Genomic DNA, 57671 nt, shown 5'->3' on the forward strand with positions numbered 1-57671 from the left:
CGCCCGCTCAAGGCATATTCGAAAACCTTTGAAGGGAAATTGTTTTCGTTGCCAGGCCAAATGGGGCGCGGATTAACCAGCACGTCCCAGGTCTGGCTCAAGCGCAGGCAGGCATCGGGAGTGCGCGGTTCGTGGAATTGGAGTCGCTCGTTGTGCCGGCAGAGCGCGGCGACTCGGGCTTTAGGCATTCCAAACCCGCAGATGTGCAGCCTCTCTGTGCCTTCACGCGCCAGAAACACCCGCAGCAAATCTTGCGCGCCTGCGTGGGCGCCCAACGAGCCGATGTAACCAAACTGTATCGGTCCGTTGCCCGGGTGCTCAGTGGACGGCTGCAATGCGCGGCCTGAATTGCATCCGTTAGGCAGCCAAAGCCAGGGCAACCGGCGGTCCGCAAAGAACTTTTCGGTTGAAGCGCTCACGCCGATGCAAGCGTCCACCAGCGAGACCATTTCCGAGTCAGGCCAGGTCAAGGGCTTGAGCGCATGACGAACTCGCCGGGTCCAGGGGAATGCCTGCTGCAGGTTCATGCTGTCAGCGAGGTAAAGCACCAGGCAGGGGGCGCAGGGTTGGCGTTTGAGCCAGCGAATGAACCCATTATAGACGGGGGAAAAGTTGTACATCAGGATGGCATCGGGAATCCAGCCGGACCTGGTCCAGCGCTGGTATTGGCGCTTGAGCCGCGCCAACGAGCGCCAGCGGTGAAGCAATTCCGGCGGCTTATCCAGCAGGTTCAACGCGTGCGGTAAGCCCGGCGAGGTGTTGTCCGGGGTAATCTTTTCGACCTCAATCCACGAGATGCCGGCCGATTTGATTTCGAACCATGGCCGCAGGGCATTGACCAGGTTGGTTTCCATCAGGTGCCCGGCCGGTTGGGCATCCGGAAATAGGCCGGAGATGCCTGGCGGAAAGGCGAAGCCAAAGTAAAGTAGTTTTGCCGGTGCTGTCATTCCTTCAATTCGACGGACCTTGGACTTGTAGCACGCTCCACAAGATTGTCACTGCGTAAGTTCCGCGTTCAGGACTGCAGGCGGGGCTAATGACAGAGTCCAAGCAACGAGCCGCCATTCCTGAAGGTTTGGAACGGACCTGTCAGCCGTCCTGGAGCCGGCGATAAAGCGCCAGGGTCTTCTGGGATGCGACTTGAACTGAGAAATGCATGTGGATTCTTTCGTGAAGCTCCTGCTGGCGCTGAGCAGTCAAGCGCGTCTCTCGTGCCCATTTTAAAAGCGCCTCGGAAAGCTGCTCGATTGAGCCGGGTAGGATTAATTCGCCCAAGGCGCCGGCGGCAAAGGCTTCCGGAATGCCATCGAGCCGAGAGGCAATCACCGGTTTGCCGCAAGCGTAAGCTTCCAGGACAACGCCGGGAAAGGCCTCGGTGCCGATTTGAGGGTGAACCAGGCAATCAATGGCATTCATCGCCCGGGGCATGTCCCGGCAGTAGGGAGTCAGGATGGCTTTTTCTTTCAAACCCAACCGGACAATATCGTCTTTGAGCGCGGCTTCCATGCTGCCTCGGCCAATGATCAAAAACCGGGCGTCAGCAATTTTTTCATGCACGCGCGCGGCGGCCTGCAAGAACTCGCGCTGGCCCTTGCCGCGCGGAAGGTCGTATCCGCCGACTACGCCAAAGGCGAAGTGTTCTGGAGCAAGCCCCCAGGCCTGGCGTTGTTCCTGGGCATCCAAGGGGCGGAATTGATTTGTATCAATACCGCCATGAATGACAAGGATTTTGGAATGATCCCCCAGCAAAGGTGGCCGCGCGCGTCGTTCAGGCTCGGGTGACGCCGGCTCATAGGCCCCCTGGCTCAAAACGTCCGCGACAAATTGCGAAACGGCTATGATGGCGTCGCATTGGCCTAAAAGAAAACGCCGCGTGAACCACGAACTCGGGCTCTTTGCCAGGTGACGCGTCTGGACTACCTTCGGGTGAGAACCGGAAAGGCGCGCCGCGAAGATGACTGGCCAAAAGTCGCGTCCATGATGCCCATGCAAAATCCGGACGTTTTCGCGGCGAACAACTTTTGCCGCCGCTAAAATCAGGCGCAACCGAAAGGGGCCAGTTGGCGGGAGGCTGTGAAAAGGCACCGCCAGGTCGCGCACGCGCCCGGAGAGTTCGTGCTGGTCTGGACCGGCGACCCAGACCCGCTGGCCTAATTGACGCAGCCCCTCGGTGAGCTTGAGACATTGATCATCGGTGCCGCCGCCGTTCAACAGTGAATTGAACTGCAGGACCGTAATGGGTTTCTCAATGACAGCAGTGTCAGGCATTCGGAAAAAAAGGCGAGGGCAGCCCGATGCACTGCAGGAGCGCCGCGCGATAGGCCTGGCGTGAATAGTGCCGCGCGTACTGCTGCGCCGCAGCGCGCCATGCAGCGGCCTGAGCGGCGTTGGCTTCCATGGCCTGCTCCAATTTCAGGCGCAACCGCTGGACCTCGCCGCTGGGAAAGACCAGGCCAAGTCCGCGCTCGCGCGTCAGCCGACCCAGCAGTTGTTCATCGGAGACAACCACCATTTTGCCTGCCGCCATCGCCCGGGAGAGCACGCCGCTGGTGCCGAAGTGGTTGATATAAGGCAGCAGAACCGAATCGCAAGCCGCGAAACAGAGCTTTTCTTCCGCAGCCGAGACGTAGCGGTTGATGAGCCGGGCGCGTCCCTTTTGGGCAAGCTGTTGGAGACCCTCGGCGGTTGTTCCTTGCGGGTTCAACTGGCCGGCGCAGAGCAGGAACGCCGGACTATTGGAGTCGAGCTGCAGCATGGCCTCGACAGCCAGATGAAGCCCTTTGCGCCGATGGCCCAAACCGAAAAAGAGGAAAATCCATTTCTCGGCAGGCAAGCCCAGTTGCCGCCTGGCCTCGGCGGTATTTCCTTCGTAACCTTCAGGGCAAGGATCGGGCAGGAAAAAGAGCGGCGCGCCGGGAAATCTCTTTTGTAAGTCGGCCGCGAGGAATTCATCCACGAAAAGCAGTTGGCGTATCCAGCCCTGTCTGAGCATGCGGCTGAATCCGGTCCATTTGAGCCAGCGGTTTGGCGACCACCGGGGCGCAATCATAAATCGCGGGCGATGGTAGATGCCTCCAATCTGCCCGCGCAATTGGGCTGGTGGATAAAACCCAAGAGCGGCCCGCCGCCACCAACCCGAGGCCACTTCATCAAAGGCCGGCAGGAAAACGCGGCCTGCGCCGCTCTCATGCAGGCACTGGATTATGGAAGCAGTTGTGCTGCCGGCCCGCTTGGCTCCAGCCAGATTGCCTGCCGAGAGCAATTGCGCTTGCCCAAGCAGGCCGGAAAGATGGTCTTCCACTTGGGGGTGCGCTTTGGGGCGCAAATCCACCGCCAATGAGAGCTGCCAGTTGGCCGAAAGCAAATCCTCGGTTAGAAACCGCAACCAGCCCAGGTGATGCCCCTCGGTTCGAGGTTCATAGAGCAACAGATGCTCGCGGGCAGCCATGAGCAGTGCGGTTAACGAGGCGGGACGACAGGAACGCCGGTGGGTTCGGCTGCCTGCCCCTTTGCGAGTTGGGCTTCGCGCGCTTTGGCGTAACGGAGAAAGGTGTAAAAGGATGTCATCCAGGCAATGGTATAACCCTGCCAGCCATCCAGAAGCCCCAATTTAAAGAAATATGCCCTCGCAAAACGCCATGCAGGACGAGTGAGGAGGTCGGTGAACGTGACGCGGCGGCCTGTCTGCTGGCAGTGGCGGACAAAATCATCGGCGTAACTCATGGTCTTAATCACCTGCCGATCGAGGGTATCGGCAGTGAAATGGAACAAATCGTGGCGCAGTTTGTAAACCGACCCTTCGACTTGAAGGGCCGCGTGAGGATCAACACCCGCCCAGCGCCCGCGCGTGCGCTGCCACAAGCGCACACAGCGGTCTGGGTACCAATCGCCATGTCGAATCCAGCGCCCCAGGTAGCGCGTGAGCCGCGGGAAGCTATAGGCAGCGTGCCGTTCGGGTTTTCCGGCAAAGAAATCGATTATCTCGTCGCGGAGTTCGGGGCAGACCGCTTCGTCGGCGTCCAGGCCAAGCACCCAGGGCTGGGTGGCCTTGGCCAGGGCGGAGTTCTTTTGAGCGACAAACCCGCGCCAAGGCTCGGGAAAGACCTTGGCCCCGCGCTCGACAGCGAGTTGCGCGGTCCCATCGCCGGCGTCCTGGTTGAGAACCACAATGCATTCGCTAGTCCAGGGCATCACACTGTCGAGGGCTTGACCGATGCGCTGGACTTCGGCGCCGGAGATCATGCAAACCGAGATGGGCAGCTTTGGCATCGTTGGAAGGGCGGGCCTCAGAGCCAGACCGGCCCATTAGGGCTTGGCGGACTTCTACAACAACTCGCGCCCCGTTAGCAACTCAGAATAAAGGGAGGACAACGTTGGGAGTCGAGATTCCCTCATCTCGACCGGCATCGACTGGGAGGACCATGGGATGGACTGCACACAGAGGGACCCCTCTCTCCGGCCACTCCCCGGCCCATTCCCCTTCGGAAGGGGAGAGGGAGAAGCATCGGCAGATTAAAGATGTAGTTCGTGCCAGGGACTCCTCAGGAGCTCCGCGGGAATGGTCAGGTTGCAAGGACATCCGAAAGCGCTCGGGCGTGCTCGACGCCCGAGGGATTATACACCAGCGCCTCGGCGGGCCGGCTGAGGCGATGACGGTTTTGGCGGGCCATCGCAATGGCACGGCTGGCTGCCTGGCGGATTGTCTCCAGGTCTCTTGCGGAAAATGTAAAGACTGCCTCAGGCTTTATCGCCGCCAGGCAGCCAATGTTCTCCTCGAACACCAGCCGCGTCCCGCACAACACCGATTCCGGACCCACCAGCCCGAAGGGTTCATAAGAGGACCCCAGGATAGTGAAATCAGCGGCTCGGTACGCTTCGGTCATGTCCTGAACATAACCGAGGTACTGAATCCAGGGGCGGTTGAGTCCGCCCGGTGGTTTACCGGCTACGGCCAGGATAAGGTTGTCAGACAATGACGATAAGGCGCGGTAAATCCGGTCAAGGCCCTTGCGCCGATGGCCCATGGATGGGAAAAGGAACACCACCTTGCCGTCAGGGAACCCCAGTTTTCGGCGGCCCTCAGCCCGGGCCAAATCGTCCGCCGGCGGGGTGAAAGCCGAGTCCACGGGTGGAAACAACGTGACGATTTTCCCGGCAGGCACTGCATACAGGCGGGTCAGTTCGCCCGTGCAGAGGTTCGAATGCGAAATGACCGCGCGGGCGTAGCGGTAACCCTCCTGCTCCATCCAAATCTGCAGCCAGTCAAATGGGCCGGCCAGTTTTCGCGCCCGGCTCAGATAGCCGCGGTGCGTTCCGCCGCAAATCACCAGGTCATTGACTCGCACGCGGGTCAGGGCGATTTGCCAGCCATCGGCTTGGCGGCGCGCCTGTTCGACCTGCCGAAAGAACCTGAAGTCCTGCAGTTTCCTGGGAAAGCGTCTGACCTTGGCCAGGCGTAATTCGATACCCAACGATTCGGCCATTGCCGGGTCAGCCCGATGCGCATGAAAAACCACCGCATGCCCAAGGTTTTTGAAGCTCTCCGCCAATCCCAGCGCGTAACGTTCCATCCCCCCTCCCCGCCGGAAGGTGTGGTGAAAGAGGTGAATGGTTTTTTTCAAGGCATTCCGGAGACCAATCGGATGTGCGTTGCTTCAGGTCCCGTTCGCGCGCAGTGGTAGCCCAGAAGGCCCGCGCCGTCCACAATCTTTTCGGATGCGTGATTTCCACGCAAATTCCCACAAAAACTGCCTTGAGGCTTTTACAATATTTAGCGCCTAGGAAAAAACTAGTTGACGCTTTTAAAACATTGGCGCCTAATCGCGCCCAGGAAAAGTTAGTGCCGAGTGTTTGCTTAAGGGAATCTGCCGGCTAGGGGGTGAAGCCTTCTGCACTACAGAACGGAACGCATGAAAACTATTCTTCTCACCGGACTTATTTTAGGCGCCCTTTCCATGCCCGTCTTCTCGCAAAGCGTTGGTGCCCCGGGCAGCACGAATGCTTTTGGGCAAACACCCGTGTTTGCTCTCACGGCAACGAAGGGAGCGCCACCCGGTTCGGATATCACGCAAGGACAAAACGCGAATACGAATGCGAATGCAATTACCACCGAGCACTGCCGTTCGTCTGATCTGGTAAGAGCAATCCAGCCGGACGTGGACGGGGCCCAAGCTGGATTTGCGCTCCACAAAGTTCACTTCGCCAGCGATGCCGCCGATCCTCAGCCGATTAAAATCGTTACGCCCAGTGGCGAAACCCTGATTTGCCGGCCTGCCTTTTTGTCGCTCAATTCCGGCTCTTTTGTCTTGGAAGGGACTTTGAACAACACTGAGGGCGTAATCTTCCGCAGTGCAGCACCCGGACCCGGCGGAGTGGGTGGCGGTTTGCCGGAAGTGTTTGTTCCGAATCCCGCAACGCAAATCAACATCAACAGAGTTTCGGGAGTCAACCCGCCGTTTTGAGATGGAAGCGAAGCCTGATTTCTTTTTGTCGGCTGCTGGAGAGAACGAGGGGCTTGCAAGCCCTCGTGCGTGTTGGAAAAAAGCACGTTTGAAAGACCCGGTGCGAGATGACCACATGCTGGTTGAGATCGAGCCGTCGCTCATCGGGCAGAACTATGGGTTGGGAAGTCAAGACATCACGAATTTGATACTCTCGGCCCGGCACGAAGGCTTCTCGCTTTTTCCAGTCCAGGAATGGCCTTGCCACGTCTATGTTGCCCGCATCCTGGACGATACCATTACCCGGACACTGGCGTTTACACGGAGCCAGGTTGAAGTCATCGCGTGGGGAATGATTTTCCGCACTCTCCACGAAGCGAACACCCACGCCAAAAAGTTCCAGCCATGTCGTTCTTGAAACCATCGCGTAAAAAATCCGAGGAAGTCCGTGTCCCGGAAATCCGGTTTTTGGGCGAGCAAGACGGCCCTCCCGAACGACTTTTGAAGGACAGGCTTGCTGACTTTTTTCGCCGCGACAGAAGTGTCAGCAGGGCGTATTTGGCACGGGTTGATTTTGGCGAAGGAAAAGAAGCCAGTGTGGTGTTGGCGTTGTGAACGCAGTTTGGCCCCGACAAAGACATGGTCGAGAAAGTGGGCACAATCTTCGCGGACGTTTTTAACGCCAAGGAACACCTGGACATCATGTTCCTGACAGACAGCCAGGAAGCGCAATTAGCGAGGGCGTGCAAACCATTCTTTGATGAATCAGCGGCCTGACTTTCACGTTGAGCCTTTGGCAATGGGCGTGATGGTGATGGAGGCGACGAAGGGCATGTGGCGGTCAACCTCGGCGTAGCGTTTGGCGAGGGCACGAACGGCGGCCAGGTCGTTTTCCTGGAGCTTGTCGGCCAGGAATCCGAGCCGCCAGCCCAACAGCACCACATCGGCGGTGGAGAAGGCGAGCGCGAGTTTTTGCGGCGGCTCGTTCTTGTCGTCGCCCGCGTCCGGGTTGGGTTCCAGCAAGTATTCGATTAACTGCTGGGGCCGCTCTCGTGGAAAAGGCCTACGGCTTCAAGCAAGCGAGCATGGGCTCTGGCGAGATACTTCCCCTCGATATCCACGCCAATGCTGTTGCGTCCGGTATTCAAGGCCGCAAGGGACGTCGTGCCGGCGCCCACAAACGGGTCCAGCACGGTGTCGCCGGCAAAGGAAAACATTTTGATCAAGCGCTGGGCCAGGGCAAGTGGGTAAGGGGCGGGGTGGCCGTTGCGGGTGGATTCGCCGCGGATATCACTCCAGGACGAGCGCATCCAGTTCTGCATTTCCTCCCTGTTCAACATCGAGAGCGCGCGCTGGACCGGTGAAGGGGAGCGGTATTCGCCGCCTTTGCGCAGAAAGAGGATGTACTCAACATCGTTCTTAATGATTGCGCCCGGTTGGTAGGGTTTGCCGTAGAAGCCGGCCCCATTTCCCTGAGCTTCGGTGGCGCCGTTGGCGATCTTTTGCCAGAGAATCGGGGTAAGACAATCCAGGCCGAACCTGCGAGCGCACACCTGAATATCGGCGTGCAGGGGCATAACGTGATGGCGTCCATTCTGCTTGCGCGGGAGGCAGACATCCCCTACCACGCAGCAAATGCGCCCGCCGGGCGCTAGCACCCTGGCGCACTCTTGCCAGACCTTGTCCAGTTGATCGAGGAAGCTCTCGTAATCAACAATGGCGCCCATTTGAGCCTCATTGCTCTCGTACTCTTTCAGCGTCCAGTACGGCGGGGAAGTCACGACGAGGTGGACGCTGCCGGTGGGAATCCATTCCAACCGGCGCGCGTCGCCCAACTGCAGGCGGTGCGTCGTCACGTCGAAGGGAGCGGGCCAGGGGGAATTGCGCAGAATAGCGTTGGCGCGGAGCATTTTTTCGACCGCGCCGGGTTCGTTATCTGCCTCGGGCAGCCCTTCGAGGATATGTTTGATGGAATCGAGGGTCTCGCGCAGCGCCGCCGGAGCTTCATTGTTCGGTGGATAGGCCTTTTTTTCGCGAGTGCCACGGCGGCGGCTGTTCTGAACCGGGTTGCCTGCTGAACTGCGCATGGGCTGAGTATTGCGTCATGAACCGAACCGTAAAGGAGAAATTGCGGCTTGGACGGGCGACAGCTCTATCTCGGTGTGTTGATGCCGATGATCATCAGGCCCCGAATGCGCCTACTGCCCAATATCCGATTCGCCTAACTGTTCGTTGAAGTCACGCTGCCCACCGTTGAATAAGGCGGCGTCGAACCCGTCCTCGAGTTTGATCGCTTTAACTGAGACGGCTGCAGCAGCCGTCAGATGCTGGACGAATTTGAACATCGTATCGCTGTCGTCCGTCACAACGAACTCCGCCCCGGCAAGTTGGGCTTGGGCTATGAGCTTCAGGTCGTCCTTCAGGGCATCGCGGCTGAGCCCTGCCGCAGCGTAGCGCAGCTTGTGCAACTCTGCGCTCTTCAGGGCATCCTGGTAATTGAACGGAAGGACGACACAGTGGCGCAGAATCTCAGGCCCGAGCGCCTGTTTCACGCTGAATTCGGACACCACTATAGTCGAAAGGTACAACGGGACTTGGTTCTCCAGGAAATACTTCCAGTACTGCTTAGCCGCCTGGTGGTTGGCGCGGTCGCGGCCAGCCAGTGTGATTAGGAAACTGGTGTCGAGCAGGGCACCAGCGGGCATCATGAGCCTCCCCTCAGGTCTCGGACCCAAGCAGCGGCGTTAGGTACGTCAGCCCAGGCCTTCGTTCCCTCCTCAATGAACTTTTCCAGTTCCTGTTCGTTGTAGCTAGGGTCGTACTCTTCAAAATCAATCAAGCGGATGTTGCGCAACTCCCCCGTCCGGCTGTGCTGTTCGGCGCGGACGCGAAGCAAGGCTTTATGGTAAAGCCGGTTCTCTTTCTGCTCGCGCAGGAGTTCCTCGCTCGCACCCACGATCTGAATTCGTCCTGTGCCCTCCACGGCCAGATGCACGTTGGCCCTCTGGGCTCCGCCCATATCCACAATCCGGCCAAACAGGTATTGTTCCACGGCGACCCAAGGCGTCGTTTTCCCGACATGGTAGTCCGTGGAGCCGGTGACCTGCACTTTCGCGGGCGCTTCTCCCGCCGACCTCACTTCGTACTGCAGGTCCTGGTCGGACTTGGCGCGGGCCTGCCAGCGCTGGATGATCTTCGCGCGCTCAGGATCTATTTCACCCAGCGAGTCCTGGCGATTGAGCCGCTGCAGGTCGGGTCCGAAACTCGCCAGGAGAGAGGCAGTCAGGACGACCTTCAGTCTGTAGGAACCCTCCTCCACCCGGACCCTGGCCTCTGTCAGCTTGAGCGCTCTTTGGCTGCCGACGATGAGGTCCTCGACCTCGGCATTGAACTGGTTGAACAGATGAAGGCCGATGGTCTGAGGCGTGATGTCCACGCCCTCCAGCTTGCCACGGAGAATGAATTCAACTGTTTGTTGCCGAGCCACAGTGTTCGTGAAGCAAATCGCTTACCGAAATCTACTCCATGAGATGGTCACACAGCAAGCCCCCGGCGTCGCGCCATTCAAACCGACCGGGATGACATTGCTGATGAAGTCGTAAAACTCCCGTTTGTGCTGGATGAAGCGAACGGGCGAAGTCCGCCTCCGTCAGCTTTTCGACGGCCTGCTCGCAGGCTGATTCGGGCAGGGTAGGATTGAGGCGCTTGAGAGCGGCGCGGAGATTCCGGCCGAGGATGACTTCGCGCTCGCTGGCGCGGCTGAGAGTGCCCGCTTGCGGTCTCTCGTTTTCTGGCGCGTCATAATGTCAGCTTTGGAATGGGACTACCCGTTCGGCGATGGGCTACTGGAAATTTCCGGTGGCCCTTCGTTTTTTACGTCATGGGGCGGCATTTTGTCGAATTGCAAAAAGGAAGATAGCGGGTTCGTTCTGGTTTGATTAAAACCGGTAGCTGCTCGAAAGTGGGTGGCGTTAACCTTTAAGCGAACGCGCCAGACGAACCGTCCGGCCACGACATCGATATTATGCAACGCCTTTTCCAGACTTTTGTTCCCGCTCTCTGTCTTCTGGCACACGGCGCGCCGGGCCAAAGCAATGACGCCCTGTTCCACCGAGCGACGGCGGCCCTGGAGGCTGCCATACCACGCGCGCAGGCTGACCCCGCCCATCCCATATTTCATGTCGCCGCGCCCGCGCAATGGATGAATGACCCGAACGGGCCGATCTTTTACAAGGGCTTCTATCATCTTTTTTACCAGTTGCATCCCTTTAGCGACGCGAGCGGGCCCAAGTATTGGGGCCATGTCCGCAGCCGGGACCTGGTGAAGTGGGAGCACTTGCCCATCGCCTTGTGCCCCTCGGTAGAATCGGGCGAGGCGGAGGTGTGGTCGGGTTGCTGCACGGTCAATGGGCGAGGCCAACCTATGATTTTCTACACCAGCATCGCCCAGGGCCGCTCCGCCATGGACCACTCGGAACAATGGGCCGCCACCAGCGACGATGACTTGATTCGCTGGCACAAATGTCCTTCCAACCCGGTGCTTTCTGAGGCGTTGCACGGTGACAGGAAAATCTACGACTGGCGCGACCCGTTTATTTTCCACGCCGGCGGCAAAACGTTTCTCGTCGCGGGCGGCAATCTAAACAAGGCGAAGGGCGGGCAGGCCGTGGTGAACATTTATCAGGCCCAGAACGCCGAGTTGACCCAATGGACCTATCGCGGCGCGCTGTTTCAGCATCCGGACTCCGAGGCGCGCACGGTCGAGTGCCCGAACTTTTTTCAACTGGGCCGCCAGTGGGTGCTGCTGGTGTCGCCTTATGGAAGGGTGCAGTATTTCATAGGCGATTTTGACGAGGCGACTTGCCGGTTTCACGCCCGCGCGCGCGGGCTGTTGGATTACGGGCCTGGCTTTTACGCCCCCAACACGATGCAGGTCCCCGATGGCCGGCGCCTCGTGTGGGGATGGGTCAACGGCTTTCCTGGCGGGCACGGCTGGAACGGCTGCCTGTCTTTGCCCCGGCAGTTGAGCTTGTCCCGCGAAGGTCGATTGCGTCAGGAACCTGCGCCGCAATTGAGCCGGCTGCGGGGCCAACCGAGCAAGTGGCGAAATCTCTCGCTCTCGGAGCATGGCGAGGTTCTGACCTTGCCCAAGACGAATACGCTGGAGGTTTTGGTCAGGATTGATTTGCGAAGTGGAGGCAAAATTGCCCTGGAATTTGCCAGCGCCGGCAATGATGCGCCCCCGCTTGAAATGAGCTTCGACGGCTCGGACCTTGGCGTGATGGGGACAAAAATCGCGCTCTCTTCCGTGGGGAGCCGCCAGAAACTAAGCCTCCGGGTTTTTATTGATCGCTCGGTGATGGAGGTTTTCGCCAATGACAGCGCGTGCTTCACCCGGACGATCAAGCCACTGGCTGCGAATGTTACCTTGTCGATGCGGGCCGAGCACGGCACGGCCCGGGCGCAACTGGTTGAAGCCTGGCCGATGCAGACGATCTGGTAGGGAATCCGAAACGGCAAGCTGCGTCGCTGTCGTGACCTTGACTTTCAACGCTGAAGATCGAATAGCGAACCCGCAGAATCGTCGATGGGTTCCTCCGCATCCTCGAACAGGCTCAGCAGCAGTGAAAGCACGCAGAACCCCAGGCAGATGAAGAAGAAGACATGAGCGAAAACAACGGCCATCTCGAGGGTTGGATCGCGTCCGGGCAAGACCGCTTTGTCACTCCATCTCACGGCCAGGCTCAGAAGCGCAGCGAATGCGCCGATGACCAGCCAAATGAAGGCGCTCTTTATCATGTGTTGATGCTCACCTGAGCGACACCGTCATTCAATCGGGTGTATCCCTTTGGGACGCGGGGGTGTTCCACCCAAATCCGATGCCGCCACGAGAACTCGCCTGGCTCATTTCCGCTTTGCTTTGGCAACTACTTTGTTAGAATTGTGAACATGAACCCCAAAATAATGGTTAGTTTGATCGTAGCGGCTGCCGGATTATTTTGCGCAGACAGCTTGCGCGCCCAGAACCCAAAAGTTGAATTCCCATCGCCTAGCCCGACCTGCACCCTCAAGCAACGGGTCGGCCTGACCGATATTGAAATTGTCTATTCCCGGCCAGGGGTCAAAGACCGGACCATCTTCGGCGGGTTGGTTCCCTACGGGGATGTGTGGCGGACCGGAGCGAATGGCTCGACCAAAATCACCTTCAGCACCCCGGTAAAGCTCAACGGACACGAGGTTCCCGCAGGGACTTATGCCCTTTATACCATCCCTGGGGAAAAGGAATGGACCATCATTATCTACAAAAACCCGAAGTTGTCTGGGGCCTTCGGGTATGACCCGAAAGATGACCTGGTGCGGTTCACGACCGAGCCGGTTGACTTCGCCGAGAAGGTGGAGACGTTCACCATCGACCTGGGCAATATTCGCGACGATTCAGCGATGCTGTTTCTGGCGTGGGACCACACCCTGGTGCCGGTGAAGATTGAAATGGACCTGGTCCCCAAACTGGCGGCCCAAATCGAAGAGGCCATGAGCGGCCCGGGGGACCAGAAACCCTATTACCAGGCGGCCATGTTCTATTACGACCACGACCAAGACCTCCAAAAGGCCCGCAAATGGATCGAGGCCGCCGTTGCCCAGCACGAGACCTATTATATTGACCACCTGCAAGCCAAGATTCTCGCCAAGCTGGGCGATAAGGAAAAGGCCATCGCCGCCGCGAAGCGTTCCAGCGAATTGGCCGTCAAAGCCGAGGGCCCAAAGAGCGGTTATGTCAAAATGAACCGGGACCTCATCTCGAGTTTGGAGTAAAGGGCCAGGGCCGCGAGGGGGCCCCGGCCAACTGCCATTTTCGCTCAACGATTGCCCTGCTGAATCTGATCGAAGACTCCCCCTCCGCTGAAATGAGTTTTCTGGGCCTTCTGCCACCCACCAAAAACCTCATCGATAGCAAAGAGATTCATTCTGGGGAACTGCGCGGCAAATTTTTGAGCAATCGCTTCGAGGCGTGGGCGGTAAAAATGGCGGGCGGCTATCTCCTGGCCCTGCGCCGTATAGAGGTACCTAAGATACGCTTCGGCAACGGCGCGCGTGCCATGCTTTTCCACGACGTTATCAACCCACGCCACCGGGGGTTCGGCCAGGATGCTCACCGAGGGCCTGATCATTTCAAACTGCCCCTTGCCGATGTCGTTAATGGCCAGAAACGCTTCATTCTCCCAGGCAATCAGCACGTCGCCAATGCCACGTTGGACGAAGGTGGTGGCCGCCCCGCGCGCGCCGGTATCGAGCACCGGGACATTTTTGTAGAGCGCGGCGACGAACTCCCGCGCCTTCTCTTGGCTGCCATTGTTTTTTTTCAGGGCATAACCCCAGGCGGCCAGATAATTCCAGCGCGCTCCGCCTGATGTCTTTGGATTGGGCGTGATGACCGACACGCCCGGTTTGACCAGGTCATCCCAGTCTTTGATGCCCTTTGGATTGCCCTTCCGCGCCAGCAGAACGATGGTCGAGGTAAACGGGGCGCTATTGTCAGGCAGCCGTTTTTGCCAGCCGGTTGGAAGCAAGTGCGCTTGCTGGGCGATTGCATCGATGTCGTAGGCCAGCGCCAGCGTCACCACATCGCCATCCAGGCCATCAATCACCGCGCGCGCCTGCTTTGCCGAACCGCCGTGCGATTGCCTGATTTCCACCGTTTGTCCCGTCTTCGCCTTCCAGTAACGGGCAAAGGCGCCGTTGAAGTCGTCGTAGAATTCCCGGGTCGGATCGTAGGAGACGTTCAGAATCGTGAGACTTCCGCCATGGGCGGGGCCAACCGGCGTCAGCGCCGTTAGCATGATGAGAATCGGCCAAAGAATAGTTTTCATTCCTTCCGAATGGGTTTGAGCTTTGATTCGTCTCGTCTCCTGCTACCACGAAACCTGGATGCGGCTCAAGAGCGCATGTTCCGCCGGCCTGTTTCCGTGCGGCGCGCCACCGTCAAAATGGGTTTGGTCGTAGTCTATCATCAGCTTGATGTCCGTGTTCAGGTACCAATTGAGTCCAACGCCCCAGGAGTCCGCTTGCGAGGCAGCTTTGGTGGCATCGGCCAGCACAATTGGCGTTCCACCGGTGCCGAAATTGTGAAAAGCGTTCGGATCAACGTGTAATTGTCCCGCCCGCGCTGCGAGTTCTACGGCTCCCCCGTCCACATCTTTATCGTCGTTTTCGTCTGAATCTTCGCTGCCGTCGTCGCGGACCCCGTTAAAGACACAGGCAATCGAATTTGGATTTTTATTCATAAAGTTTCCCAGGAGGCGATTTCTAAATTTGTGTCTTCGAACTTAAACGCTAAACTCTAGTATGTAAATCGTTATACTTATATTTAGCTTATAAAGGACGACATTCTGGTTACACCGCTGGAAGGCTGCGGTAGGTTATGGAAGGTTGCAGTAGGCAACGGTAGTTTGTGATAGGCTATGAGGCTACGGTAGGTTGAGGTAAACGGACTCGTTGTACGCGTTTGAACTATTTCAATTTCAGCAGTTTGCTGCCCGGCCGAAAAGCCTTTGAAACGGCTCGAATCCTCGCCGGGCGGCCCGCCACCGGGCTAAAGCCCCGGTGTTAATGAGATCTCCCCGCTGGGGTGTCTTCCATCACTGCATCACTCCACTAATCCATCAGTCCCCTTTGGTTCCGGCTACTCCGGTCTGGATCATTATCTTGAAAAGTCTTTGATTTTCGCGACGATTTCGTGGGGAGGAATCCTGAGTAATCTTTGCGTTCTTTGCGTTCTCTCGCGGCTGATCCTTTGGTTGCGGTTTGCCCGCGCTGCGAAAAAAACGGCTTAACAAGGCAGCGAGGTTCAGCAATCGCTTGCCAGGGTTACGAACCCGTGTAATGGTTTGGTCAAGCAGTTCAAGCAATTTATGAGCGATCCTTGTTCCAAGGACGGCCTGGCTGTTTCGCGCCGTTCATTTCTCAAAACCTTCGGCACCACCGCCGCTGTGGCCGCAACGGCTCAGGTGGAAACGGTTGCCCAAGGGCTGGCCAACGCAAATGCGGAAAGGGCCTACGGGCCGGAGGCGGTTCCCATTACCCTCCAGATCAACGGCAAGAGCCTCAAGCTGCAGGTCGAGCCTCGAGTCACCCTGCTCGAGGCATTGCGCAACCATTCCAACCTGACCGGCTCAAAAGAGGTCTGCGACCGCGCCACGTGCGGGGCTTGTACGGTTCTGTTTGATGGCACGCCGGTGTATTCCTGCTCGAAGCTCGCCATCGAAGCCCAGGGACACCAGATCACAACCGTCGAGGGCCTGGCACAGGATGGCAAACTCACGCCCGTGCAGCAGGCCTTCGTGGACCAGGACGGCCTGATGTGCGGATATTGCACCCCTGGCTTCGTGATGAGCGTCACGGGCCTGGTGAGGAAAAATCCGCATCCCAGCGTCGAGGAGGTCAAGCATGCCTGTGCGGGGAATCTGTGCCGGTGCGGGACCTACCCGCGGGTGATGCAAGCGGCCTTGAAAGCGGCTGGCGTTCCCATAACCCATAACGTCGAGGTGATACCTTATGCCAAGCTGGCCTGAACAACGAACCGTCATCGGCTCGCGCACTAAACGCCTGGACGGCCCCGCGAAAGTTTCCGGCGCCGCCAAGTATTCATCGGATGTCCAGCCCGAGGGCTGGCTTTACGGGATGATCCTGCGGTCGAAATGGGCGAAAGCCAAAATCACGAACATCAATTTGGACAAGGCGCGCCAGGTGCCTGGAATCAAGGCAGCAGTTTTGGTGCGGGAAGGTGAGCGGACGGTGCGCTATTACGGTGAAGAACTGGCGGGGGTGGCAGGCACCACCAAGCAAGCCTGCCTGGATGCCCTGCGGCTGATCGAGGTCGAAGCAAAACCGCTCCCGTTTGTCGTTCGTGAAGAAGATGCCAGAGAGGAGGGCTCTCCGCGCGTATGGGATGATACGCCCAACTTGTCCAAACCCGGCCTCAACGAACGGGGCGAGGTGGACAAGGCCTTTGGTGAATGCGCCACGGTTGTCGAGGGCTTTTTCACCACGCCAGTCCAACTGCATCACCCCCTCGAGACGCACGGCAACACCGTTTCCTGGACCGACGAGGCCATTACAGCGTGGGCCTCGACACAGGGAATCAGCAGCGTGCGCGACGGGCTGGCGGGCAATCTGCAAGTGCCTCAGAGCCAGGTTCGCGTTATTTCCGAGTACATGGGTGGCGGGTTCGGTTCCAAGTTCGGTCCGGGCATCGAAGGGGCGGTGGCAGCCCGGCTTTCTAAAGAGGCCAAAGCCCCGGTCAAATTGATGCTGCCGCGCTTTGACGAAGCGCTGGCAGTAGGAAATCGGCCATCAAGTTTTCAAAAGATTAAACTCGGCGCCAAAGAGGATGGAACGCTCCACGCCTTCGAGCTGGAGTCTTATGGGACGGCCGGCGTCGGCAGTGCCGGTTCAACCGAAGGCGGCGGCGGGGGGGCCGGGTTCCCCGCACCGTATATTTATCATGTGCCCAACACGCGCGTGAAACAGTCGGCGGTCAATATCGATGCCGGGTCGGCGCGCGCGTTTCGCGCTCCGGGTCATCCGACCGCTTCGTTCGGGATGGAATCCATCATGGACGAGCTGGCTGCCAAGATGAATATCGACCCGGTCGAGCTGCGCCTGAAAAATGACCCATCGGAAGTCCGCCGCAAGGAGTATCGGCTTGGCGCCGAGCGGTTCGGTTGGAAGGAAAAATATAAAAAGCCGGGCAGCTCGCCGGGACCGGTGAAGAGTGGCGTGGGGTGCGCGGGGGCTACTTGGGGCGGAGGCGGTCGAGGCACCCAGGCCGAGGCGCAGATAAGCCCGGATGGCAGCATTGAAATCCGCTGCGGCACCCAGGACCTCGGGACCGGCACCCGCACGGTTATCGCTGTCATCGCTGCCGACTTGCTCGGCCTGCAGCCTGACCAGATTACCGTGCGCATTGGGGATACCAATTTCCCTCCGTCCGGCGGCAGCGGCGGGAGCACAACCTGCGCGTCGGTATCGCCTGCGATTTACGATGTCTGCACCAAAGCGCTGCAGGAATTGCAAACCCAATCCGGTGTCGCGGACGGCCGTGGGGTAAACTGGAGGGCTGCCTGCAAGAAACTCGGCGTCAATCCGCTGGTTGTCTCCGGGCGCTGGCAGGAAGGCTTGTCATCGAGCGGGGCCGGTGGGGTGCAGTTCGCTGAAGTCGAGGTGGACACCGAAACCGGGTTTGTGAAGGTGAAAAAGATTACCTGCGTGCAGGACGGCGGGTTGATCATGAACAAACTGACCGCCGAGAGCCAGGTCAATGGCGGCATCATCATGGGCATCGGTTATGCCCTATACGAGGAACGAATCATGGACCGTCAGTCGGGCGTGGTGCTGAATCCTAATTTTGAGACGTATAAACTGACGGCGCTGGGCGATGTCCCGGAGATAGAAGTCATCATGCTCGACATGCCCGAACGCGGCGTGATTGGAATCGGAGAGCCGGTCACCATTCCGACCGCCTCGGCGCTGGCCAACGCTGTGGCCAACGCGCTGGGGGTGCGCGTCGGCAGCCTGCCAATGACCCCCGCGCGCGTCCTGGCGGCGCTGGGGAACAAATCCGCCACCCCTCCAACCAGCGGGCCAGCCTGAGATGTGATATGAGACCTTTCCAATACGCAACCGCAACATCACCCCAAAACGCACAGGAACTCGTGACGCCCCAGGGCCGTTATCTGGCTGGTGGAATCGACCTGCTCGGCGAGATGAAGGAGTACATCGCCGAACCTAAAATCCTGGTTAATATCAAGTCCCTGCCTGGGCTGGACAAGCTCGAGTCCGGCGGTCAGGTTTGGTCCATCGGCAGCAACGTGACTATCGCCGAACTGGAAAGCAACGCGGAGCTGAAGAGGGTTTTCCCAGGCATTCAGCAGGCTGCCGCCGAGGTCGGCTCGCAACAGATTCGCAATGTGGCCACGGTGGGCGGCAACCTCGCCCAGCACTCGCGCTGCTGGTACTATCGGCATCGGGACATCGTTTGTCTCAAAAAAGGCGGAGACACCTGCTACGCCCGGCACGGGGAGAACAAGTATCACAGCCTGTTCACTGGAAACACTTGCATCAGCCCGGTCGTGTCGAACCTGGCCATTGTCCTGGATGCCTTGAATGCCACCGTCATCATCCAGCGCGCCGGCAAGCCAGCGCGGATGAGCATCGCAGAGTTTTACGCCAAGGCATGGGACAATCCCACCGCGCACAATTCACTCGAACCCGCTGACCTGGTGCTGCGGGTCGAGATACCGGTCCAACAGCGGCGCAGCGCTTATCTGCAGATCAGCGAGAAATCCGCCTTTGATTGGGCGCTGGTCAGTTGCGCCGCCGCCGCGAAGGTCGATGGGGGAACATTCACCCAGGCCCGCGTGGTGCTGGGGGCGGTGGCCAATGTCCCTTACCAGGTCAAAGCCGCCAATGACCTGCTCGAAGGCAAAACACTCGATGACTCTTTGGCGAACAAAGTCGCCGATGTTCTCCTGGAAAATGCCCAGACCCATACCGAGACGGGCTATAAAATCCCGATTGCCCGCGCGCTCATCCGCCGAACGCTTGCGCAACTCAATGCCTGATTATGAATGCGAGCAGCCTCTGCAAACATCTCCGCACAAAATCCATGTTCATCCCGGCCCTGGCCGCCCAAGACCAGGCCGAGGGCGTTCAGCAAACAGGCCGTTCCTCGCATTGCTGGTGCAATTGCACGCTCACCGAGACCGGCCCCGACGACCGGCCCGTCGGTGAGGAACGGTGCAGCGCTTCGCGGGCTTGTTTTGAGGAATAGGCCGGCAGCCGAGGCTCGTGCGTTTCAATGCGCCCTGAAGAACACCCGCGCATAGACATAGGCCACCGCCTCATCCACCACCGAGCGGACCCCGGCGCTGTAGCGCCACCAATGCCTCGCATCATAATCGCGGGAAGGAATTGACCTAACCCCGACCTTGACCCCATTGCCAAACGCCCGTTCAACCAGCAACCTCGATCGGCGCGCATGCGGCCCTTCGCTGATCAGATAAATCTTTGACGCAGAAATGCCATGCGCGCGCAGCCAATCCCTCAGGCTCACCGCAGCGGCATAAGTGCGGTCCTGCCGCACTTCGGGCGCGGGGACCGCCTGAACCTGGTTGCTGTTCAGGCCGAGCTTGACCAGGGTAGCCGCCCCCAATTCGGCATAGGTTTTGTATTCGGAAAGCGGTCCGCCCATTTGCAGCGGACCTCCTACAACATAGACTTTCTCGTAATGGCCACCTTTGACCTCGGCTACGACCTTTTCAAGCGCATAGTCCGGCGCCCATCCCTCGACCATGAGCAACCCTCCTGGCAGCGGGTCGTTCACGGCAAGGAAAGGATGAATCTCCAGCACGGCGGCAATGGCCAGACCAACACAGAGCAGCGCCAGAGCCAGGCAACCACGCCAAGTCGGCGCCAGGCATTGCCGGCGCTTCAACAATCCGCAAATTTTCGTCTGCTCGTCCAAGTTTCTTTCAGCGCCGAATAAGTAGCAACGCGTTCCAGCGCATTCTCTTTGAGACGTTGCCGGAAACTGACCCATTTTTCCAGTATATACGTTCCGCGGCTCCAAAAAGGCGGCAGGCGAGGTTTTGGGCCTTTGCACACCGATTGACTTATGGTTGCATTGTGGAATGTCGAAGGCATCTCTTTCTGAGATCACCCGCTATTGCGACCGGTTGCTGGACACCGCCGGGAGGGAAGATTATCAGGGCGCATTTAACGGTTTGCAGATGGAAAATGCGGGTATTGTTACGCGGATAGCCGCAGCCGTCGATGCGAGCCTGGCCACTGTGCGTCTGGCGATTGAAGCCAAAGCGGACCTGTTGCTTGTGCATCATGGGCTGTTCTGGACCCCTTTGCATCCATGGGCCGGCAAGAATTACCAATTGTTGCGCCTGCTTTTGGACAATCAGCTTGCGGTGTATAGTTCCCACCTGCCGCTTGATTCGCACCCGCGCCTTGGCAACAACGCCCAGCTTTGCGCCCGGCTGGGCCTGCGCAGAAGAAGCCCCTTCTTTTTTACCAAGGGGCATTTTATTGGATTTAAGTCTGCCACACGGATGCGGCGCACCGAATTGATACGCAGGCTGACCATCGCGCTCGGCGCCACACCGCGCAGCATTCCGGCGGGCCCGGAGATTTGTCGTTGCATTGGAGTGGTGACCGGCGGAGCGGGCGATCACCTAAGAGAAGCCGCTCTCGAAGGGGTCGATACGTTTATTACAGGTGAGGGAGAGCACTGGACCTATGCGCTGGCCGAGGAGTTGAACCTGAACGTGCTGTACGGCGGCCACTACGCTACCGAAACGTTCGGAGTCAAAGCATTGGCCGAGCATCTCTCGCGCCGTTTCAACGTGCCTTGGGTCTTCGTGGATCATCCCACAGGATTGTAGAAGCCCGTGGCCGCTCAAATCTTCTCCAACCGACGATGGATTTGCAGGAGCGATTAGCCAAGCCTTCTCGTTAAATGAACAAAAAAAGGCGCCCTTTCGAGCGCCTTCTTTGGGAGGGACTATGGTTTTTGGTTACGGGAACATCAGGATGTTGCCGCCTGCCGTTGCGATGCCCGTTCTTTGCGATGTATCACCGCTGGTGCGGCATTGGTCGCGAAACTTGGAACTGCTCAACTGCTGCACGCTGCCGTCGCATATCAGAACGTTGCCGTTGCCCTGGTGCACCTTATCAGTCCAGCACGGCGCCTGGGCGGTTCCCACAAAGTTACTGCCCATGCCGTCACTGGTGTTGTCGGCATGGCCAAACCCATTATACGGGAAGGGGCTCGGGATGGTCTGTTGGCCGCCACCAGTGCCGTTGCCGTAAATATTTCGATCGCCTGCCAGCATCATCTGGGGATAATTGTCATTCCCGTCCGGGTCCAGAAAATAAGACACTTTCCAGTTGTTAAACTTGGCCGGTTGGGGGTCGCTTGTAGCGCCCGGGCCGCCGGATTGATCATTCGCGAAGAACAGCCAGTTTGTGCCCACGGTGTGGCCATCGTCCGATGGGCAGGACACGATTTTGGGTGTGCTCAGTTCGTTCGACATCACACCGAACACCTGGTACATATAAGTCGCCTGCGGGTTTTGGCCGCTGGCGAAAGCGGTTTGGTTGGGGGGGCCACCCTCGGTCGCCGGCACCGCCAGTGGGTAACGGTCTCCGTTATCCAAGGCCCAGGTTTTAGTCGCCAAACCTATTTGTTTTAGGTTATTGGTGCAACTGATGCGCTGTGCGCGCGCTTTGGCGCGGGCCAAAGCCGGCAGCAACATCGCCGCCAGAATGGCTATAATCGCGATCACGACGAGCAACTCGATCAACGTGAACGCTCGGATTTTTTTTCTTAAGTTATTCATATGCTTCTGCTGGTTGTGTTTGGTTTAGCCGCCAGCCCTGAGCTGGGGCCAGTCAGCCTAACCTATCTGGTTTCCTTTAAGCAACAGCAATGCCACTTGGCAAAACCTTCGGATTTCCAAGGAAAACCGCAGAAAACGGATTAATGTCAAGCCAGCAAAGGCGTGATTTTCACGCCTTTAGCGTGATTTTCACGCGTCCTGCTTACCCTCACCGATGAGAACCGGGCCGGTGCTTGGCAATGACATGGTTCCAATGGCCGTTCTTGTCGAGGTTCCGGGCAAAGTACATAAACAGCCTGTAAAAGCTCCACAGGACAATCAGTATCAAAGCCAGGCTGGCCAAGAGGTTCAGGAGCAGATTCAGCGTGGGATAATCGCCTCGCCAAAACTCATTTGCGCGGCTTAGTCGTTCCTGGAGCACAGCCTGATACGCTTCAAGATGGGCAGATTGGCCCGACTCAAGCCAAGGAATGACAAAGCCAAAAAGCCATACCGCACCGATCAGAATGAACACGATGGAGGCCAGGGAGATCGCCACTGCCAGGACCTGCTGTTTCCAGGGGCTTTCCAGCCTTCTCGAATAGCGCGGCTCAAACTTCGCCTTCACTATTGATCCAATTGGGCGGCGGCCACCGGATCGATAGTCCAACCGGGTACCGCGTCACCCTCATTGCCGTCGTGGGCCAAATTATCGTTGTTCCACCGCCGGCGCCAGGTGGGATTGGAAGGGCTCACCATGTCTGGCCGCTTGGCGCTATCGACATGGGCGTCGGCCCAAAGGATATCGGCCCGGTAATCATGCCTGTTGGAGGGCCATTGGCTGTGACCGGGTGTGCCATCCGTGGGGTCGAGATTGGCATCGAAGCTGATCAAAGCCGGGTTCTGCTGGCCTTTGACATCCGCCAGCATGATCATGTCGGCTGGGCGTTTAACCATGGCATCGGTGACTTTGCCAAGATAATACCCCCCATCGACATCCCCTCCCAGGCCCAGTTGCGGTTTATGGCCGATAAACAGGCCCCAATCGTTATAGCCCAGCGAGAATCTCGAACTGGGGGTCACCGTGAAGGGATCATACGCCCCGTTCTCTTCATTCCCGCCGAGCGTTCGGTTCGAGTTGGTATCCCAAGCGGCGTTTGACGGGGCCGCGGGGCAGGAAAAGGCTTTGCGATTATTGCCCATCAGGGAGAGGAGCCGCGTGGGCCAGACGTAGCAGTTATGAGTGGCCGAATAATCGCCGGGATAGGCCTTGTAATCAATCAGATACATGGCCCCGGCAATCCCAATCTGCCGCAGATTACTGATGCAGGCTGCCTGTTTCCCCTTGGCTTTGGCCCGGCTCAGGGCAGGAAGCAACATGGCCGCCAGGATTGCAATAATGGCGATGACCACCAATAGTTCGATCAACGTGAAAGCAACGGCGCTGGAACGCCGGTCCGGCCAGGTAGTTCGCATGACAGAGCGCATAAAATGAGGTCCCCGATTCAAATCGGGCGGTTACGTCTGAAGGATTATGGCATGTCTTGTGCCCGCAGGCAACAACCGGGAGCCGTCGAATGAGCCCTGCGGATGTTTCACAAAGACGCTTTACATTTTTCCGCCCTCTATTACAGTTTCCATGCGTTGGCAGGATGCCTGGCCTGCGCAGGCGCAGAGTCGGAGTTTTGTATGCAATCGAAATCAAATTCCTGGCCGGCCAGGCGGGTGCGCCGATGAACTGGGTCCCTGTTATTCTCTGCGGTGCTCTGGGCTTCGGGCTGGTCTGGATTTTCTTGGCGTTGATCATCAGACATTGCCAAAGCTCGAAGCCCGTTCGCGATTCAGACCTGCACCATACCCATCAGGGCCAAATCCCGCGTGTGGGTGGTTTGGGGCTGGTGGGGGCCTTTATTATTCTGGAGTTGTTCATCGCGTTGGTTTTTCCAGAAAGCTACGGGCACATCCCCAGCCGTCCGGCGGCTGCGTTGAGTTGCTTGGCAATGTTCGGGCTGGGGTTTTGGGACGATCTGCGGCCACTGGGGGCGCGCCGGAAGCTGCTCGCTCAAATTTTCATCGCGCTGCTGGCCTGCTATTTCGGACTGCAGATCGAACTATTCAAAATCCCATTCACAGGAAGGGTAATCGAATTGGGAGGGTGGAGTTGCTTGGTCACGACAGCCTGGCTTGTAGGGATAACGAACGTCATGAATCTGATTGACGGCGTCGATGGGTTGGCTGGAGGCATTGCGCTGATGCTGATGGCCTTGCTTGTTTATGTGGGGAGCCAGAACGGCACTTACGTCCTGCTGACAGCAGGAATGACGGGCGCGCTCCTGGGATTCCTGCAGTACAACTTCCCACCCGCGAGGATTTATCTTGGCGACGGCGGCGCGTACTTTCTTGGATTTCAGATTGGGTTGTTTTCGATTATCGGGTCGCATAAAGGCTCGGTGGTGGCGGCCTTGATTGCGCCATTGTTCGTGCTGGCCCTGCCGATTGTCGATGCGGCGTTGGCTATTCTGCGCCGGGGACTTCAAGGGCTGCCGGTCTTCCGCCCGGACCGGCGCCACCTTCACCATCGTCTGCTCAAGAGCGGGATGTCGCGACGCCAGGTGGTATTGGCCATGTACGGGGTCTCCTTGCTCTTTTTATTCCTGGGTTTCGCGGCATTCTGGTCGCGGGGCCACCTGGTTCCGGTGCTCTCCGGGCTGGCAGCGCTTATCTTGCTCCTGTGCGCCGGCAAGCTCAACTTTAGCCGCGAGTGGTTCGCCGTGGGACGGACACTGGGCAATTCTCTCGCCCTTCGCCGGGAGGTCCAATATGCGTTGGCGCTGACCAGTTGGCTCAAACGGGAGGGAGGACGCAGCCCCTCGCTCCGGAGCCTGTTCGAAGACCTTGTTTTCGCGGCCCGGCGCCTGGGCTTTACCTCAGTAAAGCTGACGCTTGCCGACGGACAACGGTCCTGGGGCGACCCGGAGCGCCTCAGGCCAAGGTCCTTTTTCCGGCGGGAACTGCGCAGCGGAAGATTCGGGGTGCTCGAGCTGGGCGCTCCGGTCTGCGCGCACAGCACGGGTGTGCGACATCCAAACCAACTCTGTCCGGGGCCGGCCTGCCCTTGCGTGGGAGACCCCCGGCTGTTCGAGATCATGTCCGAGCTGCTTGCCGAAGGCTGGATTGCCGCCGCTGGCCGCGCCCGCCCTTCGCGAAGCCAACTCCGTTTCGACCTGAAATCCGACCCCGGACGGAGCCGCTCACGCGATTTTTGGAAGACAGTTTAAACGCATCGAAACAGCTCACTCCTATGAAACCAATTGTAATACCGACAGTGCTCATGGTGCTGGTGGCGGCGCATAATCTGTTCGCAGACGACACGAAAACCAGAAGTCCTATCGCTGAAACTCTGGCCAGTGTGGCCGTCCCCGAATTGCCTGCCCGGGCGGCGGAAATAGTAAAAGCAGCAAAACCTCGGGAACGGCGTGTCACGACTGTTTCAGTCGTTGATGCGGCCTTGGCAATCAGCCCTTATGTGGGGGCGTCAGTCGTGGGGGCGATTGCCAAGGCAGCCCCGGAAATGGCGGCGATTGCCGCAGAGGCTGCCGCGAGGCGGGAATCCACTCAAGCCGCAGCGATTGCCCGTGCCGCTGTCGTCGCCGCTCCGCGGCAATCCGTTAAAATAGTTGCAGCAGTCTGCCGAGCGGCGCCTGCAGAGTATCGAAAGATTGCGCTGGTTGTGGCCGAAACGGCGCCAGGTTCTGGCAGAGAAATTCTCCAGGCTGTGGCGGCCGGTGTGCCCCAGTTAAGACCAGCCATCGAAAGGGCTTTGGCATCTGTGGGACCCAACCCGGTCTCTGTCGCTGCTCTGCTCGATAAAATCAAAGCGACCACAACGGACGTCCCATCTGAAACACTGCTAAGCGCCGCAGAAAGGACTGCGCCGCTGGGCAACCCTGTCCGGCTCAAGGGCCCTACTATCGGGCCGCCTTACATCCCGCTATCGGTAACGCCCACCAACGTGACCCCGTCCACTTCGGGCACAGTGCCCCGAGGCGGGAGAGATTACGCAGCGCCGTAAGTTCCCGTTTACTGAGCTTTGTCTCCTTTTCGCCCTTTCCATTGGCCAGCTCACTCGACGTCCGGGCTTGTTCGGGGCGTAGAGATCGAACTCTACCGCCTTTGCGATTATCTAACCGAAGGGTTGATCTATCTGATGGTCGTGTTCAGTCCCTGGGCTTTCGGAACGACACAAGCATGGTCCATTTGGACGATGAACTTCGCGGGATACTGCTTGGGGATGCTTCTGCTGACAAAGCTGAGTATCCGGCAAAGGACAGCCTATCGACCGCCGCGATGGACTGCTGCGGAAACAGGCCGCCAGAGCGAGCACCGGACCGTCCTCACGTTTTGCCTCGGGCTGCTGACCCTCGCGCTGCTGGGCTTCTGCCTGGCCAGCGCGTTGAATGCACGCGCGACGTTTCGCAATGATACATTGTCATTCGAATACCATGACTGCTGGATGTGGCTCCCGCACAGCCTCGATAGCGGCGGCACCTGGTTCGCATTCTGGACATATCTGGGCCTGGCTTGCTCTTTCTGGAGCATCCGGGATTGGCTTCAAGGCAAATCCAACAGCGAGGAACGCGCCCAATGGCAAAAGACCGGCGCAGCGTTAAACCACTCGCCACCTGCTGGCTTCTTGCCGGAGCGGCTGCGGCGATTATTGTGGCTGTTGGCCTTGAACGGCGCATTGCTCAGTATCGAGGCTATCGTTCAGCGAATGGAAAAATCGCCTAAACTGCTCTTTCTTGTTTTACCTCGAATTCATCAGACTGCTGAAACTCAGTTCGGGGCATACGCGTATCGCGCAAATGCGGCGCAGTACTTCAACCTGCTCTGGCCGATGTGCGTTGGATTTTGGTGGACAATTAGCCGGAACACAGGGCGGCAAAGCCCAGGCCGGCAGGCGCTTTTGCTCTGTACCGCCGTGATGGCTGCCGCCCCTCTGGTTTCGTCCAGCCGGGCCGGGGCGGCTGTCACGCTGGGGATGCTCGGGGTAAGCGCGCTTTCAGTGGCGGGATATTTTCTCGGAGGGCGCTTTCAGCTAGGTCGCTGTGGGGCCTGCAATGTCCGGCGAGGGTCGCGCCGGAGGGCGCCCGGTGTGGGCGGGCTCGCGAAAGATACAACTGCCTGGCTCTGTTTCTTTGTGGTGGTCGTGCCGCTGGTTGGGTTAGGGCTGGGATGGAAGGCCCTGGGTCCACGGCTCGAGCGGGTCCGAGGTGACTTTGCGGCGCGGAAGGCGCTCTGGGAGGCAGCCCGGCCCATGACCCGCGACTACCCGGTGTTCGGCACCGGTCCAGGGACGTTCGAAACGGTCTCTCAGCTCTACGCGCGGCCAGCGGAGTTGTTTTGGCCTCGGCAATTGCACAACGACTGGCTGGAGATGCGCATCACGTTCGGCTGGGTGGGGAGCGTTTTGATAGTTCTAGCGCTCGTTGCGATAGGATTACGCTGCTTTGCCCCAGGCGCAGGCCTATTGGGGCTGCTGATTGGACTGGCATTGGCCGGCTGCCTGGCTCATGCGCGCCTGGATTTTCCCTTTCAGGTGTATTCGATACTATTTCTGTTCGTCCTGGAATGCGCCGTCCTGTTCTGCTCTAAAAGTCGGCATTGCCCGGCGTCCGCGCAAAAGGGATGACATCGCGAATGTTGGGGACACCCGTCAAAAACATCAAAAGCCTTTCAAACCCGAGCCCGAAACCGGCATGGGGGACCGAACCGAACTTGCGCAAATCCAGATACCACCAATAATCCTGGGGATTGAGCTTGTGCGATTTCATGTTTTCGAGGAGTTGATCGAGGCGCTCCTCGCGCTGGGCTCCGCCGATGACCTCGCCAATGCCCGGCACCAGAACATCCATTGCAGTCACGGTCCGGGCATCGTCGTTCAGGCGCATGTAGAAGGGCTTGATCTCGCGCGGGTAATTGAAAACCGTGACGGGCGATTTGAAATGCTCCTCGGTCAAAAAACGTTCGTGGTCGGATTGGAGATTCGTGCCGTGCTCGACGGGGAACTCGAATCGTTTTCCTGATTTCTTGAGGATTTCGATGGCCTCGGCATACGGCACGCGAACAAACGGACGCTCGACCACAAATTTCAGGCGCTCGTTCAAGCCTTTGTCGATGAACTTTCCGAAGAGGGCCAGGTCTTCGGCGCACTGCTCGAGGGCGTAGCGCGCCATGGCCTTAATGAACTCCTCTCCAAGGCCCATGTCTCCCTGTAGATCGCAAAAAGCCATCTCCGGCTCGATCATCCAGAATTCGGCGGCGTGCCGGGCGGTATTTGAATTCTCGGCTCGAAATGTTGGGCCGAAGGTGTAGATGTTGGAAAGCGCGCACGCAAAGGTCTCTCCTTCAAGCTGGCCGCTCACGGTGAGGTAAGCGCGTTTGCCAAAGAAATCGGCTTCGGGCTTTTCATCAATGTTCCCTTTGAGGGTGGTCACGCGGAACATCTCACCGGCGCCCTCGCAATCACTGGCCGTGATGACCGGGGTATGGACATAAATAAAATCGCGCTCCTGGAAAAACTGGTGAACGGCGAAGGCGAGCCGGCTGCGGGTGCGAAACACAGCGCCAAACAGGTTCGAGCGCGGGCGCAGGTGGGCGATTGACCGGAGGAATTCGGGTGTGTGTCCCTTTTTTTGCAGAGGATAGGCAGGGTCCGCCGTGCCGACCAGCTCGATGCGATTGGCGCGCAGCTCCCATTTTTGTCCAGCGGCCGGCGAGGAAACGAGCGCGCCTTCAATGACCGCCGAAGCGCCCGTGGTGAAGTGCAGGAGACGCTCCGCGCCGGGAGTGCCGCCATCCACGACCACTTGAAGGTTCGCCAGGCATGAACCATCATTGAGTTCCAGGAAGGAAAAACCTTTCGAGTCACGCCTCGTCCGAACCCATCCTTTCACGGTGAGATTCTCCTGCGGCTGAGTCGCTGCCAGGACGTGTTTGATCAATGCGCGCATGGGGCAGGACAAGTCCCTGTCGAGGTTCAATCCCAGATCAGCTTGTAAAAATCGACGATATCGCCGGGCGTTTTAGCCTCTTTGAACTTGATGGCGGCGCGGGGGTGCTCGTTGAGAAAGCCGGTGAGCATGTAAGGCAAGTCGAAGCCCCACATCAATTTTGCGCGCATCGGCTCGATAACATTTTGAGCGCAACTCAGGATGGGCAGCAGGTTATACTTGGGGTTGTGCAGGAAACCAATTAGCAATTCCATCGGGCAATTGCCCGCCCCTCGCCCGAGACCGGCGATCGTCGCGTCGAGCATATTGGCGCCGAGAACGATGGCCTCGATAGTGTTGGCGAAAGCCAGTTGCAGGTTGTTATGGGCGTGCATGCCTACTTCTTTTCCGGCCACCTTGCAGTAACTCAAATATTTACGGGTGAGAAACTCCACCTGCTCGCTGTAAAGCGTGCCGAAACTGTCCACCACGTAAATGGCCTTCGCTTCAGACCGCGCCAGTAATTCCAGGCCCTCGTTGAGCTCATACTCCGGCACAGTCGAGACGGCCATCAGATTCAACGTCGTCTCATAGCCCTTGTCGTGGGCGTCTTTGACTATCTCCAGGGCGCTGGGGATTTGGTTGATATAAGTGGCCACGCGGATCAGGTCCAGGACGCTCTCCTTTTTGGGCAGGATGTCCTGGTGATAATCGGTGCGCTCAGCGTCGGCCATCACCGAGAGCTTCAGGGAACTGGGATTGTCCCCTACAATACGGCGCAGGTCCTCCTCGGTGCAGTATTTCCAGCAGCCGTATTCTCCTGGAACGAGGACCTTGCGCGAGGCCTTGTAGCCCATCTCCATGTAATCGATCCCTGCCTCGGCGCAGGCCGTATAAACCGCTCTGACCACCGCATCATCGAAATGATGATTGTTCATCAGCCCTCCATCACGAATGGTGCAGTCCAGGACCTGGAGTTCCGGACGGTAGGAAATCCATCGGCCAGCGGAGGTATTCTTTTTGGCAGGTTTGGCGGCAGTTGATTTAGCGGTCATAAAAGTAATTACTTTGGCAATCGCCGGGTTTAATGTTCCAAGGCCGAGGGGCGCCCGGCTTGGGGGCGAATCGACGCCAATTATAGAAAAGGAGGGGGGTTGTTCAATGATAATGAGTCGGCGGCGCGCCGCCTCGGGCGCTGTTTGATGCGCCGCGCTGAAAAATTGTAGAAGCCGAACGGCCCATGACCTGTCATAATGGCGGGCATGAAAAGTCAAACCGATTTCGAACTCCACAAGGAGGAATTACTGAATTCTCTGGGCGGCCTGGGGAAGGTAGCAGGATACGTTTTCTGGGGGTTGCTGGCAACGGCCGCCATCGCGACCAGCTTTTACACGGTCCCGGCGGATTCGGAGGCCGTAGTGCAACGCTTCGGCGAGTATCAATCCACCCAAGGACCGGGCCTGCACCTTCGGTTGCCGTTCTGGGCGGACAAAGCAACGGTGGTGCCCGTGCGGCGTCAACTGAAGCTGGAATTCGGGTTCAGCACCGAAGGGGCAACCAATCCCAAACAGTCTGACCCGGACGCGGAACACACCCGTGCGATGGTGACGGGGGACCTGAATGAGGCCGAGGTGCAGTGGGCCATCCAATACAGGATTACCGGCCCAAAACAATATTTGTTCGGAGTCCAGGACCCGGAGGATACCCTCCGAGCGGCCAGTGAGGCCGTCATGCGCGAAGTCATTGGCGACCGCACCATCGATGAAGTCATTACCTTTGGCAGGCAAGGAATCGAGACCGAAGCGCTCACACGGCTCAAGCCGCTTGTGACGCAATACGATTTGGGAATCTCCATTGACCTGGTTCAGCTCAAAAATATCGATCCACCGAAAATGGTACAGGCCTCCTTCAACGATGTGAATAACGCGCAGCAGGAAAAGCAAAAGGCCATCAACCAGGCATCCGGGGAGTACAACAAGGAAATTCCCAAGGCTCGTGGGGAGGCGGCGCGCTTGATCTCTGTGGCACAGGGTTACGCCGCCAAACGCATCAACGAAGCTGCCGGCGATGCGGATTACTTCAATGCCCAGCTCACCCAATATCTCAAAGCGCCCGAGGTGACCCAGAAACGGCTGTACCTGGAAACGATGGGTGAAATACTGCCGCGAATGGGGCAAAAGTTCATCATCGATTCGGATGTGAACCGCCTGGTCCCTTTGCTGCCGCTGCAAGGGCTGCCCAAACCAACAACCGCCGCGGTGGCTGCCCAGGCCCCAGCCGCCAACTAAAACGCGCGCAACGAAAGATCACTCCATGAAAAGCCTGCTCAAATCCCTCTCGGGGCCGCTGCTATTGCTGCTGGCCCTCATCGCAGCCAAGCTCTGCGCCTTCAACGTCGCAGAAAATGAGACCGCGATCCTCACTCAATTCGGAAAGCCCACAGGCCAAACCATCACCAACGCCGGGCTGCATTTCAAGCTGCCGTTCATCCAGGATGTCAATCGGCTCGACGTTCGAATGCAGGAATGGGATGGCCAAGCCGTGGAAATGCCCACTCGCGACAAGCTCTACATTACCGTGAACAGCTTTGGTCGCTGGCGCATCTCCGAACCCATGGCCTTCTTTACGCGAACCCGGGACACGCGCAGCGCGCTCTCGCGCATGGACGACATTGTGGGGAGCGAGATTCGCAACGCAGTCGCCGAGAACGACCTCATCGAAATCGTCCGCACTGATAGAACGCGGAAAGCGGAATTGGACACTTTCGATACCGGCTCAGCGACCAACAACCAGACAGGAATTGTCGCCAATCAACTGCCGCCGATTCGTCGCGGGCGAACATTCGTCGAGAAGCAAATCATCGATAAAGCCGCTGCGAAGCTGAAGGATCTGGGGATTCAATTGGTGGATGTGCGAATCATGCGAATCAACTATGACCCAAGCGTCAGCACCAAGATTAATGATCGAATGATCAGCGAACGGGAACAGATCGCCACGCGCTACCGTTCGGAAGGTGACGGTGAGGCGGCAAAAATCCTGGGCAACCGCGACAGAGACCTGGCCGAACTAAACTCTGTGGCTTACAAGATGGTGCAACAGATCAAGGGCGAAGCCGACGCCAAGGCAACAGAAATCTACGCCCAGGCTTACAACAAATCTCCCGAGGCGCTGGCCTTCTACACCTTTCTCCAGACGCTGGAAACGTACAAGAAAATCGCAACCAACGACACGACAATGGTTCTTTCCACCGGAGACGAGCTGTTCCAATATTTTAAAAAGCCACCGGGCAAGTGATGCCTTGATCACCGGCGCCCGCCGCCGCTGCCATGTCCGCCTCCACCACCGCCCACGGCATGAGCGCCGCCCCCGCCCATTCGTCCTCCACGGCCGCCGAAACCCCGATGCGGGAAGATGGAGGCGGTGGGCCAACTCGGGGCCAGAGGCCATGTCGTAGCGACGGTCGGCCAGCTTCGGGCCAGTGGCCAACTCGGCGCCAGGGGCCAGCTACGCAGAGAAGGCCAAATCCCCGCCGCCGCATAGTTCGGCAAGTTCGGCAGGAAAGGGCCTCCGGGAAGAAACGGGGCGCCGGGTAAAAATGCGAAGCCCGGGCTTTGGAAGGAACCAGCAAATCGGTTCAAGGGGACTGTTGGCGCGAACCCAAACGGCGCGCGAGAGTTAAACGGGGATTGTTCTACCGGCATATAAGGGTTCAAACCTCCGTTCATACCGGGCCTGACTCCGGCAACGCCCCAAGGGGGAGCAGTTCCGGAAGCGGGGGAAGCCCCAACCGGCAGCCACGGGTTGCCGCCATTATTGGCTGGAGCAGAGACCCCAACGGGTCCCCAGGGCGCTCCATTTCCTGAGGCAGGTTGTGCCCCAACCGGGAGCCAGGGGTACTTCCCGTTATTTGGAACCGAAGGAACGCCAGGTACGCCCCAGGCCGGCATCCCCGCCGCAGGGGCAAAACTCGCCCCCACGGGCGCCCAGGGCCCGTTAATAGGGGCAGGCGGCAGGCCACCCAGTACACCATGCCCCAGTTGCCTTGAGAAAGTCCCGCCCAAGATGCCGAACCCAAGCCCCGACATGGAGGCATCACTTTGCGAGCCGCGCCTTGGGAAGGATTGGGATGGGGCGCCTTCAAACGTTCCGGAGGAAATCGGCTCACCTACGGGTGTAAATGCCCCCATCGAGAATTCAGATGGGCTGCTGCCCACCGACCCAAACGCCGCCCCAAAAGAGTTGGGCGCCTGGAAACCTGCCGGCAGCCAGGGGCCTGCGCCCGCAGAAGCCACTTGAGCGCCGTGGTCCTCAAATGAGCCACTTTGCGCAAATGCCATGGAAGTGTCCGGCTGATCGACCACGGCCACTTGGGGAATGGGGTAGGGCGTGTGTTGTTGAACGCGTTGCAGGCCGATTCCTCTATCGACCAGGCGATGCTTCGAATCTATTCGGAAATGATTTCCAACCGTGGTCGCCGCCACGAGATTTTCAGAGCGCGACGGTTCGACGCGGTGTTCCCTCACGTTCCCATCGAGGAAATGATCAAAATCGACGAAGGTGAAGTCCGATGCGCTCAGCCCGAATCCATTGTCAGGCCCGACTGGCGCGCCATGGAAAGTAAACCCACTGTGCTCGTTGAAACCCGAGTCGGGGGGCAAGGGCGCCCAACCGCAGTATTGGGAATTATCCCGCCAGCACACCCAGGCCGGAGCCCACGTGCTGCCCGGCTGCCATAGCCAACCATACCCGGGGTCGCGCCACCAACGTCCATAATGAAACGGACCCCCGCCCCAGGGATAGCCCGATTGCCAGTACCAGCCGCAATCCGACCAACGCCATCGGCCATCATCACAATAGGGCTGCCAGCCTGGATTCGTTGCGACGAACGGCTGCCAGCACCAGCCATAGCTTGGAACCTCGTACCATTGGCCATAAGGCGCCAGGCCATTATAGAAATCCTCAGGGCTCATCATCGGCGCCCCGGGCGGCGGCCCCGCTACATAAGTCCCCGGTGGAGGTATGTTCGTGCCCGAGAAATAAGCCGGGCCTCTATTGGCCCATTGTGGCCCTGATGGCGCGGCTGGAGTAATGGGCCGATGCTGGATTAAAGCTGTCAAAACGGGTTGCGACACGCCCACGTCGCGCAAGGTGACGATTTGTTCTGCCGTGATCGGAAATGACTCGGGCTTTCTTTGAATATAAGCCAGGATGACTTGGTTGCCGATTCCGGCCTTGGTCAATCGGACGATTTCCGCCAGTTCATGCGGCAAGTAAATCCTGGCCGGCAGCGGGTGGCTGGCAGGAGCGCTGAGGGTTGTATCGGATTCGCCTTTTGTTGCGTCAGAGGGATTGCTCGCCTGATTGTCGGAGCCAGTGGAAGACCGGGTGGTTTGGGTGGCGGCATCAGATTGAACCAAATCCGGCGGTTGCCCGCTATTTCTTCTCTCGGGTACATCTTTTGCCCACGCACCGCAGAGGGCCAGCGTTACCACTGCCGTTAGGAGCTTCTTTCGAATTGCCGCGCTCATGAAGCAAAGGCGCTTTGTTATTCCTGGCAAACAGGCTAGGTCGATTCGCTCGCCCAATCAAATGGGGTAAATCCCAGGGGGCCCTTTCAGCCGGAACTCTCCCTCTACTCTTCGCGGGGGGCGGGAAGGAGCCGTGGAGAGGGCTCCCTCTTTTGTAGTCCATTCCACCGTCCTCCCAGTAACTGGAAGGCCTCAGCTACTTAAGATTCGATCAAACCGTTGGACCAAATCCCGCAGGCCCTCTGGAGTGTCCCCGCCCGGTTGCTCGGTCATGGCCCAGCCGTGGTAGCCGATATCGTCCAGGGCCTTCATCACCGCCGGCCAATCGTCATCGCCCTCAAGCAGCTTAACGTCGAAACCCTTCCAAAGGCCTTCGTTGTCCCGCCTCTTGCGGCTGAACTCTTTAATATGGAGCTTCTGAATCCGCTTGCCCAGAATGCGAATCCACTGCTCGGGCCAGCCGTAATTGATGACGTTGCCCACATCGAAATGCCAGCCTATCGCAGGACTATTGAATTCATCAACGTAACGGGCTGCCTCGAGGGGGCTGAGCAAAAACTGGTTCCAAACGTTTTCGCACGCTATCTTGACGCCCAATTCCTCCGCCAACGGAAGCGCCTTGCGAATCTCAGCCTGGGAACGGGTATAGGCATCGCCGTAGCTGACTTGCTTATTCACCACCGCCGGCACCAGCAACACAGAGGTGGCGCCGTAACGCTTCGCATCCCGCAAGGTCTGCTGGAGCGCTGCCACCCCTTCGGCGCGCACTTTGGGGTCCGGATGCGACAGGGGCTTGGACCAATGATAAACACCGCACACGCTGGGAATGACCAGGCCCGTGGCGTCTCGCGCTCGGAGCACCTCTTCCTGGTCCATGTGGCTGTTCATCTCAGCGCCTTCGTAGCCGGCCGTCTTCACCGCCTGCATCTTCTCGAGGACACTGCCCTTCACGCCGAGCGTGCCCCACATAATCGCCTTGTGGATCGGGCGCTTAGCGGGTTGGTTTTCCTGCGGCTGCGCTGAGAGCAGGGTTGGCGAAACCGCAGCCAGGGCCACCGCCTGGGCGCTGGTATTTAGAAAAGCGCGCCGGTTCATAAGAGGCCCTTTGCTTTTGCGGATTGATTCAAACCAGCTTCGTTACGCCCGGCATCGCCATCGGGGCAATATCCAGGTTCATTTTCCAATCCGGGTTGTCGGGAACGATCTTTTCCTGCGAATTCAGGGCCTCTTCCCAGGTCACTTCCTGGCCGGTGTAAGCGGCCATCCGGCCCATCAACCCCATCAGAGTGCTTTGTGCCATCCGGTGGCCGTCATTGATGGGTTTGCCGTTGCGAATGCTGGCGAACAATTCGTTGTGCTCGATCTGATACATATCGACCTTGGGCCCGGTGTCATGATAACGCCACTTCTCTTTGCCCTTGATGGTCGGGGCCTGCCAGCCCGAATGGCCAATTCCATCAGCCCCCATGAGGTAGTCCGAATTATCGGAGTAGGTATCGCCGATCTGGCGCTGACCGACAAAACCGCGAACATCATTGGGGAATTCATAAACCACAAACATGTGATCGAAGATATTCCCCTGGTTGTTGGGCGTTTGGCGCCCGCCGACAGCCACCGCTTTGATAGGCGGTTCGTCCTTGAGCGCCCACGCCACTTTATCAACGCTGTGACAGGCCTGCTCGACGTAGCCGTCTCCCGAAAGCCACACGAAATTATACCAGTTGCGCAACTGCCATTCCAGGTCGCCCATGCCCGAAGGCCGTTCGCTGGCGGGGGGCATCGGCCTGACGCGCCCGGCATAGTACGTGGCATAGATTGCGCGGACATCCCCAATGGCGCCCTCGTGAATGCGTTTGTAAAACTCCCGGCGCGGAGTATCGTACCGCCAGCAAAAGCCCGCCACCAATGAAAGCTTCTTCTTTTGGGCAGCTTTGACCGACTCCATTACCGAGCGCACGCCCACCGCATCGGTGGCCATCGGTTTTTCGCAAAAGACGTGCTTGCCCGCGTCGATGGCGGCCTTCAAATGCGTCGGACGGAACCCCGGCGGTGTGGCCAGCAAGACCACATCCACGCCGCTGTCGATGAGCTTTTGATAGGCGTCCAGGCCCACAAAACTCTTTTCCGGGGTTACCTTCACCTTTTCCCCGCACTGCTCCTGAAGGCTTTTGAGGCTCTTCTGAAGCTGGTCTTCAAAGGCATCGGCCATGGCGACCAGGGCCACATTCTCATCCGCATGCAGCGCCTGGTTCGCCGCACCGGTGCCCCGTCCGCCGCACCCAATCAGCCCGATCCTGAGGGTGTCCTTGGTTTGACCAAAGAGCGGCCCCGGCAGCATGGCCGGCGCGGCCAATGCCCCGCCGACGATGGCGGATGTTTTTAGAAAATCGCGACGGGTGGTGAGGGTACTGGACGGCGTTTTCATAATGCGAGATATGTGAAAGGGATATTGAACCCGCACAGCGCGCTTTGCAAATCTCAAATTGAGGCGTCTCAAATTGCGAATTGACGCGGAAGCAATGACAAAGCCGAAGCAACAAGCCGCCATTCCTGAGTGTAGGAGACGACGTAAGAAGCCTCTGATCAACGTGTCGGCTGGCCGCCCTTGAAGAATTTGAGGAATTTTTGTCTCTTGCACCCCGGCATTCAATCTGCTAAGTAAATCGTCGACCCAGGCGGGTGTGGTTCAGTGGTAGAATGCGGGCTTCCCAAGCCTGAGATGAGGGTTCGATTCCCTTCACCCGCTCCAATGATAATCAATGACTTACGAAGCTGTGCAGTAAAAGTGCAGTAAACCTTCCCTCCTTCCCGATGCCCCTTTAGAGATCGCAGTTTTTCAAAATTGCTCTTGTTTTCAGTCATCTTGTTGAGTAAAAATACTCAGTGTATTGAGTAAATTGTGATACGCCAGGACCTCCACGGCGAATTGGTAAAGCGGCTTAAAGAAAAGCGCCGCTTCATGCAGGTGCTGGCAGGGCCGCGCCAGGTCGGCAAGACCACGCTTGTCCGGCAGGTCATGGCCGCGTCCAAACTTCCAGGCCACTATGCATCCGCCGATGAACCGAGCTTGCGCGACCGTACTTGGCTTGAGCAGCAATGGGACATTGCGCGGCTCAAAGCCGGCGAGAGCAAAGCCGGCGCATTGCTGGTTTTGGACGAAATTCAAAAGGTTGCGGATTGGTCGCAGGCCGTGAAGTTGCTTTGGGACGCGGACACCCATTCGTGTGTTCCTCTCAAAGTGGTGTTGCTTGGCTCATCGCCATTGCTCATTCAAAGCGGACTGACTGAAAGTCTGGCGGGACGGTTCGAAATCATCGCTGCTCCGCACTGGTCGTTCAACGAGATGCAAGAGGCGTTCGGCTGGAAACTCGAGGAATATGTTTTTTATGGGGCATATCCCGGCGCTGCCGAGTTGATTGAGCAGCCAGAGCGATGGCGGCGTTACATCCTGGACTCGTTGATCGAAACCACCATTTCACGTGACATCCTCCTCCTGACGCGGGTGGACAAGCCGGCGCTGTTGCGCCGCTTGTTTCAACTCGGTTGCGCCTATTCCGGCCAGATTCTCTCCTATCAGAAGATGCTGGGCCAATTGATGGACGCTGGGAACACGACCACCCTCGCGCATTACCTCGAACTGCTGCGAGGCGCAGGGATGCTCGCCGGACTTTCCAAGTACGCTCACGGCCAGGTCCGCCAGCGCAGTTCCAGTCCCAAATTGCTGGTAAGGAACACCGCGTTGATGAGCGTCCAAGATTACCGCTCATTCAAAGAAGCCAGGCTGGACGGCGACCACTGGGGGCGGCTGGTTGAATCCTGCGTCGGCGCGCATTTGATTAATTCCAGCTATGGTAGCAACATCCAAGTGACCTACTGGCGTGAACGAAACCAAGAAGTGGATTTCGTCTTGCAGCAGGGCAAGACAACCGTGTCCATTGAGGTCAAAAGCGGGGGCCGGCGCGAGGTGTTCCCCGGCATGGAAGCCTTTAGCCGACAATTTAAGCCCCACCGCCAACTGCAGGTGGGCGGACAGGGAATCCCCTTGGAAGAATTCCTTTCCCTGCCAGCCTCCCACTGGTTGCGTTAGAACAAAGCAAATCGCTCACGAACGAGTCCACGCGGGGGGGGGCGAATTCTCAGCCATTTCCCACCACTTCTTACCACCACAGAGCCTCCCTGGTGCGGCCCACACGCGTGGGGATGGTCCAGATGACGGGGCCGGGGACGGAGAGCGCGGCGCCGTGTTCCCCACACGCGTGGGGATGGTCCGCCGTGCAAGCGTCGCTCCGCAAGTGGCAAGGAGTGTTCCCCACATGGTTCCAACAACATTCGTCCTTTCACGTGCTGAGGACAAAACGCCAGGCATTGCCTCCAGAGACCTCATTGGAACTTGGATTTCGATCTCGTTGCCATCGCCGTTCAACTGGCCTAAATAAAACGACGTGAACCTCACCCAGCAAGAACTGGCCGGCCAAGCTGCCTCACTGGCGGCTCAAGGCGTGTACATCGGCACGTCTTCCTGGAAGTACACCGGCTGGTGCGGGATGCTTTACGACCGCGCCCGATACGAATACCGGGGAAAATTTGCCGAAACCAGGTTCAAACGAGATTGCCTGTCCGAATACGCCGAGGTCTTCAAGACGGTCTGCGTCGATGCCGCCTATTACACCTTCCCCAGCCAGCAGTATCTCGAAGGTATGGTTAACCAGACGCCGGATGACTTCGTGTTTGGCTTAAAGGTCACCGACGCCATCACGATAAAGAAGTTCCCCAACCTGGACCGTTTTGGGCAGCAAGCCGGGAAACCCAACGCAAACTTCCTGAACGCAGACCTTTTCGTGAAGGCGTTTTTGAAGCCTTGCGAAACCGTCCGCTCAGGCATCGGACTGCTCATGTTCGAGTTTTCGCGCTTCTGGCCGACCGACTATAAGCATGGCCGAGAGTTCCTCGCCGACCTGGATAAGTTTTTGGGCCAGCTTCCAAAAGGTTGGCCCTATGGCGTGGAGATGAGGAACCGGAACTGGCTCAGACCGGAGTATTTCGAGTGCCTCGCCCGACACCGGGTTGCGCACGTTTTCAACTCGTGGGACTCGATGCCTCCTGTCAGCGAACAGATGGCGTTGCCAGGGAGCCAAACCAACCCCGAGCTTGTCGCAGCCAGATTCCTGCTCAAGCCGGGTCGCAAGTACGAGGAGGCGGTGAAGGCGTTCAAGCCTTACGACAGCATCAAGGAGGAGAACCCAGAGGCACGGGCGGCAGGTCGGACTTTGATCGCGGAGGGAAAGGCGGCTGGGCCGAAGCGCAGGACTTTTATCTTCGTTAACAACCGGCTGGAAGGCAATGCAATTTCGACAATTGCTGCGATGGTTTCACCTGCTTGACTGCTCCGGCCAGCGCCCAAATGGGCGCAAGCGGCCGTGCATTCGGCCGTGACTAAGGCAGGAGCATATCCATCGCGAACACGGTTCCATGGTCGGCTGCTCCTCCATAGGCAGTAGCGCCGTAAAGCTTGCCATCCTTGCCCTGGACAAGCCCCGCAAAAGGTTGAGCGCCGTTCGCCCCGCTGAACGAGAAAAGCGATATGACCGCGCCTGCGCCGGGGCGACTTTTCGAGCATCTTTCACCATGGGTGAGGCAACCTTAACGCCAACGGGCAGTGACTGTCAAGGCAAAAGCAACATCCAACATCCAACACCGTCCACTGACCGTCCACTGTTATCGCTGTTATCGCACCCTCCTTGACATCTATCGTGTCGCGATATAATATCTCGTCTTGGCTTATGCCGGCTGAGTTTCTTTTGGAATAGCGAAGCCGCCGTGGCGATTAGGTTCGAGCGGAGGCACTGCGCAACAAACCGAGTCAATTTATGGCACATATCTATAACGACATCGTAGAAACCGTGGGTCGGACCCCGCTTGTCCGATTGAATAAAGTTGCCGCCGGCATCGGAGCGGAGGTGCTCTTGAAGTGCGAGTTTTTCAACCCGCTCGGCAGCGTCAAGGATCGCATTGGGATGTCGATGATTCAGGATGCTGAACAGCGTGGGGTCCTGAAAAGGGATTCGGTGATTATTGAGGCCACCAGCGGCAATACCGGCATTGCCCTTGCGTTTGTGGCTGCCGCCAAAGGTTACAGGCTTATCCTGACCATGCCCGATACGATGTCGTTGGAGCGGCGCACGCTTCTTGCGATGCTGGGCGCCAGGCTGGTGCTCACTCAGGGCGCCGACGGCATGAAGGGCGCTATTACAAAAGCGGAGCAGTTGGCTAAAGAAACACCTAACTCCTGGATTCCGCAGCAGTTCGACAACCCGGCCAATCCGGCGATTCACCAAAAGACCACCGCTGAGGAAATCTGGGCCGATACAGATGGCAGGGTGGATATTCTACTTTCGGGCGTGGGCACGGGGGGAACGATTACGGGCTGCGTGGAGGTCATCAAAGGGCGGAAGCCATCGTTTGAGGCCATCGCCGTCGAACCGAAAGATTCGCCTGTGATTTCACAGACATTGGCCGGTCAGCCACTCAAGCCCGGTCCGCATAAGATTCAAGGACTTGGTGGCGGGTTTATTCCAAAGAACCTGCATTTGAAAGACTCCAAGGGCCATCCGCAGATTGTCGAGTGCATTCAGGTCACCAACGATGATGCGTTTGCGATGGCGCGCCGGCTGGCCAAAGAGGAAGGAATTCTTGCAGGTATCTCTTCGGGCGCCAACGTTTGGGCTGCGCTGGAAGTGGCGAGGCGTCCGGCGAATAAGGGCAAGATGATCGTGACGGTAGCGTGCTCGACCGGGGAACGGTATTTAAGCACCGCGCTTGCGGCCGAAGCCCGCGCTGAAGTCGGAGGATGATTGATTCTATCCGACCACGGGAAACAGCCGCTGATGTTCCTGGAGCGCATAGCGATCGGTCATCCCGGCCATGTAATCGCAAATAGCCCGCGGCCAGCCGTCCCGTTTTGCGCGTTTGCGAGCTTGTGTCCCAAGCTGCTCGTGATGTCCGGTGTAATAAGCAAATAACTCCTCCAGAACCCGCCGGGCGCGAATATGGGGCTCGTTGACTGCAGGGTTGAAGTAGAGGTTTTTGTAGAGAAAGTCGCGCAGCTCGATATTCAACTCGCGCCGCTTGGGGCTGTACTGGACCAGCAGTTTGGATTGCTTGCGGACTTGGTCGGCATGCGCAACACCGGTCGATTCGATGCGCTGCTCGCTGGTGGTGACGACATCTTTGACCTGCAAATCCGTGATGCAACGGATGGTGAAATAGCGCCGCCGTTCGTCCGGCAGCCGGCCATACTGGCGTTCGACAGTCCGCATGGCCTGGCGCCAGAGACGCACCTCCTGCTGTAATTGCCTCTCAGTCAGCAGCCCCGAATCAAGGCCGTCATCCAAATCGTGACTGTAATAGGCGATTTCATCCGCCAGATTGGCCACCTGCGCCTCCAACGACGCGCATTTCCCTTCAAACCCGCGCTGGGGCTCAGGCAAATCGTAGGCCGTATGGTGTTTGATCAGCCCTTCGCGCACTTCCCAGGTGAGATTCAAGCCCGCAAAGCGCGGGTATCTTTCTTCGAGTTCCTCGACTATCCGCAGGCTCTGCCGGTTATGCTCGAACCCACCCTCTTTTTTCATCAGCCGGTCCAGGACGGCTTCTCCTTTATGGCCGAAAGGCGAATGGCCAAGATCATGCGCCAGCGCGATGGTCTCAGCCAGGTCCTCGTTGAGTTTCAAGGCCCGGGCAATGTTTCGCGAGATAGCCGCCACTTCCATCGTGTGGGTCAGCCGTGTGCGCAGGTGGTCCCCTGTCCCGTTGAGAAAGACCTGCGTCTTGTACTCCAGCCTGCGGAAGGCGCGCGAGTGAATGACCCGGTCGCGATCGCGCTGGTATTGGGTGCGCCAATCGGGTGGCGCTTCCAAGTATTGCCGCCCTCGAGTCGCGGCGCTCCACTGCGCATAAGGCGCCAGGATTCGCTTTTCGAGCTCTTCCAGTTCCTGGCGAGTCCGTGGCACTAAATTGGGGTGGACCAGCCCGCCAGCGCCTGCTGGACGGAGATGCCGCGCAATTCAAAGAGACGCCGAATGGCGTCTTCGATCAAATTGTTTGGGCACGAGGCGCCAGCCGTGATGCCCACCGTCACCTTGCCTGGCGGGAGCCAATTGCGAGTCGCTATCTCTTCATGCCGCTGCTGGTCGTAATGGTAAATCAACCCGTCGGAAACCATCTTCGCGGCGTTTTTAATGAAGTAGGTCGCCAGTTTGGCTTCTCCCATTTCCGCAAGATGCGACGTATTGGAAGAATTATATCCGCCAATCACCAGCAAGAGGTCCGGCGGCTGGCGCAAAAGCTTCTCGAGGGCATCCTGGCGGTCCTGGGTGGCCCCGCAGATCGTGTCGAAAAATCGGAAATGCCGGGGTAGCTCGGCCTCGCCAAACTTTCGCGCCATGGCGTCTTTGAGCCGGCGCTGCACTTCCTCCGTCTCCCCGCGCAACATCGTGGTTTGATTGGCCACCCCGATGGCCTCCAGATGAATGTCCGGATCAAACCCTTCGGAGTAGGCCCCTTTGAATTTGTGAAGAAACTCCTCTTTGTTTCCGCCGTGGATGATGTAGTTGCAGACGTAATCGGTCTCGGCCAGCGTGAACACCACCAGGTAATGCCCATTGCCGCTGGCCCGCGCCTGGGAACTGGTCGCCATGGTTTCTTCGTGCCAGGCCTTTCCATGGATGATGCTGGTGACCGCGTCTTTGGAATACTGCCGCACCCGTTTCCAAACGCTCATCACGTCCCCGCACGTCGTATCCACAAACAGGCAGCCCTTTTCTTCAAGTTTCTTGCGCGTCGATACCTCCGTCCCAAATGCCGGGATAATGACGATGTCCTCCGGTGTCAGTGGATTGATTTCTTCGTCGCGCGGTTTGCCCGCGATGGTCACGATCCCCAGCCGGCGGATTTGATCGTTGACCTCGGGGTTATGAATGATTTCGCCCAAAAGAAAAATCCGCCGGTCAGGGTAGGCCCTTCGCGCGGCATAAGCCAGGTCAATGGCGCGCTCGACGCCGTAGCAAAAACCGAATTCCTTGGCGAGCTTGATGGTTAAGTCCCCCGCCGAAAGGATATGCCCATTGGCGCGAATCCTTTCGACCAGTTCGCTCCGATAATGGGACAACACCTGCGCCTGCACTGCCGCCATGATATCAGGACGGCGCAGATTGACCTTCTGGGGTGCGGACGGGGCTGCGGTTGACATACCTGAGAAACTGTAGCACGAAGGCCACCCCCGTCCAGCGCAAAGGCCAAGGGCGGGTATCCGCTCAGTTATGGCGCATGCCAGAGCCTTAGCGGGGCATCAACCTGAGTTGCCCCGGGAGCGCGGCGGCATGATGGTAATTGGCGCCCCGTTATGGAAGGCTCACACAATGATGCGGCGAATGAAGTTCGGCGAACAGTGCTTACCAGTGAGAGGGTGTTTTGAAACTTGCTCGCTGCGCGGCTCCGGCTTTCAGACTGACCGGACGGCGGCTCTTTGTTGCAGGCTGCGCCTGACCCGGCGCGCGGCGCTGGCGCGCTCCTTGCGGGTTGTGGCTTCACGCTTCAGCCGTTGCATCGTGATCGTCGGGTTCCTTTGCGCCGCGGGTGAGCCGTGCGCGGGTTACTCCCTCCTGACCCATGAGGAAATCGTTGATATTCTCTGGAAGGACCAGATTCAGCCGCTTCTTCTGAAGCGCTACCCGGCTGCCAGCGCGAATCAATTGCGCAAGGCCCACGCTTACGCCTACGGCGGCTCGCTCATTCAGGACATCGGGTATTATCCTTTTGGCAACAAGTTCTTCAGCGACCTCACCCATTATGTATGCACGGGCGATTTCGTCGCGAATTTGATCCGCGAATCCGCTGACATCGATCAGTATGCCTTTGCCCTCGGAGCCCTGGCGCACTATTCGTCGGATAACACGGGCCATCCCGCCATCAACCACGCCGTCGCCCTGACATTTCCCAAACTGCGCCGCAAGTACGGTGAGAGGGTCACCTACGAGCAAAACCCCAAAGCCCACATCCAGACGGAATTCGGGTTCGACATCACGCAGGTCGCCAAACATCGCTACACCTCCGATTCGTACCACGACTTTATCGGGTTCGAAGTTTCCAAGCCGGCGCTGGAACGGGCTTTCTTGAAAACCTATGGGCTGCGACTTGAGGATGTCCTGGGCCACATGGACCTGTCCATCGGGACGTTCCGTCACGCGGTGAGCGGGGTGATTCCAGAAATGACCCGCGCCGCTCTGACTGCGTATCACCCGGAAATCGTGCGAGACGCCACAAATTTCAGCGAAGGGCGTTTCCTCTACAATCTCTCTCGCACTCAATACGAGACCGAATGGGGAAAGGAGTATCGCAGGCCGGGATTCTTCACGCGCGTGCTTGGGCTTTTCGTGCGATGGGCGCCGAAGATCGGGTTTCTGGATGCCCTCGCTTTCAAACTGCCTTCGCCACAGACAGAAGATATGTACATCAAGAGCATCAACCGGACCCTGGAAGACTATCAGAAGTTGCTGCAGCGTGTCGGCGAGGGAGACCTGCGTTTCCCAAACCTGGATTGCGACACTGGCCAGCCTGCCGCTCGAGGCGAATATGCCCTAAGCGACCGGACCTATGCGCGGTTGCTGGAGGCACTGATCAAAAACAACCAGAAAAATGTCTCCCCGGAATTGCGCGCCGATATCCTGGCCTTCTATTCCGATCCATCCCCGCCGGGTCGGCGGCGGCGCCCGGTAGGCGAACGCACCGCCCGGGAACTCGGGGCCCTCCGCGCCGGACCGCAATCCGCCGTGGCGCTTCTGGCGCGAAAGAGCCTCCTCGCGCCCCCTTTCAAGCTCCAGAGCCCCAAAGCGAAGGCGGCCTGAGAAAATATGCGAACGGGGCCATTTGACATCGAGGGAACATGGATTAGGGTTTCTGCAAATCTCCTAAATGTATCCTGATGCACAATAAAGAGCGCCATGCGTTGAGGGGGTGCCGAGGGACCGCCTCTGGCCGCCTCCCCTGGCGCTCCTGGCTGCCAAAAGCCGCTGCCACTGAGGCATGAGTTCCGTTTCAAAGAAAAAAGGGCTGGGTCGAAAGGGAGAAACGCGATCTAAAAAGATCGGCCCTCCTTCCAGAAAAGCCGGGCACGGAGCCAATGGCGCGCCCGATTTGTCATGTTGCAGGCCCTGGCGCTGCTTTATTCGAAAGCCTCCCTCTTCTAGCGATAAATCACGATCAACAAAATGATTGCCTCGGTCTTGCCGGTATTGACCAGCGCGTGGGGGACATCGGCCCGGTAGCTGGCAGAATCGCCCTGGTTGAGTTGTTCGGTGTCCCGGGCCGATTCCACCCGCAGCCGGCCTTTCTGAAGAGTGAGGAATTCGCGAGTCCCCTCGAAGTGAGGCGAGCTGCGCAGGGCCCCGCCGGGCTGAAGACGCACTTCGTAAAACTCGACATCTTTTTCAAGGTTGAGGGGTGAAAGGGTCCGGATGCGGCAATCTTTATCCGAGCGGTAATGGTAGGCGTGGTCCTCGGCGCGAATGACCGTCACAGCCGAGGCCGCTCCGGGCAACTCCAGCAATTCGCCCAGCGTCAAACCGAAGGAGCGCGCGATGCGCAGGGTCACTGCCAGGGTGGGGTTGGCCTGCTCACGCTCGATTTGGCTGAGCATGGACCGGCTGACGCCGCTGGCGTTGGCGAGGGCTTCCAGGGACCAACCGCGCGCGGCGCGCAGTTGCTTGACCCGGCTGCCCAGGTGCCGCGTGATCGCATCGGCCGGCGAAGGAGCCCCTCGCCTGGGTGTGTTCGAAGGCCTTTTCACAGCGCGCGGGCCGTCCCGCCTGACCTTTGCAGAAGACGACGCAAGGAGTCTCTGAACAAGATGGTCTGCTGGCCGCCCTTGGTCCCCGGGGGCCGGGGGTGAACCCGAGCAAGGCCAAGCATCCAATATAAAGGAAAACGTTCTTGCATAATGGAACAAGGCCTGTTTACTTTACAGGAAGTGGTTCCGTTATACTAGAAAAAATCATCACTATGAAAGCCTTGGTCAAGAAAGAGCGCAAGCCGGGGTTGTGGCTCGAAGAGGCGCCCCAACCCGAGGTCGGCATCAATGACGTGTTGATTCATGTGGACCGGGCCGGCATATGCGGCACGGACCTGCACATCTATAAATGGGATGAATGGGCGCAGAAAACCATTCCCGCCCCGATGGTCATCGGTCACGAATTTGTGGGGGAAGTGGCCGAGGTCGGCTCGAATGTAAAAGACTTCTTCCCCGGCGAGATTGTCAGCGCCGAGGGGCATGTAGTCTGCGGGCGCTGCCGCAACTGCCTGGCAGGCCGGCGGCATCTGTGCCGCGATACGCTGGGCATCGGGGTGAACCGGCCCGGAGCGTTCGCCGAATTTATCTCAGTCCCGATGACCAACGTCTGGCACCATCGCAACGGCATCGACCGCGACGTGGCGGCCATCTTCGATCCATTTGGCAATGCGGTGCACACGGCTTTGTCCTTCCCTGTGCTGGGCGAGGATGTCCTCATCACGGGGGCAGGGCCGATTGGCATCATGGCGGCCGCCGTGGCGAGGCATTCCGGGGCGCGCTTTGTGGTGGTAACGGATGTGAATGATTACCGGCTGGACCTGGCGCGCCAGATGGGCGCCACGGTGGCTTTGAACATCACCAGCGGGCGCACCCTGAAAGACATCCAGGCGCAGTTGGGCATGAAAGAAGGCTTCGACGTGGGCCTCGAGATGTCCGGCAACCCGGCAGCCCTGCGCGAGATGATCGACAATGTGTGTCACGGGGGGAAAATTGCGATGCTGGGCATCCCTTCTCAAACGGTCCCCTTTGACTGGACGAAGGTCGTTTTCAACATGCTCACCATTAAGGGCATTTACGGGCGCGAGATGTACGAGACCTGGTATAAGATGACGGTGATGCTCGAGACGGGTTTGAACATCAAGCCGGCCATCACGCACCGGTTTCACTTCAGCGAGTTCGAGAAAGGGTTCGAGGTTATGATGAGCGGCAAGTCGGGCAAAGTGATCCTCAATTGGCGGTGAGAACCTATGCATACAGAATTTGCCGAATATCTGAAGACCCAAGTGGCTGGGATTCGCGCCGCCGGCACCTATAAAACCGAGCGCATCATCGTCACGCCGCAGGGAACGACCATCCGGGTGGCCGACGGCAAGCCTGTTCTAAACCTCTGCGCCAATAACTACCTGGGGCTGGCGCAAAATCCCCTGGTTGCAGCGGCGGCCAAGGAGGCCCTCGACCGCTGGGGGTACGGCCTGGCCAGCGTGCGGTTCATCTGCGGCACCCAAAGCGCCCATAAACAACTCGAAGCCACGCTCACCGAGTTCCTCGGTACGGAAGGTACCATCCTCTACTCCTCCTGTTTCGATGCCAACGGCGGCTTGTTCGAGACGCTGCTGGGGCCGGAAGATGCGGTGATTTCCGACGAACTCAACCACGCCAGCATTATCGATGGCATCCGGCTTTGCAAAGCCCAGCGGCGCCGCTACTCGAACAGCAATATGGCCGACCTGGAGTCCAAATTGAAAGAAACCGCCAGGGCGCGCTTCCGCATGATCGCCACCGACGGGGTCTTTTCCATGGACGGCTACATTGCCAATCTTCCCGTCATTTGTGACCTGGCCGAGAAGCATAAGGCCGTGGTCATGGTCGATGACTCTCATGCCGTCGGCTTTATGGGACCGCATGGACGAGGGACGCCCGATTATCACAACGTCGTGGGACGAGTGGACATCCTGACCGGCACCCTGGGCAAGGCGCTGGGTGGCGCCAGCGGGGGCTACACGAGCGGACGAAAGGAGATCATTGAACTGCTTCGCCAGCGCTCACGCCCTTATCTCTTTTCCAACACGCTTGCGCCGAGCATCGCGGGCGCATCACTTAAAGTGCTTGAGTTACTCTCGGCCTCGACGGAATTACGCGACCGGCTTGAGAACAACACCCTGTTTTTCCGGCAGGGCATGGCGAAACTCGGCTTCAATATCCCTCCGGGCGTCCATCCCATTGTGCCGGTCATGCTCGGCGATGCCGCGGTAGCCGCGAAATTCGCCGATGCGATGCTCGACAGAGGCGTGTACGTCATCGGCTTTTCCTATCCCGTGGTGCCCCAGGGCAAGGCCCGAATTCGCGCCCAACTCTCCGCCGCGCACACCCAGGATGATTTGGCATTCGCCATCGAAAAATTCGCAGAGGTCAAAGATGCCTTGCGAGTTTAAGGACGGCTGTACCGCCGACTGGAAGTCGTGACTACGGGGCTGCCGGCTGAAGCCGGCGTTCCGGACGCGCGGAACGCCGCCTTTAGGCGGCAGCGCCCGCCGTCACTGAGGGGATACCTCCCGATGTGCTTTCATTTTGACATTAACCCAGGCCCGGCTAAAGTGGCCCTTGAGTTGACCCTCAGCCCCGCGAACCCATGGACAATCAAATTCTGACACTTCTTGGCCGGCCAGATTACACGCCCCTGACGGCGGGGGAGTTGGCCAGCCGGCTGGGTATCGTGGCCGGCAAGCGAGCGGAGCTGCAGCGGGCCCTCGCGCGCCTGGAACGCGCGGGGCAGATAGCCCGCATCAAGAAGGGCGAACGCTATGCCTTGCCGCTCGAAGCCGATCTGGTGCCGGGCCGGATTCGGATGAATCGGCAGGGGGTAGGTTTTCTCCAGCCCGACGACCCCAAGCTGTCCCCGCTGCGGATTCCACAGGACGCCACCGGCACCGCCATGCACGGGGACCGCGTCCTCGCGCGCCGCGACGCCTTGCCTCGCTTGCCGGGGCGCGCCGGCCCGCCTGAGGCGACCGGGCGCGTGGTGCGCATCCTCGAGGCCGCCCGAACCCAAATCGTGGGGACGTTGCAACAAGGCCGCCAATTTCTATACGTCATTCCGGACGACCCGCGCATCACGCAGGACATCTACGTGCCGCCACCCCGGGATGTGGGACGCCCCGCGCGGCCAGGCGACAAGGTGGTTGTCGAGCTGCGCGAATGGAAATCGCGCCATACCAATCCCGAAGGGGAAATCATCGAGGCGCTCGGTCCGCCAGACGCCGAGGGTGTGGACATGCTCTCGGTCATCCGGCAGTATCAGCTTGCGTTGCATTTCCCCAGGCGTGTCTTGCAGGAGGCGCGTGAGTTTGGCCAGGACGTGGCGGCGGGGGACCTCGCAGGCCGGGCGGATTGCCGCGAGCACCAGGTTGTGACCATTGACCCGGATGACGCAAAGGATTTCGACGATGCGATCTGCCTGGAGCCCGGCGAGGGTGGCCACTGGAAGCTCTGGGTCCACATTGCCGACGTCTCGCACTACGTCAAACCGGGGACGGCTCTGGACGAAGAGGCCTCGCGCCGGGGCAACTCGACGTACTTGGTGGACCGAGTTATCCCGATGCTGCCGGAGGCCCTGAGCAATGAGCTTTGCTCGCTCAAACCCAACGTGGACCGCTTGACTCAATGCGCCGAGTTCCTGCTCACGGCCGAGGGGCGGGTCTTGAAAACCCGCTTTTACAGCGCTGTCATACGGTCGAAGTGCCGTTACACCTATCGGGACGTTCTGGCCATTCTCGAGAGGCAGCCGCTGGTTTCGCTCGAACGGATGCTGCACGATGCGAATCGGCTGGCCCAAAGGATTCGGCGCGCCCGCATGCAGGCAGGCTCGCTGGACCTGGATTTCCCCGAAACAAAAATCCGCCTCGATGAGCGTGGCCGGATTCTGCGCATTGACAAGGTTGAAAACGACATTTCTCACCAGTTGATTGAAGAGTACATGCTCCTGGCCAACGAAGCAGTCGCGGGCCGGTTGATGTCTTCGGGCAAGCCGGCCATGTACCGCATACACGAACCTCCGGACCCCCGGCGTTTGGAAGAGTTCAGGGAAGAGGTTTTGAGCCACCATCTCCAGTGCGGCGACCTGACACAGCGCCGTGAAGTCCAGAGCCTGCTGGAGAAGCTGAAATCGTTGTCCATCGGCCAGGCCTTGAAGGTGCGGTTCCTCAGGTCTTTGATGCGAGCCCGCTATGCGGTGGAACCTTTGGGCCATTATGGGTTGGCCAAGAAAAAGTACACTCATTTTACTTCGCCCATCCGCCGCTATGCCGATCTGGTTGTCCATCGGTGTTTGCTGGCAGCCTCGGCGCCGGGGGGCGCGGCATTGCACGACCGGCGGCCACAGGCTGCGGGCTCCACAACGGCAGGCGCCCCCACGGCGCTCTTCGAGGGCGCAGATGGACCGGCGGCAGCCCCCGGCAGTGGGACGCTCCCGCGCGCGGGTCTCGATATGAGCTCGCGCGCCCTTCACGAGGTTGCCGATCACATCTCCGAGACCGAGCGCAACTCCGATGACGCCGAACGGGACAGCCGGGATGTAAAGCTGTTCGCCTTTTTGAGCGCCCAGCTCGAGTCTCCCCACCCTCCGCGTTACTCCGCCCTGGTGACGGATGCGCGCAATTTTGGTTTTTTTGTCGATGTGCCCGGGCTGGGGATGAGCGGGTTAGTGCCTCTTTCGGGGTTGAGCGACGATTTTTATCAATTTGACGCCAACAGGAGCCACCTGGTTGGCCGGCGCACGCGTCGTGTTTTTAAGCTCGGCGACAAGGTGGAGGTCCAAGTGGCTAAGGTGGACAAATTCAAACGCCAGGTGGATTTCAAATTGGCGGGAGCGCCCCGGGCGCCGGGAGTTCCCGGCGAACGCAGAGGCCCCCGTGAACGCAGAGGACCGGGTCCGCGTCAGTCCAGGCAAAGTCGCCGCAGAGGGTGAAGCGCCGGGGGCCAGGAGGCGCGCGCTCCCCTCCCTCTCTCTCGTTCCCGGGGAGGAGAGGGCCGGGGAGAGGAGGCCCCGCTCGCTGCACCCGACAATGAAAGTCTTAAGCGTCACCAGCGAACAGGCCCCTCTCCCTGACCCTCTCCCCGCAAGCGGGGAGAGGGGAATGCTCGGCAACTCACGATTGCAGCGCATCAGCGCTTTCCCTCGCTTTCCCTTCGCACTTTGTCTTTCCGCCATTGACTTTCCCTCCCTAGGACGATACTTGTTTTCAGACTGGCTTATGACTCTGCTCCGGCAAATTCCTGCGCCCGGTGGGGTTGTTAAGCTGCTCGCCATCGTCTTTGAATTTCATCCTGGAACCTTTTTGCGTCTTCATTTGATGGGAAGCAGCGCACGGGCACATAATGCACAATACTGTCTGTCACAAAAATGAAAAGAAACCTGCGCGAGCGGCTGATCTTGTGAAAACCTGACCATCGGTGCATCGACTCATTGACATCGGTTCTCTCAGCCAAGCCCTCATTGCGAATTTCCAGCTCATGAACACCGAGGACTCCTCGGTTTTTGTTGAGAAACATCCACAACACCTGGATCAGGGCTTGCAACACAGCCATGAAAGCCAACAGCAAGCCACAGAAGAATATGACATAAAACAGCTTAAACCCCGCTGAGCGTGACGATATCCCAGGATCGCGCAGGTGGAGTAGTGGAATCCCGAGGCTGAAAACAAGCGTGAGGCCAAGGAGAAAACGATTGTGAGCAACCACCCACAAACGACACTGGATCAGGTCCCATCGGTTTAGTGAAAACCGAACCGACGGCCGTTCAACGTGGCTTGGGATGGGAGGGATGGCGGGTGGGTTCACGGTTGCCTAGCGATTGCGGCCAACGAACCGGCGCAACTTGGATTCAGCATGGCATTCAGACCTCATCGCCGGGTTCGTTGCGGCGGGATGGTTACGCTGTGCGGCCACAGGGTGTGAACCTCCAAACAACAAATAAGCTATAGCCCGCGAAGAGAAGGCCAAAGAGGCCAGCGAGCTCAAAGGCCATCGCGAACCCGGCCATCGTTACGAAGGCAAGACAATAGAGCAGCAGCAAAACAGCCGCAACTCGTGTGCAAAGGGCTGCCCAGCGCCTCAACCGAATAAGCCCAAAGCCCAGCACCGCGCCAGCGATCAGGAATCCCTCAGCAAGGAATTGAGACACCCAAAAGCCTGCACCATTAAAGCCGCTTCCAAGACCATACTTGTGGTCTGCAGCCATCAACCAAAGTTGGGGCGCAAAAACCGCCGCTCCCGCGAGCGACAGGATAAGCCAAATCACTCCGATGATTCTAAAATGCAACATTTGCTTCAAGGAGCGTAACTGTGATTCTGCGACACGGGTTCGTTTATTGCAAGCCGAAACATGCGCCTTGTATGCCTTGTCTTTCCCGCCGCCGTTGCGTTCTTTTTCAAGGAGGTGCTCGGCAAACCTCTCGGCAACGCGGACGCTCTGCGCGCCAAGCGTGGTTGCTCCTCGCCTCCCCCTGCCAAAACCCTCGTCGTTCGGCGTTCAAGGTTCAATGTTCGATGTTCGATGTTCAAGCGGGAGTAGGTGTCAACCCATAACAATGTGCGCACCCAGCCGCCATGCCACACGCGCCCGTCCGCCCCCCCCGGGGAGGAGAGGGCCGGGGAGAGGAGGCCCCGCTCGCTGCACCCGACAATGAAAGTCTTAAGCGTCACCAGCGAACAGGCCCCTCTCCCTGACCCTCTCCCCGCAAGCGGGGAGAGGGGAATGCACCGCGCCGGGCGCGCTGGATTTCTTCGCACTGACCCTCTCCCCGCAAGCGGGGAGAGGGGAATGCTCGGCAACTCACGATTGCAGCGCATCAGCGCTTTCCCTCGCTTTCCCTTCGCACTTTTATTCTCCCCTTCTCCCTCTCCCCCTTCGTAAGGAGAGAAGGTTGGGGAGAGGGGTCCCTCTGTGTAGTCCACAATGTTCGATGTTCGATGTTCAATGTCCCTTGCGCGCGCGCTGCTGAATGCGCTATACCCCCCCTGATTGAAGGCCCTTTTTTGCGTTCGGTTTTAATCCTATGCCCATCCACCTCGACCTCCAACGAACCCCCCGCTCCCTCCTGCCCAAACTCCACCGGCTCTTCGCGCTCTCCGCCGATAAAATCCTCGCCCTGGACAAAGCCTGGAACCCTGCCCGCGGCGCGCCGGTCTTCACCAGAAACGGCAAATACGCCTCGCGCGGCTGGACCGAGTGGACGCAGGGCTTCCAGGCCGGCTCGCCCCTGTTGCAGTTCGACGCGACCGCCGAAGCCCGTTTCCTGGAACTGGGCCGCTCGCAAACCCTGCGCCGAATGGCGCCGCACCTGACCCATTTCGGCGCGCACGACCACGGCTTCAACATCATCTCGACCTACGGCAACCTCTGGCGGCTCATGCGCGAAGGCAAAATCCCCTTCAACCAGCACGAACTCAACTTCTACGAACTGGCCCTCAAAATCTCGGGCGCGGTCCAGGCCGCCCGCTGGACCCGCACCGCCGATGGGGCAGGCTTTATCTACTCCTTTAACGGCCCGCATTCCTTGTTCGTCGATTCCATCCGCTCGTTGCGCTCGCTGGCCCTGGCCCATTGCCTCGGCCACTTCCTGCTGGCCGAACACGACCAGCGCGTCTCCCTCCTGGACCGCCTCGCCTCCCACGCGCTGCTCATCACCCGCTACAATATCTACTACGGCCAGGGCCGCGACATCTACGATGTGCCCGGGCGCGTCGCCCACGAGTCCCTCTTCAACACCATCGACGGCTCCTATCGGTGCCCCGGCGCGCAGCAGGGCTTTTCGCCGTTCAGCACCTGGACCCGGGGCCTGGCCTGGGCGCTGCTGGGCTGCGCTGAACTGCTGGAATTCCTCGCCGCGCGCAAACCGCGCGCCGTGGCCGGCCTCAAAGCCGCCCTGGTCCGCGCCGGGCGCGTGACCGCCGATTTCTATATCGCAGGGTCGTTCGCCGACGGTCTCCCGCCCTGGGACACCGCGGCGCCCAACCTCGACCGGCTCGACCTGTCCAAACCCGCCGACCCGTTCAACGCGTGGGAGCCCGTCGATTCCTCCGCCGCCGCCATCGCCGCGCAGGGCCTGTTCCGCCTGGCCCATTACCTGGACCCCTCCGGCAAAACCCCCGACGCCGCCCGCTACCGCTCCGCCGCGCTCACCGCCGCCAACACCCTCTTCGACGAGCCGTATCTCTCGACCAGCCCGCGCCACCAGGGCCTGGTGCTGCATTCGGTCTATCATCGGCCCAATGGCTGGGATACCATCGCCCGGGGCCAGAAGATACCCAATGGGGAAAGCTCGATGTGGGGCGATTATCACGCGCGCGAATTGGGGCTGCTGCTCCTGCGCGAGGCAAACAGCGAAAAATACCTCGCCTTCTTCGCCTGACGTTGAAAGCCCGCCCTTGAACTCCGGCCATCTGCCATCCGCTATTTGCTATCGAGGTCCCCTGAAATTTCAAATCTCAAATTTGCAATTCTGTTTCCAACACCACCCCGTCGGGCACTTCTCTCCTCGCAGGCCATTAAGCCAGATTAAGCCAGATTGAACCAAAGCCAAACCAAGCTAAAAACCGCAGCCAACCAGCAAATCCCGAAGGGATTCTCGGGCGCACCTCCGTGCTCAGAAGGGATTCTTCGGGCGACCGCTCCGTCCTCACAAGATCCGCAGCGACTACCGGTGCGCGTGAGGTTAAGCTAGCGCCTAAACCTCCTCCTCCCCTTCACACAAAAGCCACCACACATAGCTTGACTTCTCCATACCCTTCCCCTATCACCTCCCAACGCTGGTATGGGTCAAAAAGAAAGCGCCAGCAGCAAATGCGCCATCAAACCACACCGGCTCGTTAGCTCCCAAAGCGGCCAGCTTTGCAGACCGCCCTGGGTGAACCCCGATTCAACTCGTTGGCTCGGCCGGAACAATTCATTGCCAGCAACCGGTTCTCTGGATTTCCCGGAGTTAACCACGGGCGGCAGCTTGCGCGGCGCTCTTGGGCCTTGCTAACTCCGGGCGGCCTGGTCTCAAAGGGCAAATTCACGTTCCTGGCGAAATTCGGGGCGACTCAAGCCTTGGTCCAACTCCTCACCGCCTCGAGCGGCCTGCTCATCCTGCGGTTTCTCACAAAATCCGAATTCGCCGCCTATGCCATCACGGCCAGCCTGCTGACCCCGCTCACTTTGATTAGCGATTCGGGTATCGCCTCGGGTCTCTACTCGATTGGCGGCCGGATTTGGGAAAAGCCGGGCGAGATGGGGGTCCTTTTCACGATGGCCTTTGGCCTCAGGCGCAGGCTGCTGCTGTTGGCCAGTCCTGTCATTCTCATTGCCGGAGCGGTGATGCTGCGCAGGGAGCGCGTTTCGCAGGCGCAAACTTTGGGACTGCTGGCCGGAATTTGGCTCTGCAGTTGGAGCGCGGCAAGCATTGCTACCAGGGGCGTGGTGCTGAGGATTTGCAGAAGATACTTCCAAGTGCAGGCTGTGGAACTCGCTGGGGCCTTGGCGCGGCTGGCCCTGATTGGGGTCCTGAGTTTCATATACCTCGATTCGCTGCTGGCTGTGGCCGCCACTGCGGCCGCATCTATCCTGCAAGCGGTGCTGTTGAAATCGACCGCAGCCCGCTCGATAGCTCACCGCACTTCAGTCAATCCGCGTTATCGGGCGGAAATGCTGGGGTTGGTGAAAAAACAATTCTTTCCCGTTCTGTTTTTTGCTTTTCAAGGGCAGATCACAATCTGGTTGATTGGAGTGTTGGGCAGCAGCGACGGCATTGCAGAAGTTGGCGCCCTGACGCGGTTGGCCGCCCTGTTCTCATTCTTTAGCGTTATGGCAAATTCTCTTCTCGCGCCAAAGCTCGCTCGCTGCCGCTCTCTTCGCGAGTTGGGCCAACTCTTCGGCTTCGCCGCTGCGGCCTACTGTTTATTTGGCGCAGCGCTGGTTTTAGGAAGCCTTGTCTGCTCCGAAGCAATTCTATGGCTTCTGGGCGGAAAGTACTCGTCGCTTGGAAAGGAACTGGTTTTGGTTGTGGCCAACTCCGTGTTGGGCGGCCTTACGGGCCTGGTCTATCTGCTGGCAGCCACCAGGGCCTGGATTTGGCAAACCTGGCTGACCCCCGTCCTTACCTCGGCTGTGCAAGTTTTGTTGGTGTCCGTGTTGGACCTGGCCCAAGTCCGGCAGGTGCTGTGGTTTGGGTTATTGAGCGGCATCCCGGGTCTGATGTGCAGCATTTACATGGTCGCCCGGGGCTTCATCACCAGCAAAGTGGCCGGCCATTTGATTACCGCAATTTGAGCGCATGCTCGATTTATTTGGAAACCTCCTCCGCCTCACTCCGGCGTTTCGCGGGAAATGGAGGCTCGTCCGGCTTTGGGAGAAAACCTTGAACACTCCTGCGCAACGGCTGGCGCGACTCCCTGGTGGTGGACGACTCTTGGTGAACCTCTCGGTTCCATTCGAACGAATGATTTGGCTCGAACAGGAGGAATGGTCTGGCCTGATGCTTCTGCGAAAGATTCTGCAGCCCGGCGATACCTTCGTTGATGTCGGCGCGAATCTCGGCACCTGGACCATAACGGCCGCAACTGCAATGAAAGGCTCGGGCCAAGTGCTCGCCATCGAGCCCAACCCACCAATAGCACGGCGGCTTCAACAAAACGTGAAGCTCAACGGCGTCGAGGGACACACCGCTGTCCTGACGGCTGCCCTGTCAAACGCCAGCGGACAGGTCTGGCTGGACCCGAAATGCGAACACAATCTTTCAACCATCACAGCCAAGCCTGGCCGCGCCTGTATTCAAGTGCCAGCTTATCGTCTCAGCGACGCGCTCGAGGCTTGCGGCATTCGCGGCACACCAACCGGCATCAAGGTCGATGCGGAGGGCCACGAACCCGCCATCATCGACGGTTTAGAAAAGGAACTGACAACGGCCTGGCCATGGCTGATCATCGAGTTCAACACCGCATTTCTCAGTTCAAATCGATTAGGGGCTTGGGAGGTTTATAGCCGCCTCACGGCCCTGGATTACCAGGCATTCGCTTTTACCTCTGATCGGTTGGACCCCCTCGGCCCGCATTGGCAACTCGATGGCTATGCCAATCTGCTGTTCGCCAGGCAATCAACCCACCTTCAACAATTTCACAGGTTCATGAAAATCCAGACGACCCGAACATGCCAGAACCGCTGTTATCCATAGCGCTTGTGACGCGGAATCGCCCGACCTCTTTGCGGCGTTGTTTGGAAAGTTTCCATCGCCAGTCCCTCGCGCCCATTGAGATAGTCATCTCGGATGATTCCCAGGCTGAATGCGCAACAGCGACCCTGGCCCTTGCGAGCGCCTTTGGATGCCGATATACGCGAGGGCCTCGCAAAGGCCTCTATGCCAATCGCAACCATGCTGCCCTCTGTTGCAGAGGAACACACATTCTTACCGCCGATGACGACCACGAGCATCCTCCCGATTACCTCGAAA

52 protein-coding genes and 1 tRNA gene (2 of these 53 cut by a window edge) are annotated in these 57671 nt (G+C 58.8%); 27 read left to right on the forward strand and 26 right to left on the reverse strand.

Features of this window, described 5'->3' with window-relative positions:
• The 5 genes from VG146_17245 to VG146_17265 all read right to left on the reverse strand — a co-directional run.
• Window positions 1-947, reverse strand: the 5' portion of a protein-coding gene (locus VG146_17245) for a glycosyltransferase (GenBank protein HEV2394101.1). The gene continues 292 nt to the left of window position 1, outside the view; only the first 947 of its 1239 coding nucleotides appear in the window; the start codon lies at window positions 945-947; its stop codon lies off the left edge, out of view.
• Between the two features lie 142 nt (window positions 948-1089).
• Window positions 1090-2268, reverse strand: coding sequence for a glycosyltransferase family 4 protein (locus VG146_17250; GenBank protein ID HEV2394102.1), 1179 nt, complete (start codon window positions 2266-2268; stop codon window positions 1090-1092).
• Window positions 2261-3448 carry a glycosyltransferase gene (locus tag VG146_17255; GenBank protein ID HEV2394103.1) on the reverse strand — a complete coding sequence of 396 codons (1188 nt, stop codon included), beginning with the start codon at window positions 3446-3448 and terminating at the stop codon, window positions 2261-2263. The genes VG146_17250 and VG146_17255 overlap by 8 nt, the downstream gene beginning before the upstream one ends.
• An 11-nt stretch (window positions 3449-3459) precedes the next feature.
• Entirely contained in the window at window positions 3460-4269 is an 810-nt protein-coding gene (locus VG146_17260) for a glycosyltransferase family 2 protein (protein HEV2394104.1), read from the reverse strand.
• 293 nt (window positions 4270-4562) lie between these two features.
• Window positions 4563-5621, reverse strand: coding sequence for a glycosyltransferase family 4 protein (locus tag VG146_17265; GenBank protein HEV2394105.1), 1059 nt, complete (start codon window positions 5619-5621; stop codon window positions 4563-4565).
• A gap of 288 nt (window positions 5622-5909) precedes the next feature.
• On the opposite strand from VG146_17265, the gene VG146_17270 reads away from it, so the two are divergent.
• The 3 genes from VG146_17270 (at window position 5910) to VG146_17280 (ending at window position 7217) form a co-directional block, all read left to right on the forward strand.
• A complete protein-coding gene (locus VG146_17270; GenBank protein HEV2394106.1) occupies window positions 5910-6461 on the forward strand; it encodes a hypothetical protein in 552 nt (183 codons plus the stop codon).
• Between the two features lie 88 nt (window positions 6462-6549).
• Window positions 6550-6858 (forward strand): hypothetical protein, encoded by a 309-nt coding sequence (locus tag VG146_17275; GenBank protein ID HEV2394107.1) that lies wholly within the window; start codon window positions 6550-6552, stop codon window positions 6856-6858.
• Between the two features lie 221 nt (window positions 6859-7079).
• Entirely contained in the window at window positions 7080-7217 is a 138-nt protein-coding gene (locus VG146_17280) for a hypothetical protein (protein ID HEV2394108.1), read from the forward strand.
• Window positions 7218-7220: 3 nt separating this feature from the next.
• Here the strand turns inward: VG146_17280 and VG146_17285 are convergent, their stop codons facing one another.
• From VG146_17285 to VG146_17300, 4 genes are all read right to left on the reverse strand, one after another.
• Entirely contained in the window at window positions 7221-7463 is a 243-nt protein-coding gene (locus VG146_17285; protein HEV2394109.1) for a hypothetical protein, read from the reverse strand.
• Window positions 7464-7471: 8 nt separating this feature from the next.
• Window positions 7472-8527 (reverse strand): site-specific DNA-methyltransferase, encoded by a 1056-nt coding sequence (locus tag VG146_17290; GenBank protein HEV2394110.1) that lies wholly within the window; start codon window positions 8525-8527, stop codon window positions 7472-7474.
• A gap of 111 nt (window positions 8528-8638) precedes the next feature.
• Window positions 8639-9148: a PIN domain-containing protein gene (locus tag VG146_17295; GenBank protein HEV2394111.1), complete on the reverse strand. Its 510-nt coding sequence runs from the start codon at window positions 9146-9148 to the stop codon at window positions 8639-8641.
• Window positions 9145-9927 carry a hypothetical protein gene (locus VG146_17300; GenBank protein HEV2394112.1) on the reverse strand — a complete coding sequence of 261 codons (783 nt, stop codon included), beginning with the start codon at window positions 9925-9927 and terminating at the stop codon, window positions 9145-9147. Before VG146_17300 ends, VG146_17295 begins: the two co-directional genes overlap by 4 nt.
• A gap of 537 nt (window positions 9928-10464) precedes the next feature.
• Here VG146_17300 and VG146_17305 point away from each other — a divergent pair.
• Window positions 10465-11943: a glycoside hydrolase family 32 protein gene (locus VG146_17305; protein HEV2394113.1), complete on the forward strand. Its 1479-nt coding sequence runs from the start codon at window positions 10465-10467 to the stop codon at window positions 11941-11943.
• Between the two features lie 44 nt (window positions 11944-11987).
• Here the strand turns inward: VG146_17305 and VG146_17310 are convergent, their stop codons facing one another.
• On the reverse strand, window positions 11988-12239 hold the full coding sequence (locus VG146_17310; protein HEV2394114.1) for a hypothetical protein: 252 nt from the start codon (window positions 12237-12239) through the stop codon (window positions 11988-11990).
• A 150-nt stretch (window positions 12240-12389) separates the two neighbouring features.
• Between VG146_17310 and VG146_17315 the strand changes: the two genes are divergently transcribed.
• A complete protein-coding gene (locus VG146_17315; GenBank protein ID HEV2394115.1) occupies window positions 12390-13253 on the forward strand; it encodes a DUF2911 domain-containing protein in 864 nt (287 codons plus the stop codon).
• A gap of 44 nt (window positions 13254-13297) precedes the next feature.
• Here the strand turns inward: VG146_17315 and VG146_17320 are convergent, their stop codons facing one another.
• Both VG146_17320 and VG146_17325 read right to left on the reverse strand, forming a co-directional pair.
• Window positions 13298-14278, reverse strand: coding sequence for a sulfate ABC transporter substrate-binding protein (locus tag VG146_17320; GenBank protein ID HEV2394116.1), 981 nt, complete (start codon window positions 14276-14278; stop codon window positions 13298-13300).
• 72 nt (window positions 14279-14350) lie between these two features.
• Complete coding sequence (locus VG146_17325; protein ID HEV2394117.1) at window positions 14351-14722, reverse strand: porin; 372 nt, start codon at window positions 14720-14722, stop codon at window positions 14351-14353.
• A gap of 627 nt (window positions 14723-15349) precedes the next feature.
• Here VG146_17325 and VG146_17330 point away from each other — a divergent pair.
• From VG146_17330 to VG146_17345, 4 genes are read left to right on the forward strand one after another with little or no spacing between them, the layout of a single operon-like run.
• Window positions 15350-16009, forward strand: a complete 660-nt coding sequence (locus tag VG146_17330) for a (2Fe-2S)-binding protein (protein HEV2394118.1) — start codon at window positions 15350-15352, stop codon at window positions 16007-16009.
• Entirely contained in the window at window positions 15993-18089 is a 2097-nt protein-coding gene (locus tag VG146_17335; protein HEV2394119.1) for a xanthine dehydrogenase family protein molybdopterin-binding subunit, read from the forward strand. Before VG146_17330 ends, VG146_17335 begins: the two co-directional genes overlap by 17 nt.
• 8 nt (window positions 18090-18097) lie before the next feature.
• Window positions 18098-19060 (forward strand): FAD binding domain-containing protein, encoded by a 963-nt coding sequence (locus VG146_17340; protein ID HEV2394120.1) that lies wholly within the window; start codon window positions 18098-18100, stop codon window positions 19058-19060.
• Between the two features lie 2 nt (window positions 19061-19062).
• Window positions 19063-19269 (forward strand): hypothetical protein, encoded by a 207-nt coding sequence (locus tag VG146_17345; protein HEV2394121.1) that lies wholly within the window; start codon window positions 19063-19065, stop codon window positions 19267-19269.
• Window positions 19270-19293: 24 nt separating this feature from the next.
• On the opposite strand, the gene VG146_17350 is transcribed toward VG146_17345, so the two are convergent.
• Window positions 19294-19932: an ElyC/SanA/YdcF family protein gene (locus VG146_17350; GenBank protein HEV2394122.1), complete on the reverse strand. Its 639-nt coding sequence runs from the start codon at window positions 19930-19932 to the stop codon at window positions 19294-19296.
• Between the two features lie 196 nt (window positions 19933-20128).
• On the opposite strand from VG146_17350, the gene VG146_17355 reads away from it, so the two are divergent.
• A complete protein-coding gene (locus tag VG146_17355; protein ID HEV2394123.1) occupies window positions 20129-20890 on the forward strand; it encodes a Nif3-like dinuclear metal center hexameric protein in 762 nt (253 codons plus the stop codon).
• A gap of 132 nt (window positions 20891-21022) precedes the next feature.
• On the opposite strand, the gene VG146_17360 is transcribed toward VG146_17355, so the two are convergent.
• The 3 genes from VG146_17360 to VG146_17370 all read right to left on the reverse strand — a co-directional run bounded on the left by VG146_17360 (window position 21023) and on the right by VG146_17370 (window position 23302).
• A complete protein-coding gene (locus VG146_17360) occupies window positions 21023-21847 on the reverse strand; it encodes a prepilin-type N-terminal cleavage/methylation domain-containing protein (protein HEV2394124.1) in 825 nt (274 codons plus the stop codon).
• 208 nt (window positions 21848-22055) lie between these two features.
• Entirely contained in the window at window positions 22056-22454 is a 399-nt protein-coding gene (locus tag VG146_17365; GenBank protein HEV2394125.1) for a hypothetical protein, read from the reverse strand.
• On the reverse strand, window positions 22454-23302 hold the full coding sequence (locus VG146_17370; protein HEV2394126.1) for a prepilin-type N-terminal cleavage/methylation domain-containing protein: 849 nt from the start codon (window positions 23300-23302) through the stop codon (window positions 22454-22456). Before VG146_17370 ends, VG146_17365 begins: the two co-directional genes overlap by 1 nt.
• Window positions 23303-23511: 209 nt before the next feature.
• Between VG146_17370 and VG146_17375 the strand changes: the two genes are divergently transcribed.
• From VG146_17375 to VG146_17385, 3 genes are all read left to right on the forward strand, one after another.
• Window positions 23512-25104 carry an MraY family glycosyltransferase gene (locus VG146_17375; protein HEV2394127.1) on the forward strand — a complete coding sequence of 531 codons (1593 nt, stop codon included), beginning with the start codon at window positions 23512-23514 and terminating at the stop codon, window positions 25102-25104.
• 23 nt (window positions 25105-25127) lie between these two features.
• The gene (locus VG146_17380) at window positions 25128-25898 is read left to right on the forward strand and encodes a hypothetical protein (protein HEV2394128.1); all 771 of its coding nucleotides are present in this window, start codon (window positions 25128-25130) and stop codon (window positions 25896-25898) included.
• Window positions 25899-26090: 192 nt separating this feature from the next.
• Window positions 26091-27518, forward strand: a complete 1428-nt coding sequence (locus VG146_17385) for an O-antigen ligase family protein (protein HEV2394129.1) — start codon at window positions 26091-26093, stop codon at window positions 27516-27518.
• Here VG146_17385 and asnS read toward each other — a convergent pair.
• Together asnS and VG146_17395 are read right to left on the reverse strand one after the other, a co-directional pair.
• On the reverse strand, window positions 27478-28839 hold the full coding sequence (asnS, locus tag VG146_17390) for an asparagine--tRNA ligase (protein HEV2394130.1): 1362 nt from the start codon (window positions 28837-28839) through the stop codon (window positions 27478-27480). The genes VG146_17385 and asnS overlap by 41 nt on opposite strands.
• A gap of 26 nt (window positions 28840-28865) precedes the next feature.
• Window positions 28866-29873 carry an aldolase catalytic domain-containing protein gene (locus VG146_17395; GenBank protein ID HEV2394131.1) on the reverse strand — a complete coding sequence of 336 codons (1008 nt, stop codon included), beginning with the start codon at window positions 29871-29873 and terminating at the stop codon, window positions 28866-28868.
• A gap of 207 nt (window positions 29874-30080) precedes the next feature.
• On the opposite strand from VG146_17395, the gene hflK reads away from it, so the two are divergent.
• Both hflK and hflC read left to right on the forward strand, forming a co-directional pair.
• Window positions 30081-31106, forward strand: a complete 1026-nt coding sequence (gene hflK / locus VG146_17400) for an FtsH protease activity modulator HflK (protein ID HEV2394132.1) — start codon at window positions 30081-30083, stop codon at window positions 31104-31106.
• Window positions 31107-31131: 25 nt separating this feature from the next.
• Window positions 31132-32112 (forward strand): protease modulator HflC, encoded by a 981-nt coding sequence (gene hflC, locus VG146_17405; GenBank protein ID HEV2394133.1) that lies wholly within the window; start codon window positions 31132-31134, stop codon window positions 32110-32112.
• 8 nt (window positions 32113-32120) lie between these two features.
• On the opposite strand, the gene VG146_17410 is transcribed toward hflC, so the two are convergent.
• The 3 genes from VG146_17410 to VG146_17420 form a co-directional block, all read right to left on the reverse strand.
• Window positions 32121-34346: a DUF6600 domain-containing protein gene (locus tag VG146_17410; GenBank protein HEV2394134.1), complete on the reverse strand. Its 2226-nt coding sequence runs from the start codon at window positions 34344-34346 to the stop codon at window positions 32121-32123.
• Between the two features lie 192 nt (window positions 34347-34538).
• Window positions 34539-35441 (reverse strand): sugar phosphate isomerase/epimerase family protein, encoded by a 903-nt coding sequence (locus VG146_17415; GenBank protein ID HEV2394135.1) that lies wholly within the window; start codon window positions 35439-35441, stop codon window positions 34539-34541.
• A 28-nt stretch (window positions 35442-35469) separates the two neighbouring features.
• Window positions 35470-36771, reverse strand: a complete 1302-nt coding sequence (locus tag VG146_17420) for a Gfo/Idh/MocA family oxidoreductase (protein HEV2394136.1) — start codon at window positions 36769-36771, stop codon at window positions 35470-35472.
• A gap of 250 nt (window positions 36772-37021) precedes the next feature.
• Between VG146_17420 and VG146_17425 the strand changes: the two genes are divergently transcribed.
• The 4 genes from VG146_17425 to cysK all read left to right on the forward strand — a co-directional run bounded on the left by VG146_17425 (window position 37022) and on the right by cysK (window position 41197).
• Window positions 37022-37095: transfer RNA gene (locus tag VG146_17425), tRNA-Gly, on the forward strand.
• 150 nt (window positions 37096-37245) lie between these two features.
• Window positions 37246-38433, forward strand: a complete 1188-nt coding sequence (locus tag VG146_17430) for an ATP-binding protein (GenBank protein ID HEV2394137.1) — start codon at window positions 37246-37248, stop codon at window positions 38431-38433.
• 355 nt (window positions 38434-38788) lie between these two features.
• On the forward strand, window positions 38789-39727 hold the full coding sequence (locus VG146_17435) for a DUF72 domain-containing protein (GenBank protein ID HEV2394138.1): 939 nt from the start codon (window positions 38789-38791) through the stop codon (window positions 39725-39727).
• Window positions 39728-40213: 486 nt separating this feature from the next.
• A complete protein-coding gene (cysK, locus tag VG146_17440) occupies window positions 40214-41197 on the forward strand; it encodes a cysteine synthase A (GenBank protein ID HEV2394139.1) in 984 nt (327 codons plus the stop codon).
• Between the two features lie 6 nt (window positions 41198-41203).
• Here cysK and VG146_17445 read toward each other — a convergent pair whose 3' ends face one another.
• Complete coding sequence (locus VG146_17445) at window positions 41204-42355, reverse strand: deoxyguanosinetriphosphate triphosphohydrolase (GenBank protein ID HEV2394140.1); 1152 nt, start codon at window positions 42353-42355, stop codon at window positions 41204-41206.
• On the reverse strand, window positions 42355-43593 hold the full coding sequence (locus VG146_17450; GenBank protein HEV2394141.1) for a 4-hydroxy-3-methylbut-2-enyl diphosphate reductase: 1239 nt from the start codon (window positions 43591-43593) through the stop codon (window positions 42355-42357). The genes VG146_17445 and VG146_17450 overlap by 1 nt, the downstream gene beginning before the upstream one ends.
• A gap of 169 nt (window positions 43594-43762) precedes the next feature.
• On the opposite strand from VG146_17450, the gene VG146_17455 reads away from it, so the two are divergent.
• Entirely contained in the window at window positions 43763-45247 is a 1485-nt protein-coding gene (locus tag VG146_17455) for a zinc dependent phospholipase C family protein (protein HEV2394142.1), read from the forward strand.
• Between the two features lie 338 nt (window positions 45248-45585).
• Here the strand turns inward: VG146_17455 and VG146_17460 are convergent, their stop codons facing one another.
• Window positions 45586-46188 carry an XRE family transcriptional regulator gene (locus tag VG146_17460; GenBank protein HEV2394143.1) on the reverse strand — a complete coding sequence of 201 codons (603 nt, stop codon included), beginning with the start codon at window positions 46186-46188 and terminating at the stop codon, window positions 45586-45588.
• Between the two features lie 212 nt (window positions 46189-46400).
• On the opposite strand from VG146_17460, the gene tdh reads away from it, so the two are divergent.
• The 3 genes from tdh (at window position 46401) to VG146_17475 (ending at window position 51151) form a co-directional block, all read left to right on the forward strand.
• On the forward strand, window positions 46401-47429 hold the full coding sequence (tdh, locus tag VG146_17465) for an L-threonine 3-dehydrogenase (protein ID HEV2394144.1): 1029 nt from the start codon (window positions 46401-46403) through the stop codon (window positions 47427-47429).
• 6 nt (window positions 47430-47435) lie between these two features.
• Window positions 47436-48620 (forward strand): glycine C-acetyltransferase, encoded by a 1185-nt coding sequence (locus tag VG146_17470; protein HEV2394145.1) that lies wholly within the window; start codon window positions 47436-47438, stop codon window positions 48618-48620.
• A 197-nt stretch (window positions 48621-48817) separates the two neighbouring features.
• Complete coding sequence (locus VG146_17475) at window positions 48818-51151, forward strand: VacB/RNase II family 3'-5' exoribonuclease (GenBank protein HEV2394146.1); 2334 nt, start codon at window positions 48818-48820, stop codon at window positions 51149-51151.
• A 326-nt stretch (window positions 51152-51477) separates the two neighbouring features.
• Here VG146_17475 and VG146_17480 read toward each other — a convergent pair whose 3' ends face one another.
• Together VG146_17480 and VG146_17485 are read right to left on the reverse strand one after the other, a co-directional pair.
• Window positions 51478-52023 carry a YcxB family protein gene (locus VG146_17480; protein ID HEV2394147.1) on the reverse strand — a complete coding sequence of 182 codons (546 nt, stop codon included), beginning with the start codon at window positions 52021-52023 and terminating at the stop codon, window positions 51478-51480.
• Between the two features lie 91 nt (window positions 52024-52114).
• Window positions 52115-52507, reverse strand: a complete 393-nt coding sequence (locus VG146_17485; protein HEV2394148.1) for a hypothetical protein — start codon at window positions 52505-52507, stop codon at window positions 52115-52117.
• Window positions 52508-53240: 733 nt separating this feature from the next.
• Between VG146_17485 and VG146_17490 the strand changes: the two genes are divergently transcribed.
• From VG146_17490 to VG146_17505, 4 genes are all read left to right on the forward strand, one after another.
• Window positions 53241-54596 carry a glycosyl hydrolase gene (locus tag VG146_17490; protein HEV2394149.1) on the forward strand — a complete coding sequence of 452 codons (1356 nt, stop codon included), beginning with the start codon at window positions 53241-53243 and terminating at the stop codon, window positions 54594-54596.
• Between the two features lie 515 nt (window positions 54597-55111).
• Entirely contained in the window at window positions 55112-56494 is a 1383-nt protein-coding gene (locus tag VG146_17495; protein ID HEV2394150.1) for a hypothetical protein, read from the forward strand.
• A gap of 4 nt (window positions 56495-56498) precedes the next feature.
• Window positions 56499-57395 (forward strand): FkbM family methyltransferase, encoded by an 897-nt coding sequence (locus VG146_17500; protein ID HEV2394151.1) that lies wholly within the window; start codon window positions 56499-56501, stop codon window positions 57393-57395.
• Between the two features lie 5 nt (window positions 57396-57400).
• Window positions 57401-57671: the 5' end (the start) of a glycosyltransferase family 2 protein gene (locus tag VG146_17505; protein HEV2394152.1), read on the forward strand. Its footprint extends 578 nt past the window's final position; 271 of the gene's 849 nt are visible here — the first part of the coding sequence; it begins with the start codon at window positions 57401-57403; the stop codon falls past the right edge of the window.

It is taken from the genome of Verrucomicrobiia bacterium, from assembly GCA_035946615.1.
GTDB lineage: Bacteria > Verrucomicrobiota > Verrucomicrobiia > Limisphaerales > UBA8199 > DASYZB01.

Bases quoted from the DNA above. Each gene is read 5' to 3' on its own strand.
- VG146_17415 (HEV2394135.1), bottom strand. From the start codon at position 35,441: ATGAACCGGCGCGCTTTTCTAAATACCAGCGCCCAGGCGGTGGCCCTG.
- VG146_17490 (HEV2394149.1), top strand. From the start codon at position 53,241: ATGCCCATCCACCTCGACCTCCAACGAACCCCCCGCTCCCTCCTGCCC.
- VG146_17450 (HEV2394141.1), bottom strand. From the start codon at position 43,593: ATGTCAACCGCAGCCCCGTCCGCACCCCAGAAGGTCAATCTGCGCCGT.
- VG146_17420 (HEV2394136.1), bottom strand. From the start codon at position 36,771: ATGAAAACGCCGTCCAGTACCCTCACCACCCGTCGCGATTTTCTAAAA.
- VG146_17500 (HEV2394151.1), top strand. From the start codon at position 56,499: ATGCTCGATTTATTTGGAAACCTCCTCCGCCTCACTCCGGCGTTTCGC.
- VG146_17470 (HEV2394145.1), top strand. From the start codon at position 47,436: ATGCATACAGAATTTGCCGAATATCTGAAGACCCAAGTGGCTGGGATT.
- VG146_17455 (HEV2394142.1), top strand. From the start codon at position 43,763: ATGATGCGGCGAATGAAGTTCGGCGAACAGTGCTTACCAGTGAGAGGG.
- VG146_17330 (HEV2394118.1), top strand. From the start codon at position 15,350: ATGAGCGATCCTTGTTCCAAGGACGGCCTGGCTGTTTCGCGCCGTTCA.
- tdh (HEV2394144.1), top strand. From the start codon at position 46,401: ATGAAAGCCTTGGTCAAGAAAGAGCGCAAGCCGGGGTTGTGGCTCGAA.
- hflC (HEV2394133.1), top strand. From the start codon at position 31,132: ATGAAAAGCCTGCTCAAATCCCTCTCGGGGCCGCTGCTATTGCTGCTG.
- VG146_17270 (HEV2394106.1), top strand. From the start codon at position 5,910: ATGAAAACTATTCTTCTCACCGGACTTATTTTAGGCGCCCTTTCCATG.
- VG146_17290 (HEV2394110.1), bottom strand. From the start codon at position 8,527: ATGCGCAGTTCAGCAGGCAACCCGGTTCAGAACAGCCGCCGCCGTGGC.
- VG146_17260 (HEV2394104.1), bottom strand. From the start codon at position 4,269: ATGCCAAAGCTGCCCATCTCGGTTTGCATGATCTCCGGCGCCGAAGTC.
- VG146_17380 (HEV2394128.1), top strand. From the start codon at position 25,128: ATGAAACCAATTGTAATACCGACAGTGCTCATGGTGCTGGTGGCGGCG.
- VG146_17295 (HEV2394111.1), bottom strand. From the start codon at position 9,148: ATGATGCCCGCTGGTGCCCTGCTCGACACCAGTTTCCTAATCACACTG.
- VG146_17360 (HEV2394124.1), bottom strand. From the start codon at position 21,847: ATGAATAACTTAAGAAAAAAAATCCGAGCGTTCACGTTGATCGAGTTG.
- VG146_17410 (HEV2394134.1), bottom strand. From the start codon at position 34,346: ATGAGCGCGGCAATTCGAAAGAAGCTCCTAACGGCAGTGGTAACGCTG.
- VG146_17250 (HEV2394102.1), bottom strand. From the start codon at position 2,268: ATGCCTGACACTGCTGTCATTGAGAAACCCATTACGGTCCTGCAGTTC.
- VG146_17485 (HEV2394148.1), bottom strand. From the start codon at position 52,507: ATGTTGCATTTTAGAATCATCGGAGTGATTTGGCTTATCCTGTCGCTC.
- VG146_17355 (HEV2394123.1), top strand. From the start codon at position 20,129: ATGTCGAAGGCATCTCTTTCTGAGATCACCCGCTATTGCGACCGGTTG.
- VG146_17255 (HEV2394103.1), bottom strand. From the start codon at position 3,448: ATGGCTGCCCGCGAGCATCTGTTGCTCTATGAACCTCGAACCGAGGGG.
- hflK (HEV2394132.1), top strand. From the start codon at position 30,081: ATGAAAAGTCAAACCGATTTCGAACTCCACAAGGAGGAATTACTGAAT.
- VG146_17370 (HEV2394126.1), bottom strand. From the start codon at position 23,302: ATGCGAACTACCTGGCCGGACCGGCGTTCCAGCGCCGTTGCTTTCACG.
- VG146_17340 (HEV2394120.1), top strand. From the start codon at position 18,098: ATGAGACCTTTCCAATACGCAACCGCAACATCACCCCAAAACGCACAG.
- VG146_17335 (HEV2394119.1), top strand. From the start codon at position 15,993: ATGCCAAGCTGGCCTGAACAACGAACCGTCATCGGCTCGCGCACTAAA.
- VG146_17385 (HEV2394129.1), top strand. From the start codon at position 26,091: ATGAACTTCGCGGGATACTGCTTGGGGATGCTTCTGCTGACAAAGCTG.
- VG146_17310 (HEV2394114.1), bottom strand. From the start codon at position 12,239: ATGATAAAGAGCGCCTTCATTTGGCTGGTCATCGGCGCATTCGCTGCG.
- VG146_17345 (HEV2394121.1), top strand. From the start codon at position 19,063: ATGAATGCGAGCAGCCTCTGCAAACATCTCCGCACAAAATCCATGTTC.
- VG146_17325 (HEV2394117.1), bottom strand. From the start codon at position 14,722: ATGAATAAAAATCCAAATTCGATTGCCTGTGTCTTTAACGGGGTCCGC.
- VG146_17315 (HEV2394115.1), top strand. From the start codon at position 12,390: ATGAACCCCAAAATAATGGTTAGTTTGATCGTAGCGGCTGCCGGATTA.
- cysK (HEV2394139.1), top strand. From the start codon at position 40,214: ATGGCACATATCTATAACGACATCGTAGAAACCGTGGGTCGGACCCCG.
- VG146_17395 (HEV2394131.1), bottom strand. From the start codon at position 29,873: ATGACCGCTAAATCAACTGCCGCCAAACCTGCCAAAAAGAATACCTCC.
- VG146_17305 (HEV2394113.1), top strand. From the start codon at position 10,465: ATGCAACGCCTTTTCCAGACTTTTGTTCCCGCTCTCTGTCTTCTGGCA.
- VG146_17320 (HEV2394116.1), bottom strand. From the start codon at position 14,278: ATGCTAACGGCGCTGACGCCGGTTGGCCCCGCCCATGGCGGAAGTCTC.
- VG146_17280 (HEV2394108.1), top strand. From the start codon at position 7,080: ATGGTCGAGAAAGTGGGCACAATCTTCGCGGACGTTTTTAACGCCAAG.
- VG146_17475 (HEV2394146.1), top strand. From the start codon at position 48,818: ATGGACAATCAAATTCTGACACTTCTTGGCCGGCCAGATTACACGCCC.
- asnS (HEV2394130.1), bottom strand. From the start codon at position 28,839: ATGCGCGCATTGATCAAACACGTCCTGGCAGCGACTCAGCCGCAGGAG.